The following is a 56,519-nucleotide window of genomic DNA, read 5'->3' on the forward strand; positions in this document are numbered from 1 at the left end:
GGAGGATACGGCCGATCTTCATCATTGCTGCGCGGTCTCGACCCGCGTCTGCTCACATACGATCAGGTCGGCGACCTGATCGCGTATTGTTGGCCCGGTTGCCGTCATCGCCGCGAATGCCGTCGATGTCTGTGCCGGGCAACCATCACCCCCATTGATCAGGTGTCCGATGCCGCGCTTCGCTGCCAACCTCTCCTTCATGTTCGCCGATCGCCCACTCATCGCGCGGTTCGGTGCCGCCGCCGCCGCCGGCTTTCGTGCCGTGGAGCTGCAAGCCCCGTACGAGGCGACAGCCAAGGCCGTGCGGGCCGAGATCGACCGTTATGGGCTGACCATGCTCGGCATCAATACGGGTCCGCTCCCCGACACCAATTGGGGGGCGGCCGGCGTGCCGGGTCGCGAGGCGGATTTTGCCGCGCTGTTCGCTCAGGCGCTCGACTATGTCGTGACGATCGGCGGCCGTGCGATCCACTGTCTCGCCGGCATCGTGCCGCCCGAGCAGCGTGCCGTGGCGGAGCAGGTCTTCGTCCACAATCTGCAGCAGGCGGCGGACCGGGCGGCGCCGGACGGCATCGTCATCCTGATCGAGCCGATCAATACTCGCGACTGCCCGGGCTATCTGCTGTCGAGCGCGGAGCAGGCCGCGGAGATTCTGGCGCGCGTGCAGCGACCCAATGTCCGCATGCAGTTCGATTTCTATCACAACCAGATCATGGGCGGCGATCTGATCCGCCGGTTCGAGCGTTATCGGGCCATCATCGGCCATGTCCAGATCGCCGCGGTGCCGAGCCGGGCCGAGCCGGACGAAGGCGAAATCCGCTACGCCGGCATCTTCGAGGCGCTCGACCGGCTCCATTACGAGGGCTGGGTCGGCTGCGAGTACAAGCCGCGCGGGCTGACCGAGGACGGACTGTCCTGGGGCGCCGCCTATGGTCTGGGAGCAGCCCCGCGTCAGGCGGGCTGAGGCCCGCGTTCCGCTCCGGCACGTCTGCACGGCACGGCCGCCGCGCGCCTGCCGCAACCTCGTTTTGCAATTTCGACATCCTGAAGGAGAGATCCACATGAGCAAGATCGGCTTCGTCGGCCTCGGCATCATGGGCACGCCGATGGCGGCCCACCTGATCGCGGCCGGCCATCAGTTGTTCCTCTACGACCTGCGGCCGCCGAAGGCGGAGCTGACCGACAAGGGCGCCGTCGCCTGCGCGTCGGCCAAGGAGGTCGCCCAGAAGTCCGACATCGTCATCATCATGGTGCCGGACACGCCGGACGTCGGCGCCGCGCTGTTTTCCGAGAACGGCATCGCGGCCGGGCTGTCCAAGGGCAAGATCGTGGTCGACATGAGCTCGATCTCGCCGATCGAGACCAAGGAATACGCCGCCAAGGTCGAGGCGCTGGGCTGCGACTATCTCGACGCGCCGGTGTCGGGCGGCGAGGTCGGCGCCAAGCAGGCGTCGCTGACCATCATGGTGGGCGGCAAGCAGGCGGTGTTCGACACGGTGAAGCCGCTGTTCGAGCTGATGGGCAAGAACATCACGCTGGTCGGCGGCGTCAGCGACGGACAGACCTGCAAGGTGGCGAACCAGATCATCGTCGCGCTGACCATCGAGGCGGTGGGCGAGGCGCTGCTGTTCGCCGCCAAGGCCGGGGCCGATCCGGCCAAGGTGCGGCAGGCGCTGATGGGCGGCTTCGCCAACTCGCGCATCCTCGAGGTGCATGGCGACCGGATGGTGAAGCGCACCTTCGATCCGGGCTTCCGCATCGAGCTTCACCAGAAGGATCTGAACCTGGCGCTGTCGGCGGCGCGCAAGATGGGCGTGAGCCTGCCCAACACGGCGACGGCGCAGGAGCTGTTCAATTCCTGCGCGGCGCATGGCGGCTCGAAGTGGGACCACTCCGGCATGGTGAAGGCGCTGGAGAGCATGGCCAATTTCGAGATCGGCCAGGCGCCGAAGAAGGCGTAACGCGTCCGGCTCGCGGATCGCCGCCCGGCCGGCGGACCGCCGCAGCACGCTGCGGCGGCCGGGCGGCGGCCCGCGCCGAAGCAAGACGAACAGACTGCGTGATGGCCGGGCTCGTCCCGGCCATTTTCGTTCGGTCATTCCGGGGCGCCACGCAGTGGCAAACCCGGAATCCATACGGCCGGTGCGGATTGTCTTTCGAAAGACAGGGGCTATGGGTCCCGGGCTCGGCCCTGCGGGCCGCCCCGGGACGACTGGAGAAAGAGCGAACGAGCTTCGCCGCTCACCATGCCAGCGGCTTGCCGTCGTAATTGAAGAAGCTGCCGGTCTTCTCGATCGTGAGATTGTCGATCACGGCAATCAGGCCGCGGGTCGACTGCTCGACCGTCAGGGCCGCGCCGCGGCCGCCCATGTCGGTCTTCACCCAGCCGGGATGCACGACGACGACGGTGATGCCCAGCGGCCGCAGCTCGGCCGCCAGACCCTGCATCACCTTGTTCACGGCCGCCTTGGAGGTGCGGTAGGCGACGTCGCCGGCGCCGCCCTGGGAGAGCTGGCCCATGATGCTCGACACCGTGACGAGGCGCGGCCGCTCGCCGCCGCGAAGATTCGGCAGCAGCGCCTGCGCGACCCGCAGCGGTGCCAGCGTGTTGATGGCGAGCGTCTGCGCGAAGCCGTCGAAATCCATGTCGAGCGCGCCCTGGCGGTCGGGCCCATGGATGCCGGCATTGTTGACGACGACGTCGAGCGGCTGGCCCTCGAGGCTCGCCGCCAATTGCGCCACCGAGTCAGGGTTGCCGACATCGAGCCGGTGCAAGGTGAGATTGCCGGCGTGCCGGGCGGCCAGCGCCGCGAGGTCGGGCGAGGCGGGGTCGCGGGCACAGGCGAGCACGCGGTCGCCCCGCTCGACGAGTCGCTCGACCAGCCCGAAGCCGATACCGCGGCTCGCGCCGGTGACGAGACAAATGGTCATGGAACATGCTCCGGACGAAAAGAGGACGATCTGCCGTCGCAGATCGCCCGTCCCGTGTCCAGCGCGTCGCCTTGTCCGGGTCTCCGGCGTGCGCCGCGAGCGGCGTGCGACGGTGGCCGCCTCAGCCGGCGCCGAGCAGCGCCAGCATGATGCCGCCCGAGATGGCGGTGCCGAACACGCCGGCGAGATTCGGGCCCATCGCCTGGTAGATCAGGTAGTTGTTGCGGTCCTCCTGATTGGCGACGACGTGCGAGACGCGCGCCGCGATCGGCACCGAGGCGATGCCGGCGGAGCCGATCAGCGGATTGATCTTCTTCTCCATGAACAGGTTCATGATCTTCGCCGTGATCACGCCGGAGGCGGTGCCGAACACGAAGGCGACGAGCCCCAGGAACACGATCTGCAGCGTCTTCACGGTGAGGAAGGCGTCGGCCGACATGGTCGAGCCGATCGCCACCGTGAGGATGATCGTCACCACGTTCATGATGCCGTTCGCCGCCGTGCGCGACAGGCGATCGACCACGCCGACCTCCTTGAGCAGGTTGCCCAGCATCAGCATGGTGATCAGCGGCGCGACCGGCGGGAAGAACAGGTTGACGATCACGGCCATGACGATCGGGAAGGCGATCTTCTCGAGCTTGGTGACCTGTCGCGGCGCCTGCATGCGGATCAGCCGCTCCTCCTTGGTGGTGAGGAGGCGCATCACGGGTGGCTGGATCAGCGGCATCAGCGCCATGTAGGAGTAGGCCGCGACCGAGATCTGCGGCAGCAGATGCGGGGCCAGCGTCACCGTGACGAAGATCGCCATCGGCCCGTCGGCGCCGCCGATGATGCCGATCGCGCCGGCCTCCTGGATCGAGAAGCCCCACAGCTTGGCGCCGATCAGGGCGACGAAGATGCCGAGATGCGCGCCGGCACCGAGGATCACCAGCCGCGGATTGGCGATCATCGGGCCGAAATCCGTCATGGCGCCGACGCCGAGGAAGATCAGCGGCGGCACGATCAACAGGTTGACGCCCTGATAGGCGTAGTTGAACAGGCCGCCCGGCTTGATCAGGTCGGAGCCCGGCACGTTGGCGACGATGCAGGCGAAGCCGATGCCGACCAGCAGGAAGGGTTCGTATTTCTTGACGATGGCGAGGTAGATCATCGCGCAGCCGACCGCGATCATCACGAAATTGCCCCACCAGATCTCCTGGAGCCCGGTCCCCTTGAGCAGGGCGTCCATGAAAAGAATGATCTGATCGAGCATGTGGCTGGCCCCTGTCCCCAATGGTCCGTCAGTACAAAATCAATGGCGTCGACTGATTCGCGTGACGATGCGCCGGTCGTTCCGCCGGCTCGCTCCGATCCGACGAGTCGGCACGGCGCCCCGGTCAATCCTCGATCAGATCCTTGTCCTCGACCTTCACGAGACGGCCGAGATAGGGAAAGGCGGCGAGCACCAGGCCGATCCCGGCGATCACGATGAAGCTCAGGAAGAAATCGATGACGCTGAGCATCACGGCGCCCTGCAGCGTGTCCGGAACGAGCATGTGACATCCTCCCTGGTCGGTGCGGCCTCGGCCGCGACGACCACCCCGTTTCGCAAAAACGCGACTGTCACGCACCGAGCGTCTCACCAGAGACGAGCACGAAGCATGCCAGCATCGCATGCCGCCCGCTTTTTGCTCGTCGCCGCCGCGCCGCGCTCAGCCCAGCAGGCGGTCGTTCGGCGTCGCCACCAATTCGAAGATCGAGATCAGGCTGTTGATCGCCAGCTCGTCGTTGGGGTGAATGGTGAGCGCATAGGTCGCGAGCGGCTGCGGCGCGCCGCGCTCGAGGTCGGCGATGAACGGATCGAGCGTCTCGGCGCGGGCCGCCGCCATCACGTCGAGCACACGGAGCCAGAAATCGATCCGGTCGGGGCCGCTCAGGCGAAGCGACCTCTGCAGGAAGCCGAGCCCGCAGACGAGCGCGAAAATCTCGTTGCAGCGCGCCTCGGCCAGATCCTTCGCGGCCGTCGGCGCCAGCGGCATGAACGGCTGGAAGCGGACGATGGCAATCGCCTGCAGGGCGGCGATGCGCACCGTCTCGTTCGACTGGCCGGCCGGGATGCGCCAGTCCTTGTAGGCCTTGTTGAGCAGGAAATAGCCCTGGATCAGCAGCGGGATGCGGCCTTCGCGCAGCACCAGGCGGTCGGCTGGCAGCGCGCCGCTGCTCATCAGCCCGCGGGCGATGTCGCGCAGGATGCCGACACGCTCCTGGATGGCCTTGTCGGAGATGTAGAAGACGCTCACGCCTAACCCCGCCCGCTTCGCTCGCGCCCGACGCCGCCCGGCGCCACCCGCACCAGCGCGGCGATCTCGGCGAACAGCGCCTCGCGCACGTGATTGAAGTTGTGGCGCAAGTCGGTCGCCGCGATCTTCGGGTTGGTCGTTGTCTCCTTGCGCCGATGCAGCGCATCGACCCCGGGCCCTTTGATCGCCACGAAACCCAGCGGCCCGTCGACCTCGGTCGTCACCGGCATGGCATGCTCCGTCGCCGATTCGTCGTCGGAACGTCGGCGCTTTCGTCCGGAGGGTCAAGCGCGAACAAGGCGCACAGGGCAGGGGCCGACGTGCGCCGTTGACCTGCGTTCAGACAGTCGACAGCGGCCGCGTCGCCGTCACGAGCCAGTCGCGTGTCGCACCATCGACGAGCGGGCCTATCACGTCGCGCACGCGGGCGTGATAGGCGTCGAGCCAGACGATCTCGTCGGCCGTCATCAGGGCGGGCGCGACGAGGCGCAGGTCGATCGGCGCCAGCGTCAGCGTCTCGAAGCTGTTCAGCGGCTTCTCGGCGCCGTCGACGGGCGCCGCCTCGATCACCAGGAGCAGATTCTCGATGCGGATGCCGTAGGCGCCGGTCTTGTAGTAGCCGGGCTCGTCGGACAGGATCATGCCGCGCGCCAGCGCCGTGCCGCCGAGCTTGGAGATGCGCGCCGGCCCCTCGTGCACCGACAGATAGCTGCCGATGCCGTGGCCGGTGCCGTGGTCGAAGTCGAGCCCGGCCGCCCACAGGAAGCTGCGCGCGAACGAGTCGAGCTGTGCCCCCGTGGTGCCGTCCGGGAAGACGGCGCGGGCGATGGCGACGTGTCCCTTCAGCACGCGGGTGAAGCGGTCGCGCATCTCGTCGCTCGTCGCGCCGAGCGCGACCGTGCGGGTGACGTCGGTGGTGCCGTCGACATATTGGGCGCCGGAGTCGATCAGAAACAGCTCGCCCGGGCCGAGCCGCCGGTTGGTCCGCCGCGTCACCCGGTAGTGCACGATGGCGCCGTTCGGTCCGGCGCCCGCGATGGTCGGGAACGACACGTCCTCGAGCTGGCCCGAGTCGGCGCGGTACTGCTCCAGCGCCTCGACGGCGTCGATCTCGGTGAGGTTGCCGCCGCCGGCGGCGGCGTCCAGCCAGGCCAGGAAGCGCACCAGGGCGACGCCGTCGCGGCGGTGTGCGGCGCGAGACCCGTCGATCTCGGTCGCGTTCTTGACCGCCTTCATCAGGGCGATCGGGTCGGCGCCGCGCACCGGCTTGCCGCCGGCGTCGCGCACGATGCGGGCGACGGCGTCGGGGCCGGTCGCCTCGTCGAGCCGGATGGAGGCGCCGCCGGCGGCACGGCGGGCCAGATCGGCATCGAAGGTCGACGGCTCGGCGATCTCGGTGAGCCCGGCCAGGGCCTCGCGCACCGCCGGCTCGAGCTTGCGCCCGTCGACGAAGAGGGCGGCCGGGCCCTCGACCGGCACGATCGCCACCGCGAGCGGCAGCGGCGTGTGGGCGATGTCGCGGCCGCGGATGTTGAACAGCCAGGCGACGGCATGCGGATCGGAGATCACCAGGGCGTCGGCCTTGTGGTTGCGCAGCTCGGTGCGCAGACGGGCCAGCTTGTCGGCGGCCGGCTCGCCGGCATACTTGGTGTCGTGCACCACGACGGGGCCGAGCGGCGGCGCCGGCCGGTCGGTCCACACGGCGTCGAGCGGGTTGGCCGCGACCGCGACCAGCGCGCCGCCGGCGGTCTCGCAGGCCTGCGCGAGCTTCTCGGCGCTTCTCGCGGTGTGCAGCCAGGGATCGTAGCCGAGACGGCTGCCGGCCGGCAGGTTGGCCTCGATCCACGCGCTCGGCGGCGTGTCGGCGAGATGGGCGATCTCGAACAGCGCCGGGTCGACCTGCTCGGCCGCCTGCAGGGTGTAGCGGCCGTCGACGAACAGCACGGCGCGCTCCGCCACCACGATGGCGGCGCCGGCCGAGCCGGTGAAGCCGGTCAGCCAGGCGAGCCGCTCGTCGCAGGGGGCGACATATTCGTTCTGGTAGCGGTCGGCGCGCGGAATGACGAAGCCGTCGAGGCCGGCGCGGGCGAGCGCGTCCCGCAGCGCGGCGAGGCGTGGCGCGCTCGCCGCCGGGGCCGGCGGATCGTCGAAGCTCTGGAATCGGGAGGGCATTGCGGCACGCTATCGGGGCGTTGCGGGCGCGGCAATGGCGCTCTCCGCAGATTGCGGATCGGCGGTGCGGAGCCACCGAGCTGCGGTATCATCGCATGGCAGGCATGCGGCGGCAGCGCGGGCCGGTCATGAAACTCCGGATCGTGGCGCGGCCGCGAAACAACTCTCTAATGCAACGCCGGCTTGCGAGCGATCGTGTCGTGCCCGTCGGGCCACCGGCAGAGGTGGCGCGGCCGGCCGCTTCACGGCTCCTCGGCACGGGACTAAGCTGAAAAGAAAAGGGAAGTGCTGCTGGGAGAAATGCTGCGGGGAGGCGTGTCGTTCGAAAAGGAACGATCGCCATGTCGATTCTCAGCCTGAACCACTTCGGTCACCTCGCCGACGCCAAGGCGCCCGTTGGACCCAGCCTGATCGACCGGATCTTCACGGCTCTCTACCGGGCCCGCATGGCGCAGGCCGAGCGCGTGATCGATCAGTACTGTCCGATCGGCCGCGAGCGCTTCATGCATCCCGATCCGACCGACTACCGCTCCTTCACGTGCCGCGACTGACCTCTGTCGCGTCGCTGGCGCGCCGCTTGCGCTCGTCGCACGTTGCGGCGCCGCTTTAGTCGGGTCCGCCCGCGGTCCGGAGGCCGAGCCTCGGTCCGCAGGAGCGTGGGCTGTGTCTGCCGGCCCGACGTCCCCGCGTCAAAAACAACCAGGCCTGTCGACCATCAACCCGGTCCGACACCGGATCCGGGTGATCACCTCTCGGTCATCCCGAGGCGTCGCCACCGGGGCCGGCCTTCGGTCGGCGTCTGGATGACGGCGGCGAGGCGTTTACCTGGCATTCATGGGAAGCGTCGACGATCCGCTCCGGTGACCCGGCGAGGGGACGCGAATCGCCGCGGCGCGCCTGCCCCTGGCGACGGCCGGGGCTGCGGGGGGCCGAGCTCGTACTGCACTGCAGCATTGCTGCCATGCGAGAGCGTCGGCCAGCCGCAAGAACCAAGCCGTGCAGACGGCTCCGGGCGCACTAGGATTGCAATTTTTATCACTCTGCGAAAGAAAATTCACCTAGATACACGCTATGCGGTATCAGAGGAGGCGGGTCCGGGTTTTCCCGCTAGCGCAATCCGGGCATCGCGCTTATTCTTCGCACTGCAGCAAAAAACACTGCATCGCAGAAATGCTGCACCGTCGATGCCGTCATGGAGGAACGTGAGGAGGGCGCAACAACAAGGATTTTGCGCCATGTCTACCCTCACCTACGAAGACATCCCCGAAAAGGCCGAAACCACCGGTTCCGCGTTCGGCCCGCTCGCCCGCTTCTATGCCACCTTCTACGAAACACAGATCGGCCAGGCGAAGCGGGTCCTCGACTACTATCGCAGCCTGCTGAACGGCCTCGGCCGTGAGCACGAGGACTTTCACTCGTTCGTGGTCGGCAGTGCCATCGAGGCGCCCGATGCACAGGCACGGGCCTGGGCGGTGCGTTATACGGCCGGTGGCCTAGCGCCCACGGAATAAGGTCAGGCTGACCCAGCCCTCGAGGGTGATTCGGCCGACCAGCCGCAGGCCCTGGGCCCGATAGGGTGCCAGTGCGGCATTGGCTTGGCCGGCGAGCAAGCCCGAGAGCACGACATGCCCGCCTGGTCCGGTCGCCCGCGCGACCGGGCCGGCGAGCCGCTTCAGCGGCCCGAGCAGAATATTGGCGAAGACCAGCCGGGCCCGGCCGTGTTGCCGGAACGCCGGCGCCGTCAGGCCTGCCGCCGTCACCACGCTCACGAATCCCGCGGCCCGGTTGAGCCGCACGTTCTCCCGCGCCACCGCGACGGCCGCCGGGTCGATGTCGCTCGCCAGCACGCGCCGGCGCAGCGCCCGCGCCGCTGCGATGGCCAGCACGCCCGTGCCGGTGCCGACGTCGAGGATGGCGGCGCCGCGCTTCTTGCCGCGTGGCCGGACCGGCCGCGGATGCGTCGCCTTGAGAATCCGGTCGAGGGCCAGCAGGCAGCCGCGCGTCGTGCCGTGATGGCCGGTGCCGAAGGCGAGCGCCGCGTCGATCTCGATGGCGATGCGGCTCGGCCCGATTTTGTCCCGATCGTGCGCTCCGTGCACGACGAAGCGGCCGGCCGGCACCGGGGCGAGGCCCTCGAGCGACGCCTTCACCCAGTCCTTCTGGCTCAACGCCTCGAAGACGAGGGTTGTGGCCGTCGCCGCGTCGGCGGCGAGCCGCACCAGCTCCCGCACCGCCTCGTGGTCGGGCTCGTGCTCGAAATAGACATCGACGCCCCAGCTCCGCTCGTCCGGCATCTCGAACGCCGCGACGGCGGTCTCCTCCGGATCGAAGCTTTCGCCCAGAAGGTCGGCGATGCGGCGCGCCAAAGGCTCGGTGGTGACGAGCCGGGCGACCGTGGAGGGGCGGGCGGGTTGCAGGCCTTCGCGCATGGCCGCGTTAGACCCCGGTCGCGGTTTCGGCGCAAGGGTGGCGGTGTCGGTCGGGCCACAGCGAGGGGGTGCCGGGACAGGCACACGCCAGGGGCGCGCCAGCGGCGGCTCGGCGCTTCGGCGAGACCGGCGAGGCTTTGCCCGACCATGCCGGGTCGGGGCGGAGCACCCGAGGCCCTGTCGCCGGATATCCTCATAATCCACATTAACGAAGTCGGCGCTCACCGCGAGATTCAACCGGAATATCAAAAGCGATTCGTTAACGGATATGGTTAATGAATTGTAAAAGAAGGATTTTTCGAGGGCCAGAGGCGTCTGCAACCTGTCGTCGCACAACCGGGAAAAGCGTCATCTCATTGTCATGAATGCCCGCCGGCGACTGTCACACGGTCGCCGACCGGGTTTGTTTTCAACAGCTTGCCGGCCGTTCATCCACAAGCCTGTGCACAGGCTTGTCCACAGGCCGGGCCGGCCGGCAGGGGCCTCACCAACGGTCCTGATAGAAGCCTTGCCCGCCCGGATAGGTGCGTGGTGCGAACGGCTGGAACGGCCGGTAGTACGGCGTCTGGTACGGGTCGGAGGGATAGACGGCGCGCGGCTGGTAGGAGACCTCCGGGGCCGCTTCCGGCGCCACGCGGGGCGCCCGCGCCACGCCGGCCGGAGAACCGCCCGCCACCACGATGCGGGTGTTGCCGGCGCCGTGCTGCTTCACCAGCGAGAACAGGGTCGCGGCATTGGAGGGGTGCAGCCGCACGCAGCCATGCGAGGCCGGCCCGCCCAGCCGCGCGATCTCGTAGGAGCCGTGGATGGCGTAGCCGCCATGGAAGAAGATCGAGTAGGGCATCGGCGAGTTGTAGTATTTTCGCGAGAAATGGCTCCGCTCCAGCCGCTGCGGCGAATAGGTGCCGCTCGGCGTGCCGAAGCCGGCCCGGCCGGTCGACACCGGCCAGGAGTAGCGGGTCGCGCCGTCGACCACGACGGACATCTGCTGGCTGGACTTGTCGATCCGCACCAGGACGGCGGCGTCGGCGGAGCAGAGGGGAACGACGAGCGTTGCGGCGAGGATCGCCGGACGGACCAGCACGCGAAACAGGGCCATGGGGTTCACTCGATACAGGAGCCGAAGGGGACGATGCGCTATCCAACGTCGAGGCGCCGGTTCTGTTCCGAACGGTTCGCGGGATGGTTACCGGCCGGCGCCGTCGGCCTGGGGTCTGCCTGCCGCGTCCCGGGTCATTTCAGCTCGGCCGCGATCTTGTCGAGCCCGGCCCTGGCGCAGACCTCGTCGCGCTCGCCGCCCGGCGCGCCCGACACGCCGATGGCGCCGATGACCTCCTCGCCGACCTTGACCGGCAGGGCGCCGGCGAGCGCGATGAACCCCGGCAGGGTCGCCTGGGCCGTGGCGGTCGGTGCGGTCGCCGGGTCGGCCAGCCGCTTGGCGAAGTCGGCCGACGACATCCGCACGGTGCGGGCCGTGTAGGCCTTGCGGCGGCTGTTCTCGACCGTGTGGGGCGAGGCGCCGTCGCCGCGCAGCACGACGCGGGTCTCGCCCTCGCGGCCCAGCACCGTGACGGTGACGCGGTAGCCCTGCTGCTTGCAGGTCTCGGCGGCCGTCTGCGCCATGGTGAGGGCCTGGGCGAGCGACAGGCTCTTCTCGGTCAAGAGCTGGGCAGAGGCTTGGCCGGCGATGGCGGCCACCATCAGAGACGCGAGCGCGACCGGCGCGCCGCGGCGAACGAACGACTGCATGTGATCCTCCCGTGCCGCGCTCTTTTCGGCGTGGCTCGCGCAGCCTAGGCGAGCCGGCGCGCCGGGAGCGAGCCCCGTCTGGTCACATCTGCGTCAGTGGGACGGGGGAGGAAGCGGGCGCGTGCCTACGCCGCGTCGGCGGTCGCGATCGCGGGGCCGCCCGGCGGAGATCAAGGGCTCGGTTTCGCTGCGATCTCGAAGGGGCGCGTCGCGATCTCGTCAGGGCCGTAAGGGCAAAGGCTCGGAAAGCGATCCGGCGCCATGTCGGTCTCCCGGGCCGCCTCGAGCCGGGCCTTGCGATAGGCCCGGGCGATGGCCTCCGGAACGCGGGGTTTCAGGCCCGGATTGTCACCCAGGATGTCCTCGATCTCGATCCGCTGGGTCTCGATCGAGAGCGCCCAGCTCCGCGAGCGGCGCTCCGGCTGGAAATCCCATTTCAGCATGTGGAGGAGAAGCACGCGAAAAGCGCTCTCCAGCTTGTTGAACTGCTCGCGCCCCAAGGATTCGATCTCCTCGGCCACGTTCTCGCGATCGATGGCGTCGAGGCGCCCGTCGCGGACCAGGCGGGCCTGCTCCAGCGCCCACGAGTAGAAATCGCGGTCGTAGGACGCGCGCCCGCCGGCCGGCGCGTCCGGCTCCTTCGGAACGGTCGTGACCTCGTCGCGACGCGGCGCCATGGCGGTCCTCGGTGAGCTCGCAGCCCCTCGGTCCTGTAGCCCGGATGAGCGAAGCGAAATCCGGGACCCTTGTCTAGGATTTATGAGCGCTGCGACGACGGCGGCTCCCGAAGGGGTCAGACGGCGTCGGCTGTCGCGGGCGCGGGAACGAGCGCCACCATGAACGCGTCGATGTCGCGGGCGATCTCGGGATCGCGCTTCAGATCGATCAGGGTGCGGGCCGGCGGAAGGGCGCAGCCGTCCTCGCCCAGGACATCCGCGTAGAGCACGATCGCCTCCGGCGCATTGCGCAGCGCCTCGTCCAGATCGTCGCCGCCGGAAAAGCACCCGGGCAGATCGGCAAACCAGATCCCGACCGCGGTGTCCGGCCCAGCGTCCTCGACGACGGCGACGTAGTGGGGCATGGGCGAGGTCACAGTTCGAGATCGTCCAAGGTGATGTTGGTTAACTTAGACCGGTTTCGTCGTATGATTTTGGTCTCGTCTCGGAGACTGGAAATCGGGGCGCGATGGGCATTCGCATCGATATAGAACCAATTGGCCCAGGCATTTTCTGTTTTTGTCCCGATCGCTCGGCTAAGTTCGTTCAGGCTCGGATATTTCTCACCGGTTTTGAGTAGCTGCCAATAGCCTCCCGTCGCCTTGGCTCTATGCTCTCGTCCCAGGTAAGTCCTAAATATTTCGAAACCCTCAGAAAATTCGATGCCATATCTCGCGTCGCGGAAACCTGCCGCTCCACTAGAGCCAGGTGCAGCGACAGGGGCGACTTTTAGTAGACGCGCGAGAATTGCGTTCTCGGACTGTTCGCCTTCCTGCTGAGCCTTCCAAATGGCCGCGAACACCTCAGTCGATACCTGAATAGCGCGCATGACCGCCCTCCACTGAACGGCCCTCAATCTATCTAGCTAACGTTAGATAGTCAAGATCATGCTCACGCCTTGTTCAAAAAGCTGTCCACGACGCGTTTCTCGCCGGCCTTGTCGAACTGGATGGTCAGCTTGTTGCCGTCGACCAGCGTCACCCGGCCGTAGCCGAACTTTTGGTGGAAGACGCGGTCGCCGCGCGAAAAGGCCGAGGCGGCGCCGGTCGAGCGGGCGACCAGCTCGCCTTCGATGGTGAGCGGGGCGCGGCCCGCGCCGTTGCCGGTCGCGGACAAGCCGCTACGCCCTCCACCGGGGCTACCCCCCTCCCGTCGCGCGTCGCGCGTTTCCCTCCCCCGCGAGGGGGGAGGGAACGACGAGGAGACGCCCGTCGTGCCCTTCTTGGCCGAGTCGCCGGACATGTCGTTCGGCCGGGTGGCGGACCTCCCGCTCGCACCGACATCCCGCATCCGGCCGGCGGGCTCGTCCGGAGCGACCTGCGAGTACTCGTGCGGGTCTTCCTCGAAGCCGCCGCGGTTTTTCTGGGCGCGCCGCCAGCCCGGCGTCGTGTAGCTCGAGCCGAACGCCGCCGTGGTGTCGAAGCGCGAGCCGTAGGCGCCGCCGTGGCCGCCATAGCCGGAAAAGCCGCCCTTGGCCTCCTCGACATGGACGTGCTGCTCAGGCAGCTCGTCCAGAAACCGCGACGGCAGGCTCGACGACCACGAGCCGTGGATGCGCCGGTTCGACACGAACGAGATCCTGGCGTTTTTTCGCGCCCGCGTGATGCCGACGTGAGCGAGGCGCCGCTCCTCCTCCAGGCCGGCGCGGCCGTTCTCGTCGAGCGAGCGCTGGTGCGGCAGCAGGCCTTCCTCCCAGCCGGGCAAAAACACCGTGTCGAACTCCAGCCCTTTTGCCGCGTGCAGCGTCATGATGGACACGGCGTCGTGATCCTCGCCACGATCTGTGTCCATCACCAAGGCGACGTGCTCGAGGAAACCTTGCAGATTTTCAAAATCCTCCATGGAGCGGACCAGCTCCTTGAGGTTTTCCAGGCGTCCGGCGGCGTCGGCGGAGCGGTCCTTCTGCCACATCTCGGTGTAGCCGGACTCGTCCAGGATGATCTCGGCGAGCTCGGTGTGCGGAAGCGTGTCGCGCTGTTGGCGCCAGCGATCGAACGCCGCGACGAGGTCGCGCAGCGCCGCCCGCGGCTTCGGCTTGACGGCGTCGCTCGTGCTCATGACGCGCGCCGCCTCCAGCAGCGGCACGCGCCGGGCGCGGGCGAGGTCGTGCAGGCACTGCACGGCCGCATCGCCCAGCCCGCGCTTGGGTACGTTGACGATGCGCTCGAAGGCGAGGTCGTCGGCCGCTTGGTTGACCAGGCGCAGATACGCCATGGCGTCGCGGATCTCGGCGCGCTCGTAGAAGCGCGGGCCGCCGATCACCCGGTAAGGCAGGCCGAGCGTGACGAAGCGGTCCTCGAGCTCGCGCATCTGGAACGAGGCACGCACCAGGATGGCGATCTCGTCGAGCCGGTGGCCCTTGCGCTGGAGCTGCTCGATCTCCTCGCCGATGGCGCGCGCCTCTTCCTCCGAATCCCAGGACGAGGAGACGACGACCTTCTCGCCCGCCTCGCCCTCCGAGCGCAGCGTTTTTCCCAGCCGTCCCTCGTTGTGGGCGATCAGATGCGAGGCGGCGCCGAGGATGTGGCCAGTGGAGCGGTAGTTGCGCTCCAGCCGGATCACCTTGGCGCCCGGAAAATCGTGGTCGAAGCGCAGGATGTTGTCGACCTCGGCGCCCCGCCAGCCATAGATCGACTGGTCGTCGTCGCCGACGCAGCAGATGTTTTTCGGGGGGCCGAGAGGCGATGCAGTAGCCACGGACACGGCTTCACCTCTCCCCGGTGAAGGACTTTGCATAATTGCTCCGTCGTTCCGGGGCGGCGCGCCAGCGCCGAGCCCGGAACCCATAACCCCTGTCTCTCGTGAGGCATCGGCACCGGGGGTATGGATTCCGGGCTCGCAGACCTGTGGTCCGCGCCCCGGAATGACGGGCCGGTCAACGGCCCCCGCGGCCCCCGCCGGCACCGCGGCTGAACTCGCCCGCTGCGCCAGCAATCTGAGCCACAGATACTGCGCCACGTTGGTGTCCTGGTATTCGTCGACCAGGATGTATTTGAACCGCGTCTGATACTGCCGCAGCACCTCGGGGTTCTGGCGGAACAGCCTGATGGTCTCCAGCAGCAGGTCGCCGAAGTCGGCGGCGTTCAGCGTCTTCAGCCGCGCCTGATAGGCGGCGTAGAGATCGCGGCCGCGGCCGTTGGCGAAGGCGGCGCCTTCGCCGGCCGAGACCTGGTCGGGCGACAGGCCACGGTTCTTCCAGTGGTCGATCTGGGTGGCGAGCAGGCGCGCCGGCCAGCGCTTCTCGTCGATGTTCTCGGCGGCGATGAGCTGCTTGAGCAGGCGGATTTGGTCGTCGACGTCGAGAATCGTGAAGTCCGGCTTGAGCCCGACCGCCTCGGCGTGCCGGCGCAGAATCTTGGCACCGATCGAATGGAAGGTGCCGAGCCACGGCATCCCTTCCACCACCTCGCCCACCATGGCGCCGATGCGGGTCTTCATCTCGCGCGCCGCCTTGTTGGTGAAGGTGACGGCGAGGATCTCGCTCGCCCGCGCGCGGCCGAGGCTGAGGATGTGGGCGATGCGGGTGGTCAGCACGCGGGTCTTGCCCGTGCCGGCACCGGCCAGCACCAGCACGGGCCCGTCGAGCGTCTCGACCGCCTCGCGCTGCTCGGGGTTGAGGCCTTCGAGATAGGGCGCGCGAAGCGCGCCGCGGGCGCGCGCGGCGATGCCGCCCGGCGCCGGGGCAGGGGGCGCGGGCTCGAAGGATCGCTTGAAGGGTTCGGTCATTCCGGTTCCAGATCGCCGGGTCGACGGCCCGGCTCGGTTGCCGGCCGTTGCGGCCGGACACGGCCGGCGCGCACGCGGCGCGCGCCCACCGACGCGAATCGTTCGTCCTAAAGATGGCACCCGCACGGGCGCAAGGGGAGGGGCATGGGCATGCGCCGGCGCTTACCCTCCCCTGGAGGGGGAGGGTCGGGGCGCGCCAAAGGCGCGCACCGGGGTGGGGTGAAGTCCCAAACGTCGGCTTCGCCGATCTCCCCCTCCCGGCGGACTTTGTCCGCCGACCTCCCCCATCCAGGGGGAGGTGAAGAGAAACTAAGCCCGTTCGGGCATGGCGATGCGGCGGCCGGAGGCTTCGGGGCGGGGCAGCATGGTGTGCGAGGCCTTCATCTCGGCGAGCCGCGCCGTGATCACGGGCGGGGTCGGGGCGGCCCGGCCGGCGTCCATGTCGACATGGAGCGCCATCACCTCCATGGTCGCCGCCATCCAGCCCTCGGTCGCATGGAAGAGCTGCTCGAAATAGTGCATCCGCTTGGCGTCGTGGCCGAGGAGCTGGAAGGTTGCGCGCACCGCGTCCCCGGCCTTCAGCTCCCGCAGGTAGCGCACATGGGTCTCGGCCGTGTAATACGAATGGCGCTTGAGCGTGACGTAGTCGAGCCCGGCGCCGATCAGCGCCAACACCTCGTCGGCGGCGCGGTCGAACAGCACGTTGTAGTAGGCCATGTTGAGATGGCCGTTGTAGTCGATCCAGTCCGGCTCGATCCGCATGGCGGACGAGACGAACGGCGCGAAAAACACCGGCTTCAGGTCGGCATGGTCCAGCATGATGTTCATGATGTCAGTATGTCAGCGATTCACGACGAAGTCGTGCCGATCTCCCCGGATTCCGACGCTGCGCCGCACACCGGCCCGCACGGTCGAATCGGCATGAGCGCGTCCGCGACCCTGGCCGCCGCGCCGCCGGCTCCGCGACCCTCCCGTTCCACGATGGAGTCCACCGTCGCTGCACTCACGGCAGAATTCGGCAATCTGGTCGTCACCGCCGCGGCGACGCGCGAGCAGCACGGCAACACGGCGAGCTGGGTCGAGAACCAGCCGCCCGACGCCGTCGTCTTCCCGCAGTGCACGGCCGACGTTCAACAAATCGTGCGCATCTGCGCCGCCAACGGGGTGCCGATCATCCCGTTCGGCACCGGCACGTCGCTGGAGGGCCAGGTCAACGCGCCGTTCGGCGGCATCTCGGTCGACACGCGAGACATGAACAAGGTGCTCGCCGTGCATTCCGAGGATCTCGACGTGGTGGTCGAGCCCGGCGTCACGCGAAAGCAGCTCAACGAGCATCTTCGCGACCAGGGGTTGTTCTTTCCGCTCGATCCCGGCGCCGACGCGGCGCTCGGCGGCATGGCGGCGACCCGCTGCTCGGGCACCAATGCGGTGCGCTACGGCACCATGAAGGACGTCACGCTGGCCATGAAGGTGGTGCTGGCGAACGGCGAGGAGATGATCACGGGGCGGCGCGCCAAGAAGTCGTCGGCCGGCTACGACCTCACCCGGCTGTTCGTCGGCTCGGAGGGCACGCTCGGCATCATCACCGAGCTGACGCTGAAGCTGCACGGCATTCCGGAGGCGATCTCGGGCGGCGTCTGCCCGTTCCCGACCGTCGAGGCGGCCTGCAACGCCGTCATCACGACGATCCAGACCGGCATCCCGGTCGCCCGTATCGAGCTGATGGACGCCCTGCAGGTGAAGGCCGTCAACGCCTATTCGCGCCTGACCCTGCCGGAGACGCCGGTGCTGTTCGTCGAATTCCACGGCAGCGAGGCGAGCGTCGCCGAGCAGTCGGCGCATTTCGGCGAGATCGCCCAAGAGTTCGGCGGCGGCCCGTTCGACTGGGCGACCCGGGCCGAGGACCGCACCAAGCTGTGGCAGGCCCGGCACGACGCCTACTGGGCCGCCGGGGCGCTGCGGCGCGGCTCGAAGTCGATCGCCAGCGACGTCTGCGTGCCGATCTCGCGGCTCGCCGAATGCGTGGCCGCGACCCAGGTCGACATCGCCGCGAGCGGTCTCGTCGCCCCGATCGTCGGCCATGTCGGCGACGGCAATTTTCACCTCGCGCTGCTGGTCGACACCGACGACCACGCCGAGGTATCGCGCGCAAAAGCGCTGCTGGAGCGGCTGGTCGAGCGGGCACTCGCCATGGACGGCACCTGCTCGGGCGAGCACGGCATCGGCCAGGGCAAGATGAAGTATCTGGATGCCGAGCTGGGCAAGCCGGCGCTCGCCGTGATGGCGGCCATCAAGGCGGCGCTCGATCCGGCCGGCATCCTCAACCCCGGCAAGATCGTCGCTTGCGGCTGATGGGCCCGACCGACATATAATCGCCGCCGATTCTCGCGAGAGTTCGAGTTCACGGGGGGCCTCGACTCGGCGGCGCGCGAAGATCTCGCTGGCGCCTGCATCCACGCAACATCGAGGCGTCTGACGAAGTCCGTCCGGAGCGCGCACGTGCAGACGACGCTTCTCGGCTTGGCTGTGGCGATGATCCTGGCGCTGCTCGCGGCGCTGGTCGGGCCGTATTTCGTCGACTGGGACGGCTGGCGCGAGACCTTCGAGGCGGAGGCGAGCCGCGCCGTCGGAACGCCCGTCCGGATCGACGGGCCGATCGCCGTGCGGGTCCTGCCGACACCCTCGCTCGATCTCGCCGGCGTCGCGCTGGCGGCCGGCGGCACCCGGCTGTCCGCCCGCTCCCTGCGAGTCGAGCTGGCGCTCGGGCCGCTGCTGCGCGGCGAATGGCGGGTCGCCGAGCTCACCGTCGATGCGCCCCAGCTCGATCTCTCGCTCGACGGCTCCGGCCGCATCGGCGCGCCGGCGCTGCCGGCCGGCTTCGACACCGAGCGCCTGTCGATCGACCGGCTGGTGATCGAGAACGGCCGCGCCGTGCTGTCCGACGCGGTCAGCGGCGGCAGCGTCTCGCTCGACTCCATCGTCTTCAAGGGGGATCTGCGCTCGCTCGCCGGCCCGCTACGCGGCGAGGGCGCCTTCGTCAGTGGAGGCACGCTCTACGGCGTCCGCCTCGGCACCGGCCGGCAGGGCGCCGACGGCGGCATCCGGGTCCGGCTGAACATCGATCCGCTCGACCGGCCCCTGCTGGTCGAGGCCGACGGCACGCTCTGGCTCGGCGGCGCCGCGCCGCGCTTCGAGGGCGCTCTGACGCTGGCCCGCCCGGCCGGCACGGCCGGAGCAGCCGGCACGGCGCGCGGGGCCGGCCGTGCCGCCGCCCACGAGCCCTGGCGGCTCACCGGGCGCGTCGACGCGACCGCGTCGCGGGCCAAGCTCGCCCAGGCGGAGTTCCAGTACGGCCCGGAGGAGCGGGCGTTGCGCCTCGCCGGCGCGGCCGATCTCATGCTCGGCCGCTTCCCGCGGCTCGATCTTTCGGTGTCGGGCCGGCAGCTCGATCTCGACCGCATCGCCGGGCCGGCGACGCCCGACCGGCGGCCGCCGGAGGTCCTGCAGGAGGGGCTGCGCGGCCTGGTCGCGTCGCTGCGTCCGCCGCTGCCCGTCAAGGCGACGCTCGACATCGATTCGCTCAATGTCGGCGGCGGCGTCCTGCAGACGCTCCGCGGCACGCTCGCCACCGGGACCACGACCAGCCCGGACGGCGTCACGCTGGACGGCATCGAGCTGCGGGCGCCGGGCCTCACCCAGGTGCGGCTGAGCGGCACGCTCGCCGCATCCGGTCCCGATCTCGCCTTCGCCGGCCCGGTCAGCATCGACTCGGCCGATCCGCGTGCCCTGTCGGCCTTCCTCGAGGGGCGCGGCGACGCGCCCCCGAAGGACGCGTCAGCCAAGGACGCGCCCCAGAAGTCCATCGGGACCCTGCGGGCCAAGGGCGACGTCACGCTCGACCGCGACCATCTCGCCGTCGAGGCGCTGTCGGTCGAGATCGACCGCAAGGCCGTGGAGGGGCGCTTCGCCTACACCCGGCCGGCGGCCGGCCGCCCGGCTCGCCTCGACGCGACGCTCGAGGCGGCCGAGATCGATCTCGAAGGCGCCGCCGCCCTGGTGACGGGCGCGCTCGGCGGGACGCGGGCCGAATGGCCGCGTGAAGCGACCCTCGCGGTTTCGGCCGGCAAGGCGTTCTGGGGCCGGGTCACGGCCGACCGGGTCGACGCCAGGCTCGGCTTCGACGGCAGCGGCCTGACCATCGACCGCCTCTCCGTCGGCGACCTGCGCGGCGCCAGCCTCGACGCTTCGGGTCGGATCGATACCTCGATCACGGCACCGCAGGGGGCCGTGACGCTGCTGCTCAAGGCGCCGCGCGCCGATGCCCTCGTCGCGCTCGCCGGCGAGTTCGCTCCGGAGTCGGCGGCGACGCTGCGCCGCTACGCGTCGTCGCTCGGCGCTGCCGAGCTGCGGGCGAAGCTCGAGGTCGCGCCGGCCTCGGCCGAGCCGACGGCGGCCGGCGGCCCGGCCCGCTCGGCCGCCAAGCTCACGGTCGATGGCCGGCTCGGGGCGATGCGGCTCGCCGTGTCGGCCAGCGGCACCGGTGATCCGGCCGCGCCGCAGGCCGCCCAGATCAGGTTCGACGGCACCGTGGAGGCGAAAGAAAGTGCCGCGCTCGCCGCACTGATCGGTCTCGATCGGCTGGTCACCGCGGATGGGCGGCCCGCCACCGTCAGCCTGTCGGGCAGCGGCCGGCTCGATGGCGAGGTCGAGGCCAAGGTCGACGTCGCCTCCGGCGGCCTGTGGGTGGCCGCCTCCGGCAAGGGCCGCCGTGACGCGGCAGGGTTTTCGGGACGCGCCGACGTCTCGGTGACGGCCTCGGACGCCAAGGCGCTGGCGGCCGCCGCGGGCGGCGCGTCGCCGCTGCCGGTGTCGCTGCGCGCCCGGGTCGGGCTGTCGCCGACCGAGCTGCGGCTCGACGAGCTCGCCGGCCGCATCGCCGGCGCCACCGTGACGGGCCATCTCGGCATGACGCTGTCCGAGCCCCGCACCGTGGCGGGCCGGATCGAGACGACCGACCTCGATGTGGCGCCGGTGCTTGCGGCGCTCATTGGCGCGACCCGCCGCCCGGCGCCGCGCGATGGGGCTGCTCCGGCGGCCGACGCGTGGTCGGCCGAGCCGTTCGGGCGGCCGGCTTTCGCCGATCTGCACGGGCGCGTCGAGATCGAGGCGGGCCGCGCGGTCCTGCTGCCGAGCCTCGTCGCCCGCGACCTGAAGGCCGTGGCGCGGCTCGACGGCGGCGCGGTGGCTCTCGAAGGCCTGAAGGCTCAGCTCGCCGATGGCGCCCTTTCGGCCGACGCCGAGCTGCGGCTGGTTCCGGCCGGCCTGGCGCTGCGCTCCCGCCTGGCGCTCGCCGGCGCCGATCTGGCGAAGCTTCTGCCCGGGGCCGGCAAGACGCCGCCGGCCGAAGGGCGCATCTCGTTGTCGGCCGATCTCGATGGGGTAGGGCTCAGCCCGGCCGCGTTGATCGGCGCGCTGTCCGGCAGCGGCGCCGTCACGGTGGACGGCGCGCAGCTTTCCGGGCTCGACCCGATGGCGGTCGACGCCGGCGTCCGGGCGGCCGAGCGCGGCCTGCCGCTCGAACGGCTCGGCGGCTATCTCGGCACCGCGCTCGACGCCGGTCGGCTCACGGTGGCGAAGGCGGGCGGGGCGCTGTCGATCACGGATGGGCGGGTGAGGCTCGGTCCCATGGAGGCGACCGTCGAGGGGACGACCGTGGCGCTGACGGCCGGCCTCGATCTCGGCACCGAGGTGCTCGATGCCCGGTTCACGCTGGCCGCGCCGGCTCGCGACGATGGTCCCGGCGGCCGCCGTCCCGAGCTGGCGGTGACGTTGCGCGGCCCACTGGCGGCGCCCAAGCGCGCGGTCGACACCACGGCGCTGGTGACCTGGGTGACGCTGCGCAGCGTCGAGCAGGAGGCCAAGCGGGTCGAGGCGGCCGAGCGCGAGGCCAAGCGCCGCGACGCCGTCGCGGCCGCCGAGCGCGTCCGACTGGACAAGGAGCGGGTCGAGAAGGAGCGGCTTGCCAGGGAGGCCGCCGCCCGCGAGGCGGCCGGCCGGGAGGCCACGGCCCGCGCCGCTGCCGAGCAGGACCGGCTCGCCCGCGACCGTGCGGCGGCTGCCGCGCTCCGGCCCGAGCCCGATCCGACGCCGACCGCGACCACCCGTCCCGTCGAGGCGGCGCCGGCGCTGCCGCCGCCGATCGAGATTCGTCCTCAGCCGGTGCGTCCGACGACGGGCGCCCCGCCGCCGCCCGGCGCACCGGGCCAGCCGACCGCCGCCGCCGCCCGGCCGCCGGCGCCGAAGCCGCCAGCGAGCGCACAGGCCCAGCCTCAGCCGGAGGCGCCGTCGCCGGTGCGGTCGCTGATGCAGCAGCTCTTCAATTTTCAGTGAACACGTAGAAATCCGGTGGACTGACGCCCGGATCCGGGGGCGGCGGCCATCGGACCGAAGGGACCGTCAGTGCGCGACGGTATCATTCGACCGCTCGATCGTGACCGCGACGGCGTTTCGAGTCGGGCCGGTTCGGCCGTTCGGGAGACCCGGACCCGCCCCGGCAATCCTCCGGAGGGCACCCGGAACGGCGATGCCCGGCGCGAGGCCGGGCATCCAGGTCGGCGTGGCGGCGGGGCTGCGTCAGCTTGCCCGCATCGCCGATTGCGGCGTGCGCTCGGAGGTCTCGTGGCCGGACGAGGAGCCCGTCCCGCCGGTTCCGCCGGAACGGTAATGATCGAGCACGAACAGGCGGATCGCCGAGGACAGGTTGCCGTGCCGGCGGTCGGAATCGATCGTCGACACCAGGTCCGACAGGGTGATGTGGCGTGCCCCGGCGATTTCCTTCAGCGCCTTCCAGAAGGCATCTTCGAGGCTCACGCTCGTCTTGTGTCCAGCAATCACGATCGAGCGTTTCACGACTGGCGATTTCATTCACCCTCTCCCGTCTCGAGCCGATGCTGGTCGAGCCCGCGGTCCGACTTCTTGTTCTGAGCCGCGAGCAACGTCCGTTCCACCTTCGGCATCCCATGAAGAACACGGTTCTGGCCGGCGCGTTCCGCAGCTTTTTCGCGGTCGACGCGTTTTCGGACTCTCCTCAGGTTGACGATCTCGGCCATGGCGGTCTCCTTCGGGGGCAAGGATGTTTTCGATCGGCGGGTTAGGTCCCGATACTGGCGAAACCACGGCCGGCCGACAGGAGAGGCGACGCGTCGCACGGATTCGCGACGGTCGCGACTTGCTATACTGGGGACGGAAACAAGCGTTTCGTCAATCCGGGCGGGTCATGGCCTTGGGTTGCATCAGCCGGTCGAACTCCTCGGCCGTGACATGGCCGAGCCGGATCGCCTCGTCGCGCAGCGTCGTGCCGTTGGCGTGGGCAGCTTTGGCGATGGCCGCGGCCTTTTCGTAGCCGATCGACGGGGCGAGCGCCGTCACCAGCATCAGCGAGCGGCTCGTCAGGTCGGCGATCCGACTCTCGTTTGCCCGGATGCCGGCGACGCAATGGTCGGCGAAGGAGCGCGCCGCGTCGGTGACGAGCCGCACCGACTGCAGCAGTGCCAGTGCGATCACCGGCTTGTATACATTGAGCTCGAAATGACCCTGGCTCGCGGCGGTCGTGATGGTGGTCTGGTTGCCGAACACCTGGCAGCACACCATGGTCAGCGCCTCGCTCTGGGTCGGGTTGATCTTGCCGGGCATGATCGACGAGCCCGGCTCGTTCTCGGGCAGCAGCAATTCGCCGAGGCCGGAGCGCGGCCCGCTGGCGAGCAGGCGAATGTCGTTGGCGATCTTGAACAGGCCGGTTGCCGCCGCCGCGATGGCGCCGTGCACGAAGACGACGGCGTCGTGCGCCGCCAGCGCCTCGAACTTGTTGGCGGCGCTGGTGAACGGCAATCCGGTCAGATCGGCCATGCGGCGCGCGAAGGCGTCCGGGAACGCTGCGGGAGCGTTGAGGCCGGTGCCGACCGCCGTGCCGCCCTGGGCCAGCGGATAGAGCTCGCGCAGTGCCGTCTCGATGCGGGCTACGCCTGAGCCGACCTGCGCCGTATAGCCGGAGAATCCCTGGCCGAGCGTCAGCGGCACGGCGTCCTGCAGGTGGGTGCGGCCGATCTTGACGATGGGCTCGAAGGCCGACGCCTTCTCCTCCAGCGCCGTCTCGAGGTGGGCCAGCGCGGGCAGCATCCGCTCGGCGATCTCCTCGACGGCGGCGACATGGATCGCGGTCGGCACGCTGTCGTTGGACGACTGGCTCATGTTGACGTGATCGTTCGGGTGCACGGGCGCCTTGGCGCCGAGGCGGCCCCCCAAAAGCTCGTTCGCCCGGTTGGCGATCACCTCGTTGACGTTCATGTTGGTCTGGGTGCCGGAGCCGGTCTGCCAGACCACCAGCGGGAAATGGTCGTCGAAGCGCCCGGCCACGATCTCGTCGGCCGCCGCGACGATCGCCCGCACGAGCGGTGGCGCCAGCAGGCCGAGCTCGCCATTGACCTCGGCGGCGACCCGCTTCACCCGCGCCAGCGCCCGGATCAGGGGCATCGGAATCCGCTCCTCGCCGATCCGGAAGTTGCGGCGCGAGCGCTCGGTCTGGGCCCCCCAGTAGCGGTCGGCCTGAACCTCGATCGGCCCGAACGTGTCGGTCTCGGTGCGGGTCGTCGTCATGATGGGTCTCCCTGACCGGACGGATGATCGCCTGCGCCGTCATGGTTTCCCGCGCCGCGACGGTCGCGGCTCGGCATCGCTCGGCGCCCGAGACGGCGCGGAGCCGGCCATCGGAGCGACGGTGTCGTCCGGGCTATTTTTTGCGGAAGCGGTCGAGCCGGACCACCTCGCCGCCGCCGGCCGGCTTGTCGGGAGGCGGCTCGCCGGCCTCGGGGGCCGGGTTGGCGGGGGTGGGCGGCTCGGGCGATGCCGGCGGCATGCGCTTGTGGAGCGCCGCCGGGCGGGCAGGGCCGGCCGCCTTGATGGGCGTCGATCCGGCCGGGGCAGGCTCGCTGGTGGTCGCCGCCTCGCCCTCGGGCTCCTCGCCTTCGAGGTCGGACTGCATGGCGAATTCGAGCCCGAACTGCACCGATGGGTCGAAGAAGCCCTTCAGGGCGGTCAGCGGCACGATCAGCCGCTCCGGAATGCCGTTGAACGAGAGCCCGACCTCGAAGCCGTCCTCGGTCACGGTCAGGTCCCAGAACTGGTGCTGGAGGACGATCGTCATCTCGGCCGGATATTGGGCGAGAAGGCGGGGCGACAGCTTCACGCCCGGCGCCCGTGTGTCGAAGCTGACATAGAAATGGTGCTCGCCCGGGAGCCCCTTGGTGGCGGCATCCGACAGCACCGTGCGCACGACGCCGCGCAGCGCGTTCTGGGTCAGAATGTCGTAGCGGATGTAGTCGGTCGGCATGGCGGACCTTCGGCACGGGGCATGGTGCAGCGCACGATTCGCTGCTGATCGTAGGCGCCGGGTCGGAGGAATTCCACCCCACCGCCATCACGCTGCCGCTCGGTCCCGGCGCGGAGGGCAGGGCGGGAACGATGATCGCGCCGGCACCGGGACTCCGAAAGGCGCCTTGTATCGCGGCCCGTCGTCGTGCTGCGGTCCCTGGTCGAGCCCGCGACGATGCTGTCGAGTCGAGCCGGAGGTCGAGAAAACGAGTGGAGGCTTCTGTTGCCAGGTGCCTCCGAACCCCGCCTGCCGGTGCTACCCGTCAGGACTTGAAGATCGGTATTTCAAACCGCTTACGCGGCCTGAGCAACCGGAGCATAGTTGTCGTTGGCAACTATTGCATTGGCCCGATAACGGCGGAACCATGCCGGGCAAAAACACGTCCTTTACGCCCTCGTCGATCCTATTTCGCCCCCGCCGCAACCCAGCATCGATCCTCGTCGTCGACCGCACTGGGCTCCGGTGGAGGCGCCGGGTACCGCCCCCGGGTCCGAAAGGTTTATTACGACGGCCATTTATCGCCATAGCCGGCAAGCCGGCATCTCCAATATAGGAGCAACCGGGGCGCGACGGAAGGGACCGGGACGCGAAGACGGTGCGGTTGTGCTCGAGCGCATGCGTCGCGCAGGATTCCCGGCTCGTTCAAGACGGCGCGGCCGTCGTCCAGATCGTCGCCTTGCCGCCCCGATCCGGACCGTCTGCTCGAGATGCTCCTGACGCAGCGGTTGCCCACGACGCAGTGCTGTCACGAACCGACGTCTGCCGAGCCGCCTCCCGCCGCGTCCCTCGGTGGAGCCTGTGCGAATCTTGAAAACGCGCCGACGAGTCGTCCGCGTTCTCTCTTGCGATACGAGCCGGAGCGCCGCGCATGCGGGTGCGTTTCGCGTAGCGCGCGAGTGGTCGCGTGCATGGTTTGGATGCATGGTCGTCGCCGGGACACCCCGCATACGGTCGCGGGGTGACGTGTTGCACTGCGGCATGAACGCAGGTGCAATGCGCCCGCCGCCGATCGGGCATGCAGAAGCGCACTGCCGCATCAGTGTCGGCCGCAGCGCACCCGACCGGAAGCCCACTGGAGTAATCATACCGGGGATCCTCGGTCGTGATCATCCGGATCGTCGCGTCTGCTCAGCACTCGCGCGATTCGCGTCTGCGCAATTCACAAATCGGCCATCGTGTGCTTCCTGCTGCCGGCGACCTTATGGTAGGACACATCAAAATTCGGGCTCGTGGGGTCGCTGCAGGACCAAGGAGGATTTTGATGTCCGAGGGCGTACAAGCGTCTTCTCAAGGAGCCGTCGAACAGAAACGCACGGTCACATCGGTGGTCTCGCCGGCCCTGGTCGGGGTGTTGGCTCTCGGCGGCTGGTGGAACCTGGCCTCCAGCTCGGTGACCGGAAACGCGCTGCTGGCCTGCGGCGTTCTTCTGCTCGCTTTCGCCATCGGCCTCGTCGTGCTGCGCTGGCCGGTTCGCGATCCGCGCGACTATTACGGCGGCCTCGCCCTGTTCGGACTGGCGCTGTTCATGCTGTGGGCCTCGGCCGATCTGCCGGGCCTGCGCGGCTTCGCCTTCGGGCCCGGCACCGGCCCGCGCATCTTTGCCTCCATCCTGGCCGGCCTCAGCCTGATCGTGATGATCGTCGGCATGTTCACCCAGGGGCCCGGTCTCGAGCGTTACGCTTGGCGGGGCCCGCTGTTCATCACCATCGGCACGCTCGTCTTCGCCATGACGATCCGGCAGTTCGGAATGGTGATCGCCAGCTATGTCAGCATCATCGCGGTCGCGGCCGGAAGCGACGAGGTCCGTTGGATCGAGACCGCGATCTGGGCCGCGGTGCTCACCGGCTTCTGTGTGCTCGTGTTTCCCATCGCTCTCAACCTGCCGCTCCAGCTCTGGCCTGCACAGACCCTGTCCTTCTCGACCTTCCTGAATTTCCGTTGAGCGCTCCCGCGCCTCACCGATCGAGAGTGTCCAAGTCATGACGGATCTGCTCGCCAATCTAGCCCTCGGCTTCGGCGTCGCATTCTCGCCCGCCAATCTCGGCTTCTGCATGCTGGGGGCCCTCGTCGGCACCCTGATCGGCGTGCTCCCCGGGGTCGGTCCGCTCGCGACCATCGCCATGCTGCTGCCGATCACCTTCGGGCTGCCGCCGGTCGGCGCCCTGATCATGCTGGCCGGCATCTATTACGGTGCCCAGTACGGCGGCTCCACCACGTCGATCCTGGTCAACATTCCAGGCGAGGCGGCCTCGGTGGTGACGACACTGGACGGGCACCAGATGGCCCGCCAGGGCCGCGCCGGCCCGGCGCTCGCCATCGCGGCCATCGGGTCGTTCTTCGCCGGCACGGTCGCGACCGTGCTGGTGGCGGCGCTCGGCGCGCCGCTGACCTCGATCGCGCTGCTGTTCGGCCCGGCCGAGTACTTCTCCCTGATGGTGCTCGGCCTGATCTTCGCGGTGGTGCTCGCCAAGGGCTCGGTCGTGAAGGCCCTCACCATGATCCTGCTCGGGCTGATCCTGTCGATGGTCGGATCGGACATCGAGACCGGGCAGTCCCGCATGTCCTTCGACATCCCGGAGCTGGCCGACGGTATCGGCTTCGTCACGGTGGCGATGGGCGTGTTCGGCTTTGCCGAGATCATGCGCAATCTCGAGCACACCGACTCGCGCGACGTCGTCAACGCGAAGCTCACCGGTCTGATGCCGACCTGGCCCGACCTCAAGGCCTGCGCCCCGGCGATCGGCCGCGGCACCGTGCTGGGCAGCATTCTGGGCATTCTGCCGGGCGGCGGCGCCGTCATCGCGGCGTTCGCGGCCTACACGTTCGAGAAGAAGGTGGCCCGCGACCCGTCGCGCTTCGGCCGCGGTGCCATCGAGGGCGTGGCGGCACCGGAGAGCGCCAACAACGCTGCCGCGCAAACCTCGTTCATCCCGCTGCTCACCCTCGGCATCCCGCCGAATGCCGTGATGGCCCTGATGGTCGGCGCCATGACGATCCACGGCATCGTCCCGGGTCCGCAGGTGATGACCAAGCAGCCCGAGCTGTTCTGGGGCATGATCGCCTCGATGTGGCTCGGCAACGCCATGCTGGTGATCATCAACCTGCCGCTGGTCGGCGTGTGGGTGCGGCTCCTGCGGGTGCCCTACCGCCTCCTCTATCCCGCCATCATGATCTTCTGCTGCATCGGCGTGTACTCGATCAACAACTCGCCCTCCGACGTGCTGATCACGGCGGCCTTCGGCCTGGTCGGCTATTGGCTGTCCAAGCACGACTTCGAGCCGGCCCCGATGCTGCTCGGCTTCGTGCTCGGCCCGCTGATGGAGGAGAACCTACGCCGCGCCATGCTGATCGCCCGTGGCGACCCGACCACCTTCCTGGTTCGCCCGATCTCCGCCGGCCTGCTCGCGGTCGCGACCCTGCTCCTGGTCGTCGCCCTCCTGCCGATGATCCGCAAGAAGCGCGACGAGGTCTTCGTCGAAGAGTAGCCGTCTCCGCACGGTCGATCCCGACAGCGCCGCGACTCCGTCGCGGCGCTGTTTTTTTATGGGTGATCACCTGGGCAGTGGCTCCGCGCTTGGGCCGGTGTCCGGGTGGGCGGACTGCGACAGCCTGACGCATGGGCTGCAGGCGTCACAATTCTCTACCAATCAGAGCAATGCGGCCGAATGGCCGCGCATGTCCTCGACTTCAACCGGATCAGGGTCGCCGCATGCCAAGGGCGGCTGACGCCATGTCACTGTCGGAAAAGTCGAATTGATCGGTCCAGGGGAACGCAACAAGGAGTTCGTCATGTCGGTTCGAAGGTTCACGGCCATGCTCGCGGCCGGCTGCCTGCTGGCGACCGCCGGCGCCGCGGTCGCGCAGGGCAGCAATGGCAGCACCTATCCGGTCCGTCCCGTCACCATGATCGTGCCGTTCGCGGCGGGCGGGCCGACCGACGTCGTCGCCCGCATCGTCAGCGATCACATGTCGCGGACGCTCGGCCAGCAGATCGTCATCGAGAATGTCGTCGGGGCGGGCGGCACCACCGGCTCGACCCGGGCTAAACGGGCATCCGCCGACGGCTACACGATCATCATGGGTCACATGGGAACCCACGCGGCCGCCGTGCCGCTCTATCCGAACCTCGCCTACGACCCGTCCGTCGACTTCGAGCCGGTCGGGCTCGCGGCAGGCACGCCGATCCTGATCCTGGCCAGGAAGGACTATCCGGCCAAGGATCTCGCCGAGTTCGCGGAGCATGTGAAGAAGAACGCCGCCACCCTCAACATGGCGCATGCGGGCGTCGGGTCGGTATCCTACACGACCTGCCTGCTGCTCAACTCGATCCTCGACGTGAAGCCGACGGCGGTGCCCTACAACGGCACGGGACCGGCCATGAATGCCCTGGTGGGTGGGCAGGTCGACTACATGTGCGACCAGATCGTCAATGTGGTGTCGCAGGTGCAGGGCGGCTCGATCCGCGCCTACGCCATCGCCACCGCCGAGCGCAACCCGGCGCTGCCCGACGTGCCGACCACCAAGGAGGCCGGCCTGCCGGAGTATTCCGTGTCGGCCTGGAACGCGGTGTTCGCCCCCAAGGGGACGCCGCAGCCGATCCTCGACAAGCTCAGCGAGGCGCTCGACAAGGCGCTCACCGACGAGACCACCCGCAAGCGGCTGCTCGATCTCGGCAGCGACCTGCCGGAGGGCGACCGCCGTGGCCAGAAGGCGCTCGCCTCGCTGGTGCGGAGCGAGGTCGACCGCTGGAGTCGGGTGATCAAGACCGCCGGCCCGGGGAACTGAGGTTCGTGTGTTTACCCTCCCCTCCAGGGGGAGGTGAAGATTTTCGCATCATCATCGTCCACAGCGCCCGTTCCGCTCACGCGGGGCGGGCGTTAGTGTTTGGCCGCGAGTCGCGCCGTCCGGCGCGGCCTCTAGGCGGACGGACGATCCCGACCCATGCGGCAGTATCACGAACTGATGGCGCGCATCCTTGCCGAGGGCGTGGAGAAGCGCGACCGCACCGGCACCGGCACGCGCTCGGTGTTCGGCCACCAGATGCGTTTCGATCTGGCGGATGGGTTCCCCCTGGTCACCACCAAGAAGCTGCACCTGAAGTCGATCGTGCACGAGCTTCTGTGGTTCCTGGCCGGCGACACCAATATCGGCTACCTCAAGCAGAACGGCGTCAGCATCTGGGACGAATGGGCGGACCAGAACGGCGACCTCGGCCCGGTCTATGGCCGGCAGTGGCGCTCATGGCCGGCGCCGGACGGCGGCACCATCGACCAGATTGCTCAGGCGCTCGACCTGATCCGCCGTGATCCCGATTCGCGCCGCATCATCGTCTCGGCCTGGAACCCGGCCGAGCTGCCCAAGATGGCGCTCGCCCCGTGCCACTGCCTGTTCCAGCTCTACGTCGCCGACGGAAAGCTCTCCTGCCAGCTCTACCAGCGCTCCGCCGACGTGTTCCTCGGCGTGCCGTTCAACATCGCGTCCTACGCGCTGTTGACCCATATGTTCTGCGATCAACTCGACCTGCAGCCGGGTGACTTCGTCTGGACCGGCGGGGACTGTCACCTTTACTCCGACCATCTGGCGCAGGCCAAGCTGCAGGTGACGCGGGCGCCCCTGGCGTTGCCGAGGCTTCTCATCAAGCGGCGTCCTGCCACGATTTTCGACTACGCTTACGACGACTTCGAGTTCGCCGACTATCGGACCCATCCCCATATTCCGGCCAAGGTGTCGAAATGACTTCGGCGCGGCCCGGGGCATCCGTTTTCATCGCCTCTTCGGTGGAAGGACTGGATGTCGCTTATGGGCTGCAGGAGCATCTCGACTATACGGCCGAGCCGACCGTCTGGACCCAGGACGTCTTCAGGCCGAGCAGCAGTGCGATCGTCGATCTCCTCGCCGCCACGCGCAGGTTCGAGTTCGCGATTTTTGCCTTCACGGCGTACGATGTCCTGCAATTGCGGGATTCTCGGGTTTCGGTCGTCCGCGACAATGTGATCTTCGAGTTCGGCCTGTTCGTCGGCGCGCTCGGCCTCTCGCGCTGCTTCTTCGTGGTACCGCGCTCGGCGGAGCCGCTTCACCTTCCGACCGATCTGCTTGGCCTGACGCCGCTGACCTATGCGTCCGACAGGTCGGACAAGAACCTGATCGCCGCGCTCGGGCCAGCGGCGAACCGGGTGCGACGGTCGATCCGCGAACAGCTTGCACCGCCTGCCGACGCCGTGCGCGAATCCGTCGCGGCGGAGGCGGGAGGCCGCTCACCGGAAAGGCTGGATGCGCTCGTCGCGGCATGGAACGGCCCGGAGTTGCTGAGCGCCAGGGCAGCCGTGCGCGAGATACCGTCGAGCCCGTACGGATACGACGACGACGAGAAGCCGGCTCATGACGGTCTGCGTCGTCTCTTCGTTTTCTTGGAGGCTTTGGCGGACGCAGTGATCTCGGGCGAAGTCGACGGTCCGGCCGCTCGGGCGACCTTCGGGCAGCCGGTCCGAATTCTTTGGCCGCACATGCATGTTCTCCTGGCGCCACCCAATCAGGCGGAGGAATGGTGGACCCCGACACCCAGGCTCGCCGCGCTCTACGCGCGCTGGGGCGAACCGGCGGAATCGTCCGGGTGACGTAACCCCCGAGGCCCGCATGACGCTCCATCGACCGAGCCTGATCTCGGCGCGGCTGCAGTATTTCCAGGCCGTGGTGCGGTTCGGCTCGATCCGCCGCGCCGCGCAGGCGCTCGGCGTCGCGCCGTCGGCGGTCAGCCGCACGCTGCGGCAGCTCGAGGAGGGGCTCGGCACGCCGCTGTTCGAGCGGGCGCGCCAGCGCCTGAAGCTGACCAGCGCGGGCGAGATCCTCGTCTACCACGCCGCGGCGAGCGCCGCCGAGCTGGAGCGGGCCTGCACCTTCATCGACGATCTCGAAGGGCTGCGGCGCGGCACTGTCGCGGTCGCCGCCGTGGAGAGCGTCACGCGCGGGATGCTCCCGGCGGTGCTGTCGCGCTTCTGGGAGCGCTGCCCCGAGGTCGAGGTGCGGCTCATCGTGACGGGCTCGGCCCAGGCGTTCGAGGCGGTGTCGCGCGGCGAATGCGACCTGGCGGTCGGCTTCGACGTGCGCCCGCCCAAGGCGACCCGCCGGCTCGCCGGCGCCGGCCTGCGGCTCGGTGCGCTGCTGCGGCCCGACCATCGGCTCGCCGGCCGCCGGCAGGTGCGGCTCGCCGATTTCACCGGCGAGCGGGTGATCCTGGCCGACGCCAGTCTCACGCTCGGCGCCTCGCTGGAGGCCGCGATGCCGGGCGATGCCGCCGCGCTGCGCGCCGCCGCCGTGACCAACTCGATCCATCTGATGAGCGACCTCGCGGTGCGCGGCCACGGCGTCACGTTCCAGACCCGCGTCGGCGTCGAGCACGAGCTCGACGCCGGCCGCCTCGTCTTCGTGCCGCTCGCCGATCCGCGGCTGCGGCCGCGCAAGCTGATGCTGGTGGCCCGCGCCAAGGCACACCTGCCGGCCGGCCCCGCCGTGCTGGCCGCCCTGCTGACCGAGGCCGTGCAGGCGCTCGACGGGCAGTGACGAGTGTTGCCGGCAGGGCAACACCTTGGTCACCAATGTCCCTCTATCCGGATCACCGGCCCGATGCGACAGTCGGCGCGACGGGGCCGGCCGCCGGCGCTTGCGGTGGCCCGAGGAGGGTGATGCGATGACGCCGAGATCCGTGCTCGCCGGCATTTTTGGGCTCGCCGCGCTGACGGCCGCAGGCCTCCTCGCCGCGCCCGCCGCGGCCCAGGAGCCGACCAAAATCCGGTTCACGCTGGACTGGAAGATTTCGGGCCCGCACGCCTGGTACTACTGGGCGAAGCAGAAGGGCTACTTTGCCAGCGAAGGCCTCGACGTCACCATCGACCAGGGCGAGGGCTCCGCCGCCACCGTGACGCGGGTGATGAGCGGCGCCTACGACGCCGGCTTCGGCGACATCAACGCCATCATGCAGACCGCCGCCGCCAAGCCCGGCGAGCAGCCCGTGATGGTCTATCTCGTCTACAACCGCGCGCCCTATGCCGTGATCGTCAAGGCCGATGGGCCGATCAAGACGCTGAAGGATCTCGAGGGCCGCACCGTCAGCGCGCCGGCCGGCTCGGCGACGCTGCGGCTGCTGGCACCGCTCGCCAAGGCCAACGGCTTCGACGCCGGCAAGGTGAATATCCTCAACGCCGCGCCCAATCTGATCGAGCAGATGCTGGTGCAGGGCCAGGCCGACGCCATCGCCCAGTTCTCGGTGACGAGCTGGATGAACTTCGTCGCCATGAAGCGCGATCCCGAGAAGGATTTTCGCTGGTTGATGTACAGCGATCTCGGGCTCGACCTCTATTCCAACGGCGTGATGGTCTCGCAGAAGCTCCTTAAGGAGAAGCCCGAGGCGGTACGCGGCCTCGTCAAGGCGATCAACCGTGCCGCGATGGACGTCGCCGCCGATCCGGATGCGGCGATCGCCATGCTGGTCGCCCTGGAGCCGCTGATCAATGCCGACATCGAGAAGCAGCGGCTCGTCTACACGGTGAAGTCGCTGATGATCTCTCCCGAGACCGCACGCCTCGGCCTGGGCGATCTCGACGACGCGCGGCTCGCCGCGGCGATCAAGACGGTGGCGGACGCCTACGGACTTCCCACGGTGCCGGACGTGCGCGCCGTGTTCTTGCGCGATTTCCTGCCCCCGAAAGCCGAGCGCGACATCGCCGCCGCGGCCGCGAAGGCGAGATGAGACGCCGTTTCGTCATTCCGGGGCGCGGGCCGCAGGCCCGCGAGCCCGGAATCCATACACACAGACAGGGATTATGGGTTCCGGGCCCGCACCTTCGGTGCGTCCCGGAACGACGGGCTCGGGTTGCTGGGAGATGACCATGACCGACCACGAAAAATTCATGCGCATCGCCATCGACGAGGCCCATAGGGGCGCCGCGATGGGCGAGCAGCCGTTCGGTGCCGTCGTCGTGCTCGGTGGCCAGGTGGTGGTGTCGACGCCGAGCCTGAAGGTCTCGACCTCCGACACCACGGCGCATTCCGAGACGCTCGCCATCGGGCTCGCCACCAAGAAGCTCGGCCGACGCGAGATCCCGGAGGCGGTGTTCTACTGCACCTGCGAGCCGTGCCCGATGTGCTGCGGCGCCGTGCTCAACGCCGGCATCAGGACCATGGTGATCGGGGCGCGCAACCGCCACGTCAAGCAGTACGCGAAGCTCGCCTTCAACTTCAAGGACTACACGGTCGAGCGCTTCGCCGTGATGGTCGGCTGGGACCTGACCGTGATCGAGGGCGTGCTCGAGGACGAATGCGTCGCGCTTTATGGCGGCGCCGCCGTGCCGCTCACCCGCTGACCCGCCGAGCCCGAGAGCACCCATGACCCCGCACGCCGTCGAGGCCGTGATCGCCGGGCTGAAGGCCGCCGGCGTCAGTGTCGTCTGCTATCTGCCGGACTCGCTGTTCAAGGAGCTCTATCCGGCCCTCGACGCCGATCCGGACATCCGCACGATCAGGGTCACCAACGAAGGGGAGGGGGCGGCGATCTGCGGCGGCGTGTTCCTGTCGGGCAAGCGTGCCGCGTTGGTGATGGAGAACTCCGGGCTGCGGGCCGCGATAGAACCACTCGCCCGCATGGGCATGGGGGCCGGCATCCCGGTGATCATGCTGATGAGCTACCGCGGCGATCTCGGCGAGAACAACTGGTGGGCCGTGCCGCACGGCATGACCATGGAGCCGCTGCTCGAGGCGATGCGCATCCCGTACCGCGTGATCGACGAGGCCGCCAAGGTGAAGCGAGCGATCGAGGATGCCGTGACCTGGTCCTACGCGGCCTATTATCACTCCGCCGTGGCGCTGACCGGAGAGCTGGTGCGATGAGCGCGACGGCCACACCCGAGACGACTGCGACGCCCGAGAAAATGAAGCGTTTCGATTGCATGCGCGTGCTCGCGCCCATGCTGAAAAGCGAGCTGGTGATCCTGTCGCTCGGCGCCAGCGTCGACGAATGGTACACGGCCGCGCCGCACATGCGCGAGGCGAGCCTGTTCCAGCAGCAACTCGGCTGCGTGACGCCGCAGGCGTTCGGGCTCGCGGTCGGTCTGCCGCATCGGCGCATCGTGTCGCTCGATACCGACGGCGGCATGATGTTCAACCTCGGCATTCTCGCGACGCTGGCCAACGAGCGGCCGAGGAACCTGCTGGTCGTCGTGTGGGACAACGAGTGCTACCAGTCGATCGGCGGGCCGCCGACCCACACGGCGGGCGGCCGGGTCGACATCGCCAAGATCGCCGCCGGGGCCGGAATCGAGGAGGCCCACACGGCGCGCACGCTCGACGACTTCGAGGCACTGTGCCGGCGTGGCCTCGCCGCCGACGGGCCGTTCGTGATCGTCGCCAAGGTCGACCGCGACAGCCGCCGCGACATCAGGCGCAAGCACTCGGACGGCCGCGAGGACAAGTACATCTTCGTGCGCCACGTCGAGGCGACCGAAGGCATCGTCATCATGGGCCCGAGCGAGCACAATTGACGGGCCGCGGCCAGGTCGGAATGGACGCTGGCGTCAGTCCACGTAGGTCGGCGCCGGCGCGTCGCGGCGGCCGAAGCGATCCTTGAGCCGCAGCAGCGGCGCCTCGATGAAGCGATAGGACAGCGCCGCCGTGGCGAAGGTCGCGACGACGGCGAGCGCCACCCAGGCGGCCGGCGCGCCGGTGGTGAACACCTGGTAGGGCGCGAGGCCGAGCAGGAACAGCAGCAGAAGGTGATAGAGGTATAGGCCGTAGGAGATGCGGCCGACATAGCGCAGCGGCCGCCACGACAGCACGGTGCGGGCCATCGACGCCAGGCGGTCGCGCGAGGCGATCAGCAGCGACACGGTTCCGACGCTGACGAGCGCGTAGCCGAGCAGCGCGACGGTCCAGTACCAGCCGCCGGGCGGGATCAGACCGATGGCGCGGGCGCCCTGGTCGGCGGCGAGCAGCACCGTTCCGGCGACGAGCTCCGCATAGGGACGCCAGCGAGCGGTCGGCGCGCCGGCGAGCTCGCGGAAGGCGAGCGCGGCGCCGAGCGACAGCGACATCATCCGGGTCGCGCTCGACATGTAGATCAGGCTTGCCGCGAGCGTAGCCTCCAGCGTCGCGGCGAGCAGCAGCGCGACCAGCATGGCGAGCCCGGGAACCAGGGTGCCACAGATCCGGCGGCCGCGCGCCAGCGGGATCGCCGCGATCAGGGCCGGCCAGACGATATAGAACTGCTCCTCGACGGCGAGCGACCAGGTGTGCTCCAGCGGGTTCGGCGTCGGATTGAACGGATGGTAGTAGTTGAACGTGTAGGTCACGAGGCTCAGGAGCGCCTCGCCGTCGAATGGAAACGCCAGCACATAGACGGCGACGCACAGATAGTAGATGGCGAAGATGCGCAGCGCGCGGCGGGTGTAGAAGACGCGCAGCGAGATCGAGCCGGTGCGCACCCGCTCGTCGAGCAGAATTCGCGTGATCAGGAAGCCGCTGAGCACGAAGAACAGGTCGACCCCGATATAGCCGGCCCGGATGGCCTGCCCGACCGACCAGAAGGCTTTCGCGATCACCGAGCCCTGGACGAAGGGGAGATGCACCCACAGCACGAGCATGACGGCGACGGCACGCAGGCCGTCGAGCGCCGGCAGGTGAGCCAGCGGGGGGCGCGTCGAGAGTGTCCCGTCGCGGGACGACATCCGGGATGCGGCGTGGAGGTTCATGCGGACAGCCGTTCCAGATGTTTCATTTCGGCGAGGCGTCCCGAAATGGAACGCGATGGAGGCAGAGCACGGTGGCAAGCAAATGCCACGCCCTCGTCGGTGGAGCTGCATCACGGTTGCGCGATGACGCCGGATGTTTTCGCAGACTATGACTGCGCCTGGTGCGGATAGTCCGAAGCAACGACCGTCCGACCGCGCCGTGCGGCCGGCCAGCGGGTCTTCGGTGGGCCAGCCTTCAGCGCGTCAGCGCATTCAGCGCGGCGAGCAGGAAGATCGTCAGCACCACGCCGATCACCCGCAGCACGACGAGGAGCTTGTCCACCCGCGCCTGGGTGTCCTCGTCGACGGCGCGCACCAGGATCTTCCGTCCGCGCAGCGTCGCCTGCTGCGGCGGATCGTCCGGCGCTGCCGCAGCCGGTGCTGTCGCGGCGAGTGTAGCGGGGGCGACGGCATTCGTCGTGACGATGGACGGTGTCTCGGTGGGCTCCGCTGCCGCCAGGCGATAGTAGTGCGTGATGGCGTAATGCTCGTTGCAGATCTTGTAGAGCGGGATCAGCCGGTCGAACAGGAACAGCGGGCCGACCGGCCACAGCTTGAGGTGTGCCGATGCCTCGGATCCCGCCGGCTGGAAGGCGACGACGCGCAGGCCGAACCGGAGCACCAGCCAGAAGATCGCCAGCACGCCGGCCACCCACCACACCACCTTGCCGGGGCGCAGGCCGTGGTCGGCGAGCGCCCACAGCATCACGGCGAAGGCGGATCCGATCAGGTCCGAGACGGCGGCGACCATGGCGCCGAGGCTGCTTCGCACGGTGCGGCCCGATCCGCCCGGGTCGGGGCCGGAGGCTGCGGTCGCCTGCGTCCCGGCCGGGCAGAAGGCCGCGACGAAGGGCAGCCACCGCGCCGTGTGGGCGCACAAATCGAGATTCTTGCGCTGGATGCGAAGCTCGTTGGGGTCAGCGCCGGCCTTCTCGAACGCATCGACGAAGGTCAGGAACGGCTGTGACGAGGGCGCCTTGTTCTTGCCGAGCCAGAGCAGCACCTCGTCGACGGCCGGCAGCTCGACCTGGCTCGCCAGCTTGGTGCCGTAGTCGACGCCGCAGGCCGGCGTCGCCTTGTGGACGCGGCCGAATTTCAGCCCGTCCAGATAGGTGATGTAGGGCTTCTGGTGGTCGGCGAAATTGTAGATGGCGGCGCCGGCCGACAGGCCGATGGCTTCGAGCTTGTGCAGCTCGGAGACGCGCTGGAAATCGCGGTGGCCGGCCCGCAGATCGGCGATCGGCGAGGCGCGGTCGCCCCACAGGTCGACGATGAGATTGCCGTCCACCCGCGTGCCGTTGAGGGCCAGGATGGTGACCGGGTGGTGCGCGTCCGGGATCTCGCCGTCATACGGCCTCGCCCAGTTGAACGCGGTGAGGCAGAAGGCGGCATGAACGGTGGTGTCGAACAGGTAGAACTCGAGATAGCGGCTGCCGGTGACGCCCTCGATGCCGACCGTGCGCTCGCTTCCGTCCGGCAGCGTCTCGGTCTCCTCGCGGCAGCCGCGCAAGAGCCCGTCGGCCTCGGGCGGCAGCTCGGGCCGGGTGATCCGGCGCCGCTCGGCATCGGCGACGGCCGAGATGGCGGCGCTGCGGAACAGCGTCTGGGTGTAGGTCGCCGGCCGGCCCGCGACGGCGTGCCGCCACCACGGATAGCGGATCGCAGCGGCGCCCGCGCCGATGGTGACGACCTTGCCGAAGCCGGCCTGGTCGGCCGTCAGATAGCCGATCGTCGAGGCATTGATGTGGTAGGCGCAGCGCGCCTCGGTCTCGTCCAGCCCGAGCGTGCCGCCGATCTGGCTCGACTGCAGCCACAGGCGCGAGAACGCCGAGCGCGTCATGTCGAGGTCGCCCGACACGGTGATCCGGATCAGATGCGCGTCGAGAAAGACGACCGCCGCCTTGTGCTGCCACGAGCCGCTCACCTGGGTGTCGTAGACGCGCAGCTTGCGCATGAAGCTGCCGCCGAAATAGACCGAGCCCTCGATGCGGGCGCGGTTGAGCCGCAGCGTCTCGAACAGCACCGCGTATTCCAGGCTGAGATCGCCCTTGACGCGCAGGTTGCGGGCGTCGACCACGCCGTCGAACACCGAGCGGTCGAGCACCAGCGAGTAGGGCAGGTCGACGCCGGCGAGATCGAGCCCGTCGCAGAACAGCGCCCCGATGATGCGGATGCCGGTCGGCGCGATGTCGGCCTGGCGGGCGAGCCGCTTGACGGTGTCGCGGGGGAGCTTTCGCGGATCGGCGCCGTTGTTGCACGCCTTGCTCCAGTCGCGCTCGCCGAGCGGCATGCCGGCCCTCTCGGCGATGCCGGAGCCCGCCTGGCGCGGCACGCAGGCCGGGCTCGGCGCCATCACGACCTCGTTGCCGGCGGCGAGGCACGCGGCCACCATGCCGAGATCGGGCTTGACGGCACCCGGCGGGACGGCATCCTGCGCGCGGCCCGGGCCGGCTGCGATCGTCATGGCCGTGATCGCAGCGATCACGATCAGGGTGGCCGCGATCGGCCCGACACGAAGGCGCCCGGCCGAACCGAAACCCTGGCTGTGCACTGCGCCGCTCCTCTCGAGACCTACCGATTCGGTCTGGGAATGATGGAGAAAATACCATCGCATCGCAACCGGGGCGTGTCTGATTGTGTCTGTAGCGCGTGAAGAGGGCAAGGATCTGGGGATGGTCCGTCCAGGAATGACACGGATCGCGCTGGTGATCGTCGCCGCGGTCGCCGACAACGGCGTGATCGGACGCGCCGGCGCGCTGCCGTGGCGGCTCAAGTCCGATCTCCGCCACTTCCGCGCCCTCACGCTCGGCCATCCCGTGGTGATGGGGCGCAAGACGTTTGTCTCGATCGGCAAGCCGCTGCCCGGGCGCACCACCGTGGTGGTGACGCGGGATCCGGCGTTCGGGGCGCCCGGCGTGGCTGCGGCGCCGGATCTCGGCACGGCGCTGGCGGTCGCCCGCGCCGACGCCCTGCGGCGCGGGGCCGATGCCGTCATGCTGGCCGGGGGCGGCGAGCTCTATGCGGAGGCGATGGAGCTGGCCGACCGGCTCGAGATCACCCGGGTGCACACGCGCCCCGTGGGGGACGCGGCCTTTCCGGGCATCGACCCGACGTTGTGGCGTGAGACCGCGCGCCGCGCCGGGACGCAAGGACCGGAGGACGAGGTGCCGTTCACGGTCTGCACCTTCGAGCGGACAATCCCGCCGTCTGCGTCCGACCGTGGCGCCGCGGCAAGTCCGCGCGTTGAAACGGGGGTTGGTTTCCTATAACCCAGGCCACATCTTAGCGAAACGCTCCGGCCGGGAGCGTTGTCGAGGTGCGACCGGGTGACCGGGCGCCGGTCGTAAAGGAAAAGGGCAGCATCGATGCCGTGGAGCAATCAGGGCGGCGGCCCGTGGGGAAGTGGCCCCAAGGGACCGTGGGGATCCGGACCGCAGTCGACGGGTCCGACTCCTCCGGATCTCGAGGACTTGCTGCGCCGCAGCCAGGACAGGCTCCGTCGGGTGCTGCCGGGCGGCAGCCTGGGCGGCAAGGGCATCGCCGTGCTGCTGGCGATCGCCGTGGTGCTGTGGGGCCTCTCCGGCTTCTACCGGGTCGAGCCCGACGAGCTCGGCGTCGTGCTGCGCTTCGGCAAGTACACCCGCGACGCCACGCCGGGCCTGAACTATCACCTGCCGTATCCGGTCGAGTCCGTGCTCACCCCCAAGGTCACCCGGGTCAACCGGATCGACATCGGCATGCGGGTGGTCGAGGATCTGCGCCGCGGCACCACCATGCGGGACGTGCCGGAAGAGAGCCTGATGCTCACCGGTGACGAGAACATCGTCGACGTCGACTTCTCGGTGTTCTGGGTGATCAAGCCGACCGGCGGCGCCAGCCAGTATTTGTTCAACATCCAGAACCCCGAAGGCACCGTGAAGGCGGTCGCCGAGAGCGCCATGCGCGAGGTGGTCGGCCGCTCCGATGTCCAGCCGATCCTGACGGGCGCCCGGCAGACCATCGAGACCGCCGTGCACGATCTGATGCAGAAGACCCTCGACAGCTACGGCGCCGGCATCCAGATCACCCAGGTGCAGATGCAGAAGGTCGATCCGCCGTCGCAGGTCATCGACTCGTTCCGCGACGTGCAGGCGGCACGCGCCGACCTGGAGCGGGCCCAGAACGAGGCGCAGACCTACGCCAACCGCGTGGTGCCGGAGGCGCGCGGTCGCGCCGCCCAGGTCACCCAGTCGGCCGAGGCCTATCGCGAGCAGACGGTCGCCGAGGCGCGTGGCCAGGCCGGCCGCTTCAGCAAGATCTACGAGGAGTACAAGAAGGCTCCCGAGATCACCCGCGAGCGGCTCTATCTCGAGACCATGGAGCGGCTGTTCGGCGGCTCCGACAAGATCATCCTGGACCCGGGCGCCGGGGCGCTCGGAACGGCCGGCGGCATCGTGCCCTATCTCAATCTCGACGAGCTCGGGCGCCGCCACACGCAGCCGCAATCCCAGGCCCCGCGTCCCCAGACGGGAGCCGCCCGATGAAGACCGGCATCGCGGGCGGCATCGCCGCCGTCGTCATCCTTCTGATCCTGGTGCTCGGCTACGCGTCGCTGTTCACCGTCTACCAGACCCAGCAGGCCCTGGTGGTCCGCCTCGGCGACCCCAGGCGGATCGTCACCGAGCCCGGGCTGCACTTCAAGGTGCCGCTGATCGACAACGTGATCTATGTCGACAAGCGCATCCTCGATCTCGAGAACCCGGCCCAGGAGGTGATCGCCTCCGACTCGAAGCGGCTCGTGGTCGACGCCTTCGCCCGCTACAAGGTGGTCGACCCGCTGCGCTTCTATCAGACGGTCGGCTCGGTCGAGGGAGCCAATTCGCGGCTCGCCACCCTGCTCAACTCGGCACTCCGCCGCGTGCTCGGCGAATCCAGCCTCACCGCGGTGGTGCGCGACGAGCGTGCCCAGATGATGGCGCGGGTGCGCGAGCAGCTCGACCGCGAGGCGCACGCCTTCGGCATCAACGTGATCGACGTCCGCATCCGGCGCGCCGACCTGCCGGAGCAGAACAGCCAGGCCGTCTATCAGCGCATGCAGACGGAGCGCCAACGCGAGGCGGCCGAGTTCCGCGCCCAGGGCAGCCAGCGCGGCCAGGAGATCCGGGCCCGCGCCGACCGCGACGTCACGGTGCTGGTGGCCGATGCGACCTCCAAGGCCGAGCAGACCCGCGGCGAGGGCGACGCGACGCGAAACCGCATCTTCGCCGACGCGTTCGGCCAGGATCCGGACTTCTTCACCTTCTACCGCTCGATGCAGGCCTACGAGGCCGCCCTCAAGCCCGGCGAAACCCGCTTCCTTCTGCGGCCGGATTCGGAGTTCTTCCGCTATTTCGCCAATGCGAGCGGTCGCCCCCCCGCTCAGGCGACCGCGCCCGCCTCGCCCGCCTCGCCACCCGCGGCGGCCGCACGTTGAATCCGGCGGAGCCCGCTCCCGAAACGGGGGGCGGGCTCCGGCGCGGGTTACCGCCCGCGCCAGTCCTCGGGGCCCCAAATGTCCGCGTTCCTGGTCGCGCTCGGTCTTGTCTTCGTGCTCGAAGGCCTTCTGTTCGCGGCGTTTCCGGGTCCGGCCCGGCGGGCCGCCCAGGCCCTCACCGAGACCCCCGAGCACACCCTGCGGATCGTCGGGGTGGTCAGTGCGGCGCTCGGCGTCGGCTTGATCTGGCTGATCCGGGCACTATCCTGAGACGGAGGGCCGATGTGGCGGAGCCGCCATTCCGCCCCAATCCGTCCGTAATGGCGCGTTCCGTCCGCGTCGTGCGCCCCGCCGAGCGCGGGTGCGCCGCGTCCCTTAGTTTTTAGGTTCGTCCTCCGAGGAGATCGCCAGGTCATGGCCGGCCTTTCGTTCGAACGCATCCGCCAGCTTCGTCGCCCGCTTGCCGCGGCGGCCCTCGCTGCGGCCCTCGTGGCGGGCGACGCCCGCGCCGCCTCGCGCGGCCCCGACGGTATCGCCGACATCACCGAGAAGGTGATGGACGCGGTCGTCAACATCTCCACCTCGCAGAACGTCGAGGCGCACGGCAACGCCGTGCCGAATCTGCCGCCGGGCGCGCCGTTCGAGGAGTTCTTCGAGGAATTCTTCAAGAACCGCCGCGGCGGCCAGCAGGGCGAGACCACGCCGCGCGAGCGGGCGCCGCGCCGCGTCAACTCGCTCGGCTCCGGATTTGTGATCGACCCGTCCGGCATCGTGGTCACCAACAACCACGTCATCGCCGACGCCGACGAGGTCACGGTGATCTTCAACGACGGCACCCGCCTCAAGGCCGAGGTTCTCGGCCGCGACCAGAAGATCGACCTCGCCGTCCTCAAGGTGAAGCCGGACAAGCCGCTCAAGGCGGTGTCGTTCGGCGACTCCGACAAGCTGCGGATCGGCGAGTGGGTGGTGGCGATCGGCAATCCGTTCAGCCTGGGCGGCACCGTCACGGCCGGCATCGTCTCGGCCCGCAACCGCGACATCAACTCCGGACCCTACGACAACTACATCCAGACCGACGCCGCCATCAATCGCGGCAATTCGGGCGGCCCGCTGTTCAATCTCGACGGCGAGGTGGTCGGCATCAACACGGCCATCATCTCGCCGTCCGGCGGCTCGATCGGCATCGGCTTCTCGGTACCGTCGAAGACCGCCGTCGCGGTGATCGACCAGCTCCGTCAGTTCGGCGAGACCCGCCGCGGCTGGATCGGCGTGCGCATCCAGCAGGTCACCGACGACATCGCCGAGAACCTGAACATCAAGCCGGCGCGCGGTGCGCTGGTCGCCGGCGTCGACGACAAGGGCCCGGCCAAGCCCGCCGGCATCGAGCCGGGCGACGTGATCGTCCGCTTCGACGGCAAGGACATCAAGGAGATGCGCGACCTGCCGCGCGTCGTCGCCGACACGCCGGTCGGCAAGGATGTCGACGTGGTGGTGCTGCGCAAGGGCAAGGAGGAGAAGAAGACCGTCAAGCTCGGCCGGCTCGAGGACGGCGAGAAGCAGGCGGCGCTGAGCACCAAGAAGGGCAGCGGCGCGCCGGAAGAGAAGTCGGTCGTCCAGTCGACGCTCGGCCTCGCCCTCGCCAATCTCAACGACGACCTGCGCAAGCGCTACAAGATCAAGGACACGGTCAAGGCCGGCGTGGTGATCACCGGCATCGACTCGAAGTCGGCCGCCGCCGAGAAGCGCCTCGCCGCCGGCGACGTGATCGTCGAAATCTCGCAGGAGGCGGTGGAGACCGCGCCCGACGTGCAGAAGCGCATCGACCAGCTCAAGAAGGACGGCCGCAAGTCCGCCCTGCTGCTGGTCGCCGGCGCCGACGGCGACCTCCGCTTCGTCGCCCTCTCGCTGCAGTAGGCGCGCGCGGCCTCTCCCCCCGCGGGGAGAGGCCGGAGTCCGCGCGACAGCGAGGGCTTCGCCTCGATGGAAAGACTGCTCATGCCCGGCCTCGTGCCGGGCATTTTCATGAGATGGCGCAAGCAACGACCGTCATTCCGGAAGCCGACCGAAGGTCGGCTGTCCGGAATCCATAACACCGGTCTGTGTGTATGGATTCCGGGTTCGCCGCTGCGCGGCGCCCCGGAATGACGGGTTGCGGTGCGCCCCTCACACCGCCTTGATCAGCACGTGCTTCTTCTTGCCGAGCGACAGCTTGATCACGCCGTCGCCGCCGAGGTCTTTCAGGCCGAGCACCCGCTTCTCGTCCGTCACGGTGGCGTCGTTGACCTTGAGGCCGCCGGCCTTGACCTGGCGGCGGGCTTCGCCGTTGGAGGCGACCAGCCCGGTCTTCTCGGCGAAGGCGGTGAGCACGCCGAGGCCAGCCTCGAGTTCGGCGCGGGCGACCTCCACGGTCGGCAGGTTTGCCGCGACCGAGCCTTCCTCGAACGTTTTCCGCGCCGTCTCGGCGGCCTGCTCGGCGGCGGGCCGGCCGTGCACCAGGGCGGTCGCCTCGGTCGCCAGGACCTTCTTGGCCTCGTTGATCTCGGCCCCGCCGAGCGCCGCGAGGCGCTCGATCTCGGCGAGCGGCAGCAGCGTGAACAGTTTCAGGAACGACACCACGTCGCCGTCCTCGGTGTTGCGCCAGAACTGCCAGTAGTCGTACGGGCTCAGCATGCCGGCATCGAGCCACACGGCCCCGGCCGCGGTCTTGCCCATCTTGGCGCCCGAGGCGGTGGTGAGCAGCGGGCAGGTCAGCGCGTGCAGCGGATGCGTGCCCATCCGGCGGCCGAGATCGATGCCGTTGACGATGTTGCCCCACTGGTCGGAGCCGCCCATCTGCAGGTTGCAGCCGTAGCGCCGCGCCAGCTCGACGAAGTCGTAGGATTGCAGGATCATGTAGTTGAACTCGATGAAGGAGAGCTCCTGCTCGCGCTCGAGCCGGAGCTTCACCGAGTCCATGGTCAGCATGCGGTTGATCGAGAAGTGGCGGCCGACCTCGCGCAGCATCTCGATGTAGTTGAGCGTCGTCAGCCACTCGGCATTGTCGGCCATGACGGCGTCGCCGCGCCCCTCGCCGAAGGACAGGAAGTTCGAGAACACCCGCTTGATGCTGTTCTTGTTGGCGTCGATCTGCTCGTAGGTGAGCAGTTTTCGCGTTTCGTCGCGGCCGGAGGGATCGCCCACCCGCGTGGTGCCGCCGCCCATGAGAGCGATCGGCTTGTTGCCGGTCTGCTGCAGCCAGTGCAACATCATGATCGAGATCAGGTGGCCGACATGCAGCGAGGCCGCCGTGCAGTCGTAACCGACATAGGCGACGAGCTCGTTCTTCTTCGCCAGGGCGTCGAGCCCGGCCGCATCCGACACCTGGTGGATGAAGCCGCGGCTCTCCAGGACGCGGAGGAAATCGGACTCGTAGCTGCTCATGACCTCGTCCTCGCTGCGGGGAGGCCGGCGTCGCGACACAATGGCGTCGCCTGCGAAAACGCCGGCTGCACCAGCCGATGCCCGGCACCAGTGCCCTCGCGCCGTTCGGGCCGGGGTGTATCAGGTCCGGCGTCGATTTCAAATCGGAGTGGGGTTTGCTGCGGACGAGCCGGTCCGGGCTGGGCGTCCGGTGGGACGCCCAGCCGTCGCGTCGGCTCGGGGACGGCGGGGAAAGCCGGCCGGCACGACTTCGCAGCGCTCGGCGACGCCTGCCGGGCCCCCCTAGGGGCCGGGCCGGTTCGACAGCCATCGTCTGCGTCGGCTCTTTATCGTATTTATACGGATCGGAATGCGTCTAGATCAGATTCGGAGCGGTTCACGATCCGCTCCGAATAGTTCATCCCCGCAAAAAAACCGGGTCGCGACCACCCCGACTGTTCGAATATGCATGGCGGGGCCGGACCACCTAACCGGCTGTTAAGTCTGGACTTGCACTGTGAGGCGACAATCACAGCGCCTAACCCGCCATTTTCGAACGATCTCCGAAACCTTCCAGCGGCGACGCAAACCGAGTCGAAACAATGAGCGCCACGTTGTTGCATCGCGTGCGAAGCATCAAAATATGCACGTCGCTCTACATCCTGTTCGGGCTTTGCGCGGTCGTGATGAGTGTGCAATCCGGGCGGGAGATCGTCGATGCGTGGACGAACGTCCAGGCCACCGCCCGGATCGAGGCGGTCGCGAGTGCCAACCGCGCCTTGTTCAACGTCATCCAGTTCTCCCTGACGGAGCGCGGCATGATGTTCATCGCGCTCGAGGCGGCGGATCCTGCCGATCCCAAGCTGGCCGACCAGTTCGCCGCCGCGCGGGCCAAGGCAGGTCCCGCGATCGAGGCGCTACTGACCGCCTGCGGAGAGACCAGGTGCGCCGACGGCGACGTGGTCGGAAAACTCCGGCAGCTCGTCGCCGCGGTGGTCACGATGCGTGAAAAGGCCGACCGCGCGATCGAGCTGCCGCTCGCGCAGCGCCCCGCCGGGCTCGGGAAGGAATGGTTCGCGACCGCGTTGGCGCTCGGCAACGAGCTCGAGCGGGTGTCGGCGGCGTTGAGCGACCAGATCCGCATGGCCGATCCGGAAATCGCCGAGCTGGTCGGGATCAAGGAGGCCGCCTGGATCGCGCGGGCCCTGAGCGGCAACGAGCGGACGCTCATCCAGCAGATGATGGCGGCGCGGGCGCTTCCTCCGGACATTCGCGAGAGGCGGGGCGGGCTCAACGGGCAGGCCGAGGCCGCGTGGCGCATCGTCCGGGCTCTGTCGGCGCGTCCCGGCGTGCCGGCGTCGGTGGTCGCTGCCGTGCAGGCGGCGCACACGAGCCGGTTCGACGTCTATCCGAAGAAACGGGCCGAGGTCGAGAAGGCCGCTGCGGCAGGACAGGCCCCGCCGTTCCCCGAACTGGAATACGTGAACGTCGCGAACGGCGCTCTCGCTGCCCTGGTCGACGTCTGCACGGCCGCCCTCGACGAGATCATCGCCCACGCCCATCAGCGTGCGGACGCCGCTCGCACGGCGCTGGTCGTCAATGCGGCCGGCCTTGCCCTGGCGCTGATCGTCGGCATCACCGGCTTCCTGGTCGCGTGGCGGCGGATCGGCCGGCCGCTGTCGCAGCTCACCTATGGCATGCGCGAGCTGGCGAACGGCAATCTCGACGTGGTGCTGGCCGGCGTCGGTCGTCTCGACGAGATCGGCGAGATCGCCGGCGCGGTCGAGACCTTCAAGGTCAAGGCGGCCGAGAAGGCGCGCCGCGAGGCCGCGGCGCAGGGCGAGGTCGAGAAGTCCGCGGCGGAGACGCGCCGGCGCGAAATGAGCAGGATCGCCGATTCCTTCGAGGCCGCGGTGGGCGAGATCGTCGAGACGGTGTCGTCGGCCGCGACCGAGCTCGAGGCGTCGGCCGGCACGCTGACCCAGACGGCCGAGACGACGCAGCGGCTGTCGGCCACGGCGGCGTCCACCTCCGACCAGGCCTCCGACAACGTCCAGAGCGTCGCCTCGGCGGCCGGCCAGATGTCCGCCTCGGTCGGCGAGATCAGCCGGCAGGTGCAGGATTCGACCCGCATCGCCGCCGAGGCGGTGCGCCAGGCCGAGCAGACCGACCGCCGCATCGGCGAGCTGTCGCAGGCGGCGGCCCGGATCGGCGACGTCGTCAAGCTGATCACCGCCATCGCCGAGCAGACCAACCTCTTGGCGCTCAACGCGACCATCGAGGCCGCCCGGGCCGGCGACGCCGGCCGGGGCTTCGCCATCGTGGCCCAGGAGGTGAAGGCGCTGGCCGGGCAGACCGCCAAGGCGACGGGCGACATCGCCACCCAGATCGGCGCCATGCAGGCGGCGACCAGCGACTCGGTCACGGCGATCAAGGAGATCGGCGGCACCATTGCGCACATCGCCGAGATCGCGGCGGCCGTGGAGGAGCAGGGGGCGGCGACCGCCGAGATCGCCCGCAACGCCCAGCAGGCCTCGCACGGCACCACCGAGGTGGCCGGCACCATCACGCAGGTGAACCGCGGCGCCGGCGAGACCGGGGCGGCTTCGGCCCAGGTCCTGTCGGCGGCCCGGGCGCTCGCCGGCGAGAGCAGCCGGCTGGAGGTCGAGGTCGAGCGGTTCTTGTCGACGGTGCGGGCAGCCTGAGCGGTTGCCTCACCCGGTGCGACGGCCGCGGGGCTCCGGCTTGACCGTGACGGTGGCGAGGCGCTTGTCGAGATAGGACGTGATCGCCTGCATCAGCGGCTCGATCTTGGCGTCGAAGAAGTGGTTGGCGCCCGGCACCACCTTCTGCTCGATGATGATGCCCTTCTGGGTCTTCAGCTTCTCGACCAGGGTCTGGACGTCCTTGTAGGGCACCACGGCGTCGCGCTCGCCGTGCACGATCAGGCCGGAGGACGGGCAGGGGGCCAGGAACGAGAAGTCGTAGAGATTGGCCGGCGGGGCGATCGAGATGAAGCCCTCGATCTCGGGACGCCGCATCAAAAGCTGCATGCCGATCCAGGCGCCGAACGAGAAGCCGGCGATCCAGCAGCTCCGCGCCTCCGGGTTGATGGCCTGGGCCCAGTCGAGCGCCGAGGCGGCATCGGACAATTCGCCCTGGCCGTGGTCGAACGAGCCCTGGCTGCGGCCGACTCCGCGGAAGTTGAAGCGTAGCACGGAGAAGCCGCGATGCGCGAAGGCGTAATAGAGCTGGTAGACGATCTGGTGGTTCATCGTGCCGCCGAACTGCGGGTGCGGATGCAGCACGATGGCGATCGGCGCGTTCTTGACCCGCGACGGGTGGTACCGCCCCTCGATCCGGCCGGCGGACCCGTTGAAGATGATCTCAGGCATGCTCGTGAACCTCGTCGTCCGGGCGGTGCAGTGGCACCGCCGCCCCCGGCTCTCGCCGCGGCGGCCTTGACGCCGCCGGCGCGACCCGCCTATCTGTCTACAACGCCTCGAATTTCCGGAATGATCCTGGCCCTGGGACGGCTGCGCGAAGCCGGTCGGTGGCGCGGCGCCCTGGTCTAGCATGATCACCGGGGCGAAAAGCAAGGCTTTCGTTGCGCCTGGCCCGCGTGCGGGTGGCGCTTGGAGGGGCCATTGCGGCTGATCCGGGCCGGCACGGCCGGGCGTCGGCGCGGCGAGGACGGCAGACCCCCGGCAGGACCCAGCGGCACCTCATGAGCGAGCGCGTCTATCTCGATTGGAACGCCACGGCGCCGCTGCGGCCGGAGGCCCGCGCCGCCGTCGTGGCGGCGCTCGACCGTGCCGGCAACCCGTCCTCGGTCCATGCCGAGGGGCGGGCGGCCCGCGGCCTGGTCGAGACCGCCCGCGAGGCGGTGGCGGCCCTGGTCGGGGCGGAGCCGCGCAATGTTGTTTTCACCTCGGGCGGCACCGAGGCCAATGCGCTGGCCCTGACGCCGGCCCTGACGCCGGCCCTGACCCTCGGTGCCGCCGAGGGTCGATTTGATCGGCTGCTGGTGTCGGCGATCGAACATGCCTCGGTGCGCTGCGGTGGCCGGTTTCCGACCAACGCTGTCGACATTGTGCCGGTGACCCCCGCCGGACTCGTCGACCTGGAGGCGCTGGCGGCCCGTCTGGCGGCCCTGCGCACTGAAAATGCTGGGTTTCGGCTGTTGGTATCGCTCATGCATGCCAACAACGAGACCGGGGTGGTGCAGCCGATCGCCGCCGCGGCGGATCTGGTTCATGCGGCCGGAGGGATCCTGCATGTCGACGCGGTCCAGAGCGCCGGGAAGATCCCGTGCGACATCAATGCTCTCGGGGCCGACTTGATGAGCCTGTCGGGGCACAAGCTCGGCGGCCCGCAGGGGACCGGGGCGCTGGTGGCGCGTGCGGCCCTGCACGTCGCCGATCCGCTTCTGAAGGGCGGCGGCCAGGAGCGGGGTTTTCGGGCCGGCACCGAGAATGTCGCCGCTATCGCGGGCTTCGGGGCGGCGGCCGCGGCGGCGGCCCGCGACCTCGCGGCGGACGCGCCGGCCATGGTGGCGTTGCGCGACGGCCTGGAGGCGCAGGTGACGGCGGCCTCGCCGAAAACCGCGGTGATTGGCGCGGGGGCGCCCCGCCTGCCCAATACCAGCCTGCTGGCGCATCCCGGCTTCAAGGCCGAGACGGCGCTGATCGCCCTCGACCTCGCCGGCGTCGCAGTATCGTCGGGCGCCGCCTGCTCGTCCGGCAAGGTCGGCGCCTCGCAGGTGCTGGCCGCCATGGGCGTGCCGCCGGCCATTGCGGCCGGCGCCGTGCGGGTCAGCCTCGGCCCGACCACCACGGAGCGCGACGTCACGGCCTTCGTGGGCGCTTGGAACGGGCTCGTGCTTAGACTATCTAGGGGAGGATGCGGTATTGCCGCGTGACGCGATCTTTTCCGAAGGTGATCTTCCGCAGGCAGAACACCATAGGCCAACATCCAACCCGCGGTCCTTGAAACCGCAGTGGAGGGAATGACATGCCGGCCGTGCAAGAGACCGTCGAGCAGGTCCGGAGCATCGACGTCGACCAGTACAAGTACGGTTTCGAGACCGACATCGAGACCGAGAAGGCACCCAAGGGGCTCTCCGAGGACACGGTCCGGTTCATCTCGGCCAAGAAAGAAGAGCCGGCCTGGATGCTGGAGTGGCGGCTGGAGGCGTTCCGCCGCTGGCTCACCATGGACGAGCCGACCTGGGCCCGCGTCGACTATCCGAAGATCGACTACCAGAACGCCTACTATTACGCGGCCCCAAAAGCCTTCGTCGCGCCAAAATCGCTCGACGAGGTCGATCCGGAGATTCTCAAGACCTACGAGAAGCTCGGCATCCCGCTGCGCGAGCGCGAGATCCTGGCCGGCGTGGTGCGCCCGGAAGGGTCGTCGCGCGTCGCCGTCGACGCCGTGTTCGATTCGGTCTCGGTCGCCACCACGTTCAAGGAGGAGCTGAAGAAGGCCGGCGTGATCTTCATGCCGATCTCGGAGGCGATCCGCGAGCATCCCGAGCTGGTGCAGAAGTACCTGGGCTCGGTCGTGCCGGTCTCCGACAACTTCTTCGCCACCCTGAACTCGGCCGTGTTCTCCGACGGCTCGTTCGTCTACATCCCGCCGGGCGTGCGATGCCCGATGGAGCTGTCCACCTATTTCCGCATCAACGAGCGCAACACCGGCCAGTTCGAGCGCACCCTGATCATCGCCGACAAGGGGTCGTATGTCAGCTATCTGGAAGGCTGCACGGCGCCGCGGCGCGACGAGAACCAGCTCCATGCCGCCGTGGTCGAGCTGATCGCGCACGACGACGCCGAGATCAAGTACTCGACCGTGCAGAACTGGTACCCCGGCGACGCCGAGGGCAAGGGCGGCATCTTCAACTTCGTCACCAAGCGGGGCGACTGCCGCGGCGCGCGCTCGAAGATCTCCTGGACCCAGGTGGAGACCGGCTCGGCCATCACCTGGAAGTATCCGAGTTGCATCCTGCGGGGCGACGGATCGCGCGGAGAGTTCTACTCGATCGCCATCTCGAACGGCCGCCAGCAGGTCGATTCGGGAACCAAGATGATCCATCTCGGCAAGAACACGACGAGCCGGATCATCTCCAAGGGCATCGCGGCGGGGCGCTCCGACAACACCTATCGGGGGCTGGTCTCGGCCCATCGGAAAGCCACGGGCGCGCGCAACTTCACCAACTGCGACTCGCTCTTGATCGGCCCGCACTGCGGCGCCCACACGGTCCCGTACATCGAGGCGAAGAATTCCTCCGCCTTGTTCGAGCACGAGGCCACCACCTCCAAGATCTCCGAGGACATGCTGTTCTACTGCAGGCAGCGCGGCCTCTCGCAGGAGGAGGCGGTGGCGCTGGTGGTCAACGGCTTCGTCAAGGACGTGCTCCAGCATCTGCCGATGGAGTTCGCCGTCGAGGCCCAGAAGCTCATCTCCATCAGCCTGGAAGGCTCGGTCGGCTGATCGGAAATCAGCGTCCGCGGCTCCGCTTCCGGCGGGTTTCGCGGGCGCTCGAAAGCCATGTCTTCGACGCGTGACGCCCGGCCGCTGCGATGCAGGGCGGGACAACACGAGGTGAAAACGAAATGTCGCTTCTGGAAATCAAGAACCTGCAGGCTTCCGTCGCGGACCGCCAGATCCTGCGCGGGGTCGATCTGGTGGTGAACCCGGGCGAGGTGCACGCCATCATGGGTCCGAACGGCTCCGGCAAGTCGACGCTGGCGCATGTCTTGTCCGGCAAGTCGGGCTACGAGGTGACGGGCGGCACGGTGACGCTCGACGGCATCGACCTCTTGGCGCTCGAACCCGACGAGCGCGCCGCCCGCGGCCTGTTCCTGGCGTTCCAGTACCCGATGGAGATCCCGGGCGTCGCCACCATGACATTCCTGCGCACCGCGATGAACGCCCAGCGCAAGAAGCGCGGCGAGCCGGAGCTGTCGACGCCGGAGTTCATGAAGCGGGTGCGCGAGGAGGCCAAGAAGCTCTCGATCGATCCGGAGATGCTCAAACGGCCCGTCAATGTCGGCTTCTCGGGCGGCGAGAAGAAGCGCAACGAGGTGCTGCAGATGGCGCTGCTGGCGCCCAAGCTCGCGGTGCTCGACGAGACCGACTCGGGCCTCGACATCGACGCGTTGAAGATCGCCGCCGAAGGCGTCAACCGGCTGCGCTCGCCGGAGCGCGGCATGATCGTCATCACCCACTACCAGCGCCTGCTCGACCACATCATCCCCGACATCGTCCACGTTTTTTCCCGTGGCCGCATCGTTCGCACCGGCGGCAAGGAGCTGGCGCTCGAGCTCGAGGAGCGCGGCTATGCCGACTACGAGCAGGAGGCGGCGGCCTGACGCCGGGACGCGATGACCGAGGAGGTCGACAATCCCGTGCTGCAGCACCTGCGGGCGATTCGCACCCAGCTCGACACGCTGTCGGACCGGGTGCTGGAGCTGACCCAGCGGGTCGGCAACCTGGGGATCCAGGTCACTCAGCTCTCGGTTCGGATCGATCACCTCGATTTGCGGCTCGACCGTGTGGAGCGTCGCCTCGATCGGATCGAAGCTTGGGCGGCAAGTCCCGTTTGATTGGATGACACCATGACGCAAGCGACCGTGACGAAGTCGGAGGCCGAACGGCAGATCGCCGACGCCTGGACCGGCGTGAAGGACCGGCTGCCCGGCGCCGCGCCGCTGACCGCGCGCCGCGAGGCCGCGTTCAAGAAGTTCGAGGCCGCCGGCCTGCCGAACCGCCGTGTCGAGGAGTGGAAATACACGGATCTGCGCGCGCTGATGCGCGACGCCAAGCCGCTGGCGCAGCCGCCCGGCGAGATCGGCCGGGTGCGGGCCCGCGCCGCCGGCGCGATCCTGTCCGGCGTCGACCTGCGCCGCGTCGTCGTCGCCGACGGCGTGCTGCTGAAGGACGTCTCCGACCTCGGCGGTCTCGAACCGGGCCTGACCATCGGCTCGCTCGCCGATGCGCTGACGCAGGGCGACGCCGAGGTGATGGGGCGGCTCGGGGCGCAGAGCCCGGCCGAGAAGGACGTGGCTTTCGCGCTCAACACGGCCTTCATGGGCGACGGCGCCGTCATCCGGGTCGCGCCGGGTGTGAAGATCGCGCGGCCGATCCATCTGGTGTTCTGCTTCACCGGCCCGGTTCCCGCGGCCGTGTTCACCCGCTCGCTGGTGAGCGTCGGGGCCGGCGCGGCCGTGACCGTGGTGGAGAGCCACGAGGGGCCGGACGGTCTCGACTATCAGGTCAATACCGCGCTCGAGATCGTCGCCGGCGACGGCGCCGAGATCGACCATGTGAAGATCGGCACCGAGGGCGCCGCGGCGCTGCACGTCTCCACCCTGACGGCGGCGCTCGGCCGGAATGTGCAGTTCCGCGACCTCAACTTCACGATCGGCGGCGCCGCGGTGCGCAACCAGATCTTCGCGCGCTGCGACGGTGCGGGCTCGACCCTGTCGCTCGACGGCGCGACCCTGCTCAAGGGCCGCCAGCACGCCGATGCGACGCTGGTGGTCGACCACGCGATCGGCGGCTGCAAGAGCCGCGAGATCTACAAGGGCGTGCTCGAAGGCGAGAGCCGCAGCGTCTTCCAGGGCAAGACCATCGTGCGGCCGGACGCGCAGAAGACCGACGGCAAGATGGCGTCGCACGCGCTGCTGCTGTCGGAGACGGCCGAGGCCGACCACAAGCCCGAGCTGGAAATCTTCGCCGACGACGTGGTGTGCGGCCATGGCGCCACGGCCGGGGCGCTCGACGAGGATCTGCGTTTCTATCTGATGGCGCGCGGCATCCCGAAGAAGCAGGCCGAGACGCTGCTGATCCAGTCCTTTGTCGGCGAGGCGATCGACGTGGTCGCGAACGAGGGAGTCCGCGACGCCCTCACGGCCGCAGTGATGCGTTGGCTCGAGGCGCGGGAATGACCGGTCTCGACAGCGCGATGATTGTTCCGCCTCTCCTGCAGGCGGGGAGAAGGGCGTCGCGTCGCCCAGAGTGCATGACATGACCCATCCGGCGGTTCGGAACGGCAGCTACGACGTCGCGCGCATCCGGGAGGATTTTCCGGCGCTGTCCCTGAAGGTCTACGGCAAGCCGCTCGTCTATCTCGACAACGCCGCCTCGGCCCAGAAGCCGACCGCGGTGCTCGACCGGCTCACTTATGCCTACACGCACGAATACGCCAACGTGCATCGCGGTCTGCACTACCTCGCCAACGCGGCGACCGAGGCCTACGAAGGGGCGCGCGAAAAGGTGCGGGCCTTCATCAATGCCGCGCGCGCCGAGGAGATCATCTTCACCCGCAACGCCACCGAGGCGATCAACCTGGTCGCCCAGACGTTCGGGCGCGAGCGCATCGGGCCCGGCGACGAGATCGTGCTCTCGATCATGGAGCACCACTCCAACATCGTGCCGTGGCATTTTCTCCGCGAGCGCCACGGTGCCGTGATCAAGTGGGCGCCGGTCGACGACGAGGGCAACTTCCTGCTCGACGAGTTCGAGAAACTGCTGACCGACCGCACCAAGATGGTCGCCATCACGCAGATGTCGAACGGGCTCGGCACCGAGGTGCCGGTCAAGGAGGTGGTGCGTCTGGCGCACGCCCGCGGCATCCCGGTGCTGGTCGACGGGGCGCAGGGCTCGGTGCATCTCGATGTCGACGTCCAGGACATCGGCTGCGACTTCTATGTGGTGACGGGCCACAAGCTCTACGGCCCGACCGGCATCGGGGCGCTCTACGGCAAGTACGATCTGCTCGCCGCCATGCCGCCGTTCCTGGGCGGCGGCGAGATGATCCGCGAGGTCTCCGAGGACCGCGTCACCTACGGGGATCCGCCGCACCGCTTCGAGGCGGGCACGCCGGCGATCGTCCAAGCGATCGGCTTCGGCGCCGCGATCGACTATGTCGAGTCGATCGGCCGCGGGCGCATCCGCGCCCACGAGCAGGCGCTCCTCGCCTATGCCCAGGACCGGCTGCGCGAGATCAACTCGCTGCGCATCATCGGCACGGCGCGCGACAAGGGGGCGATCGTCTCGTTCGAGATGAAGGGCGCGCACCCGCACGACATCGCCACCATCATCGACCGCTCCGGTATCGCCGTGCGGGCCGGCACCCATTGCGTGATGCCGCTGCTCGCCCGCTTCGGCGTCACCGCCACCTGTCGGGCCTCGTTCGGTCTTTACAACACGACCGAAGAGGTCGACCGTCTGGCCGAGGCCCTGATCAAGGCGCAGGACATGTTCGCATGAACGACCAGAGCAAGCCGATGGATGCAGCCTCCTCAGCCCCGGTCGCCAACGCGACCGTCGCGGTGCGGCCCGGCGGCGGAGCGCTGCCGCCCGAGGAGGTCGCCCGCCTCACCGACGACATCGTCGCGGCGCTGAAGACCGTCTACGACCCCGAGATCCCGGCCGACATCTACGAGCTCGGTCTGAT

General features: G+C 69.1%; 51 protein-coding genes and 1 other RNA gene (1 of these 52 cut by a window edge). 29 read left to right on the forward strand and 23 right to left on the reverse strand.

What is annotated here, in order from left to right; all coding sequences use genetic code 11:
- The first annotated feature begins 169 nt into the window (after window positions 1-169).
- Window positions 170-964, forward strand: a complete 795-nt coding sequence (locus HXX10_RS01205; protein WP_296519509.1) for a TIM barrel protein — start codon at window positions 170-172, stop codon at window positions 962-964.
- Window positions 930-1,961, forward strand: coding sequence for a 2-hydroxy-3-oxopropionate reductase (glxR, locus tag HXX10_RS01210; RefSeq protein ID WP_296519510.1), 1,032 nt, complete (start codon window positions 930-932; stop codon window positions 1,959-1,961). Before HXX10_RS01205 ends, glxR begins: the two co-directional genes overlap by 35 nt.
- Window positions 1,962-2,241: 280 nt before the next feature.
- On the opposite strand, the gene HXX10_RS01215 is transcribed toward glxR, so the two are convergent.
- The 6 genes from HXX10_RS01215 to HXX10_RS01240 all read right to left on the reverse strand — a co-directional run bounded on the left by HXX10_RS01215 (window position 2,242) and on the right by HXX10_RS01240 (window position 7,382).
- Complete coding sequence (locus HXX10_RS01215; RefSeq protein ID WP_296519511.1) at window positions 2,242-2,931, reverse strand: SDR family oxidoreductase; 690 nt, start codon at window positions 2,929-2,931, stop codon at window positions 2,242-2,244.
- A 121-nt stretch (window positions 2,932-3,052) separates the two neighbouring features.
- A complete protein-coding gene (locus HXX10_RS01220) occupies window positions 3,053-4,183 on the reverse strand; it encodes a sodium ion-translocating decarboxylase subunit beta (RefSeq protein ID WP_296519512.1) in 1,131 nt (376 codons plus the stop codon).
- 124 nt (window positions 4,184-4,307) lie between these two features.
- Entirely contained in the window at window positions 4,308-4,466 is a 159-nt protein-coding gene (locus HXX10_RS01225; RefSeq protein WP_296519513.1) for a hypothetical protein, read from the reverse strand.
- Between the two features lie 156 nt (window positions 4,467-4,622).
- Window positions 4,623-5,210 (reverse strand): hypothetical protein, encoded by a 588-nt coding sequence (locus HXX10_RS01230; RefSeq protein WP_296519514.1) that lies wholly within the window; start codon window positions 5,208-5,210, stop codon window positions 4,623-4,625.
- A 2-nt stretch (window positions 5,211-5,212) separates the two neighbouring features.
- Window positions 5,213-5,440, reverse strand: coding sequence for a hypothetical protein (locus HXX10_RS01235; protein WP_296519515.1), 228 nt, complete (start codon window positions 5,438-5,440; stop codon window positions 5,213-5,215).
- Between the two features lie 109 nt (window positions 5,441-5,549).
- Window positions 5,550-7,382 (reverse strand): aminopeptidase P family protein, encoded by a 1,833-nt coding sequence (locus tag HXX10_RS01240; protein ID WP_296519516.1) that lies wholly within the window; start codon window positions 7,380-7,382, stop codon window positions 5,550-5,552.
- A 341-nt stretch (window positions 7,383-7,723) separates the two neighbouring features.
- Between HXX10_RS01240 and HXX10_RS01245 the strand changes: the two genes are divergently transcribed.
- Both HXX10_RS01245 and HXX10_RS01250 read left to right on the forward strand, forming a co-directional pair.
- On the forward strand, window positions 7,724-7,933 hold the full coding sequence (locus HXX10_RS01245) for a hypothetical protein (protein ID WP_296519517.1): 210 nt from the start codon (window positions 7,724-7,726) through the stop codon (window positions 7,931-7,933).
- A gap of 684 nt (window positions 7,934-8,617) precedes the next feature.
- A complete protein-coding gene (locus tag HXX10_RS01250; RefSeq protein ID WP_296519518.1) occupies window positions 8,618-8,893 on the forward strand; it encodes a hypothetical protein in 276 nt (91 codons plus the stop codon).
- Here HXX10_RS01250 and HXX10_RS01255 read toward each other — a convergent pair.
- From HXX10_RS01255 to HXX10_RS01290, 8 genes are all read right to left on the reverse strand, one after another.
- Window positions 8,876-9,811, reverse strand: a complete 936-nt coding sequence (locus tag HXX10_RS01255; RefSeq protein ID WP_296519519.1) for a 50S ribosomal protein L11 methyltransferase — start codon at window positions 9,809-9,811, stop codon at window positions 8,876-8,878. The two genes, HXX10_RS01250 and HXX10_RS01255, sit on opposite strands and share 18 nt — an antisense overlap.
- Before the next feature lie 484 nt (window positions 9,812-10,295).
- On the reverse strand, window positions 10,296-10,910 hold the full coding sequence (locus HXX10_RS01260) for a L,D-transpeptidase (protein ID WP_296519520.1): 615 nt from the start codon (window positions 10,908-10,910) through the stop codon (window positions 10,296-10,298).
- A 134-nt stretch (window positions 10,911-11,044) separates the two neighbouring features.
- Window positions 11,045-11,560, reverse strand: a complete 516-nt coding sequence (locus HXX10_RS01265; RefSeq protein ID WP_296519521.1) for a heme-binding protein — start codon at window positions 11,558-11,560, stop codon at window positions 11,045-11,047.
- A 170-nt stretch (window positions 11,561-11,730) separates the two neighbouring features.
- On the reverse strand, window positions 11,731-12,237 hold the full coding sequence (locus tag HXX10_RS01270) for a DUF29 domain-containing protein (protein ID WP_296519522.1): 507 nt from the start codon (window positions 12,235-12,237) through the stop codon (window positions 11,731-11,733).
- 116 nt (window positions 12,238-12,353) lie between these two features.
- Window positions 12,354-12,641 (reverse strand): type II toxin-antitoxin system HicB family antitoxin, encoded by a 288-nt coding sequence (locus HXX10_RS01275; RefSeq protein WP_296519523.1) that lies wholly within the window; start codon window positions 12,639-12,641, stop codon window positions 12,354-12,356.
- 8 nt (window positions 12,642-12,649) lie between these two features.
- Entirely contained in the window at window positions 12,650-13,105 is a 456-nt protein-coding gene (locus HXX10_RS01280) for a hypothetical protein (protein ID WP_296519524.1), read from the reverse strand.
- A 62-nt stretch (window positions 13,106-13,167) separates the two neighbouring features.
- A complete protein-coding gene (locus tag HXX10_RS01285) occupies window positions 13,168-16,002 on the reverse strand; it encodes an ATP-dependent helicase (protein WP_296519525.1) in 2,835 nt (944 codons plus the stop codon).
- A gap of 309 nt (window positions 16,003-16,311) precedes the next feature.
- On the reverse strand, window positions 16,312-16,830 hold the full coding sequence (locus HXX10_RS01290) for a thioesterase family protein (protein WP_367141917.1): 519 nt from the start codon (window positions 16,828-16,830) through the stop codon (window positions 16,312-16,314).
- A 93-nt stretch (window positions 16,831-16,923) separates the two neighbouring features.
- On the opposite strand from HXX10_RS01290, the gene HXX10_RS01295 reads away from it, so the two are divergent.
- Together HXX10_RS01295 and HXX10_RS01300 are read left to right on the forward strand one after the other, a co-directional pair.
- Window positions 16,924-18,354, forward strand: a complete 1,431-nt coding sequence (locus tag HXX10_RS01295) for an FAD-linked oxidase C-terminal domain-containing protein (RefSeq protein ID WP_296519526.1) — start codon at window positions 16,924-16,926, stop codon at window positions 18,352-18,354.
- Between the two features lie 147 nt (window positions 18,355-18,501).
- Window positions 18,502-22,392 (forward strand): AsmA family protein, encoded by a 3,891-nt coding sequence (locus HXX10_RS01300; RefSeq protein ID WP_296519527.1) that lies wholly within the window; start codon window positions 18,502-18,504, stop codon window positions 22,390-22,392.
- 243 nt (window positions 22,393-22,635) lie between these two features.
- On the opposite strand, the gene HXX10_RS01305 is transcribed toward HXX10_RS01300, so the two are convergent.
- From HXX10_RS01305 to ssrA, 5 genes are all read right to left on the reverse strand, one after another.
- Window positions 22,636-22,926 carry a ribbon-helix-helix domain-containing protein gene (locus tag HXX10_RS01305; RefSeq protein WP_296519528.1) on the reverse strand — a complete coding sequence of 97 codons (291 nt, stop codon included), beginning with the start codon at window positions 22,924-22,926 and terminating at the stop codon, window positions 22,636-22,638.
- Window positions 22,923-23,111, reverse strand: coding sequence for a DUF4169 family protein (locus tag HXX10_RS01310; protein ID WP_296519529.1), 189 nt, complete (start codon window positions 23,109-23,111; stop codon window positions 22,923-22,925). Before HXX10_RS01310 ends, HXX10_RS01305 begins: the two co-directional genes overlap by 4 nt.
- A gap of 151 nt (window positions 23,112-23,262) precedes the next feature.
- Entirely contained in the window at window positions 23,263-24,654 is a 1,392-nt protein-coding gene (gene fumC / locus HXX10_RS01315) for a class II fumarate hydratase (protein ID WP_296519530.1), read from the reverse strand.
- A 133-nt stretch (window positions 24,655-24,787) separates the two neighbouring features.
- A complete protein-coding gene (locus HXX10_RS01320; protein WP_296519531.1) occupies window positions 24,788-25,387 on the reverse strand; it encodes an SspB family protein in 600 nt (199 codons plus the stop codon).
- Window positions 25,388-25,637: 250 nt separating this feature from the next.
- Window positions 25,638-26,008: a transfer-messenger RNA gene (ssrA, locus tag HXX10_RS01325) on the reverse strand.
- A gap of 523 nt (window positions 26,009-26,531) precedes the next feature.
- Between ssrA and HXX10_RS01330 the strand changes: the two genes are divergently transcribed.
- From HXX10_RS01330 to HXX10_RS01375, 10 genes are all read left to right on the forward strand, one after another.
- Entirely contained in the window at window positions 26,532-27,371 is an 840-nt protein-coding gene (locus tag HXX10_RS01330; protein WP_296519532.1) for a tripartite tricarboxylate transporter TctB family protein, read from the forward strand.
- Window positions 27,372-27,408: 37 nt separating this feature from the next.
- The gene (locus tag HXX10_RS01335) at window positions 27,409-28,914 is read left to right on the forward strand and encodes a tripartite tricarboxylate transporter permease (RefSeq protein ID WP_296519533.1); all 1,506 of its coding nucleotides are present in this window, start codon (window positions 27,409-27,411) and stop codon (window positions 28,912-28,914) included.
- A gap of 304 nt (window positions 28,915-29,218) precedes the next feature.
- Window positions 29,219-30,214 carry a tripartite tricarboxylate transporter substrate binding protein BugD gene (locus tag HXX10_RS01340; protein WP_296519534.1) on the forward strand — a complete coding sequence of 332 codons (996 nt, stop codon included), beginning with the start codon at window positions 29,219-29,221 and terminating at the stop codon, window positions 30,212-30,214.
- 156 nt (window positions 30,215-30,370) lie between these two features.
- Entirely contained in the window at window positions 30,371-31,165 is a 795-nt protein-coding gene (gene thyA, locus HXX10_RS01345) for a thymidylate synthase (protein WP_296519535.1), read from the forward strand.
- Complete coding sequence (locus HXX10_RS01350; RefSeq protein ID WP_296519536.1) at window positions 31,162-32,043, forward strand: nucleotide-binding protein; 882 nt, start codon at window positions 31,162-31,164, stop codon at window positions 32,041-32,043. The genes thyA and HXX10_RS01350 overlap by 4 nt, the downstream gene beginning before the upstream one ends.
- Before the next feature lie 19 nt (window positions 32,044-32,062).
- A complete protein-coding gene (locus HXX10_RS01355; protein WP_296519537.1) occupies window positions 32,063-32,986 on the forward strand; it encodes a LysR substrate-binding domain-containing protein in 924 nt (307 codons plus the stop codon).
- A 127-nt stretch (window positions 32,987-33,113) separates the two neighbouring features.
- Entirely contained in the window at window positions 33,114-34,172 is a 1,059-nt protein-coding gene (locus HXX10_RS01360) for an ABC transporter substrate-binding protein (RefSeq protein ID WP_296519538.1), read from the forward strand.
- 139 nt (window positions 34,173-34,311) lie between these two features.
- Window positions 34,312-34,785 (forward strand): deaminase, encoded by a 474-nt coding sequence (locus tag HXX10_RS01365; RefSeq protein WP_296519539.1) that lies wholly within the window; start codon window positions 34,312-34,314, stop codon window positions 34,783-34,785.
- 22 nt (window positions 34,786-34,807) lie between these two features.
- Window positions 34,808-35,308 (forward strand): thiamine pyrophosphate-binding protein, encoded by a 501-nt coding sequence (locus HXX10_RS01370; protein ID WP_296519540.1) that lies wholly within the window; start codon window positions 34,808-34,810, stop codon window positions 35,306-35,308.
- Window positions 35,309-35,349: 41 nt separating this feature from the next.
- Complete coding sequence (locus tag HXX10_RS01375) at window positions 35,350-35,958, forward strand: thiamine pyrophosphate-dependent enzyme (protein WP_296519541.1); 609 nt, start codon at window positions 35,350-35,352, stop codon at window positions 35,956-35,958.
- A gap of 33 nt (window positions 35,959-35,991) precedes the next feature.
- Here HXX10_RS01375 and HXX10_RS01380 read toward each other — a convergent pair whose 3' ends face one another.
- Window positions 35,992-37,164, reverse strand: a complete 1,173-nt coding sequence (locus tag HXX10_RS01380; protein ID WP_296519542.1) for an acyltransferase — start codon at window positions 37,162-37,164, stop codon at window positions 35,992-35,994.
- Window positions 37,165-37,399: 235 nt separating this feature from the next.
- A complete protein-coding gene (locus HXX10_RS01385; protein ID WP_296519543.1) occupies window positions 37,400-39,754 on the reverse strand; it encodes a hypothetical protein in 2,355 nt (784 codons plus the stop codon).
- Between the two features lie 121 nt (window positions 39,755-39,875).
- On the opposite strand from HXX10_RS01385, the gene HXX10_RS01390 reads away from it, so the two are divergent.
- The 5 genes from HXX10_RS01390 to HXX10_RS01410 all read left to right on the forward strand — a co-directional run bounded on the left by HXX10_RS01390 (window position 39,876) and on the right by HXX10_RS01410 (window position 44,569).
- Window positions 39,876-40,472, forward strand: a complete 597-nt coding sequence (locus tag HXX10_RS01390; protein ID WP_296519544.1) for a dihydrofolate reductase — start codon at window positions 39,876-39,878, stop codon at window positions 40,470-40,472.
- Window positions 40,473-40,568: 96 nt separating this feature from the next.
- Window positions 40,569-41,726, forward strand: a complete 1,158-nt coding sequence (gene hflK, locus HXX10_RS01395) for an FtsH protease activity modulator HflK (RefSeq protein ID WP_296519545.1) — start codon at window positions 40,569-40,571, stop codon at window positions 41,724-41,726.
- Complete coding sequence (gene hflC / locus HXX10_RS01400; RefSeq protein WP_296519546.1) at window positions 41,723-42,655, forward strand: protease modulator HflC; 933 nt, start codon at window positions 41,723-41,725, stop codon at window positions 42,653-42,655. The genes hflK and hflC overlap by 4 nt, the downstream gene beginning before the upstream one ends.
- A 78-nt stretch (window positions 42,656-42,733) precedes the next feature.
- Window positions 42,734-42,925 (forward strand): DUF2065 domain-containing protein, encoded by a 192-nt coding sequence (locus HXX10_RS01405; protein ID WP_296519547.1) that lies wholly within the window; start codon window positions 42,734-42,736, stop codon window positions 42,923-42,925.
- Window positions 42,926-43,069: 144 nt separating this feature from the next.
- Complete coding sequence (locus HXX10_RS01410; RefSeq protein ID WP_296519548.1) at window positions 43,070-44,569, forward strand: Do family serine endopeptidase; 1,500 nt, start codon at window positions 43,070-43,072, stop codon at window positions 44,567-44,569.
- 249 nt (window positions 44,570-44,818) lie between these two features.
- Here the strand turns inward: HXX10_RS01410 and tyrS are convergent, their stop codons facing one another.
- Window positions 44,819-46,075 carry a tyrosine--tRNA ligase gene (gene tyrS / locus HXX10_RS01415; protein WP_296519549.1) on the reverse strand — a complete coding sequence of 419 codons (1,257 nt, stop codon included), beginning with the start codon at window positions 46,073-46,075 and terminating at the stop codon, window positions 44,819-44,821.
- Between the two features lie 581 nt (window positions 46,076-46,656).
- Between tyrS and HXX10_RS01420 the strand changes: the two genes are divergently transcribed.
- On the forward strand, window positions 46,657-48,759 hold the full coding sequence (locus tag HXX10_RS01420; protein ID WP_296519550.1) for a methyl-accepting chemotaxis protein: 2,103 nt from the start codon (window positions 46,657-46,659) through the stop codon (window positions 48,757-48,759).
- A 9-nt stretch (window positions 48,760-48,768) separates the two neighbouring features.
- Here HXX10_RS01420 and HXX10_RS01425 read toward each other — a convergent pair whose 3' ends face one another.
- A complete protein-coding gene (locus HXX10_RS01425; RefSeq protein WP_296519551.1) occupies window positions 48,769-49,449 on the reverse strand; it encodes an alpha/beta hydrolase in 681 nt (226 codons plus the stop codon).
- A 332-nt stretch (window positions 49,450-49,781) separates the two neighbouring features.
- Here HXX10_RS01425 and HXX10_RS01430 point away from each other — a divergent pair, with 332 nt between their 5' ends.
- From HXX10_RS01430 to HXX10_RS01460, 7 genes are all read left to right on the forward strand, one after another.
- Window positions 49,782-50,975 (forward strand): cysteine desulfurase family protein, encoded by a 1,194-nt coding sequence (locus tag HXX10_RS01430; RefSeq protein ID WP_296519552.1) that lies wholly within the window; start codon window positions 49,782-49,784, stop codon window positions 50,973-50,975.
- Between the two features lie 92 nt (window positions 50,976-51,067).
- Entirely contained in the window at window positions 51,068-52,549 is a 1,482-nt protein-coding gene (gene sufB / locus HXX10_RS01435; RefSeq protein WP_296519553.1) for a Fe-S cluster assembly protein SufB, read from the forward strand.
- Window positions 52,550-52,671: 122 nt separating this feature from the next.
- Window positions 52,672-53,430: a Fe-S cluster assembly ATPase SufC gene (gene sufC, locus HXX10_RS01440; protein WP_296519554.1), complete on the forward strand. Its 759-nt coding sequence runs from the start codon at window positions 52,672-52,674 to the stop codon at window positions 53,428-53,430.
- Window positions 53,431-53,442: 12 nt separating this feature from the next.
- Window positions 53,443-53,664, forward strand: a complete 222-nt coding sequence (locus tag HXX10_RS01445; RefSeq protein ID WP_296519555.1) for a hypothetical protein — start codon at window positions 53,443-53,445, stop codon at window positions 53,662-53,664.
- A 12-nt stretch (window positions 53,665-53,676) separates the two neighbouring features.
- Window positions 53,677-55,008 carry a Fe-S cluster assembly protein SufD gene (gene sufD / locus HXX10_RS01450; RefSeq protein WP_296519556.1) on the forward strand — a complete coding sequence of 444 codons (1,332 nt, stop codon included), beginning with the start codon at window positions 53,677-53,679 and terminating at the stop codon, window positions 55,006-55,008.
- A gap of 79 nt (window positions 55,009-55,087) precedes the next feature.
- The gene (locus HXX10_RS01455; protein ID WP_296519557.1) at window positions 55,088-56,332 is read left to right on the forward strand and encodes a cysteine desulfurase; all 1,245 of its coding nucleotides are present in this window, start codon (window positions 55,088-55,090) and stop codon (window positions 56,330-56,332) included.
- A protein-coding gene (locus HXX10_RS01460) for an SUF system Fe-S cluster assembly protein (RefSeq protein WP_296519558.1) crosses the window boundary here: on the forward strand, window positions 56,329-56,519 show its 5' portion. 217 nt of this gene lie beyond the right edge of the window; the window shows 191 of its 408 coding nt (coding positions 1-191); it begins with the start codon at window positions 56,329-56,331; the stop codon falls past the right edge of the window. Before HXX10_RS01455 ends, HXX10_RS01460 begins: the two co-directional genes overlap by 4 nt.

Source organism: Rhodoplanes sp. (assembly GCF_013377085.1).
Classification (GTDB): domain Bacteria; phylum Pseudomonadota; class Alphaproteobacteria; order Rhizobiales; family Xanthobacteraceae; genus Rhodoplanes.

Bases quoted from the DNA above. Each gene is read 5' to 3' on its own strand.
- HXX10_RS01275 (WP_296519523.1), bottom strand. From the start codon at position 12,641: ATGCCCCACTACGTCGCCGTCGTCGAGGACGCTGGGCCGGACACCGCG.
- HXX10_RS01290 (WP_367141917.1), bottom strand. From the start codon at position 16,830: ATGAACATCATGCTGGACCATGCCGACCTGAAGCCGGTGTTTTTCGCG.
- sufB (WP_296519553.1), top strand. From the start codon at position 51,068: ATGCCGGCCGTGCAAGAGACCGTCGAGCAGGTCCGGAGCATCGACGTC.
- HXX10_RS01310 (WP_296519529.1), bottom strand. From the start codon at position 23,111: ATGGCCGAGATCGTCAACCTGAGGAGAGTCCGAAAACGCGTCGACCGC.
- HXX10_RS01270 (WP_296519522.1), bottom strand. From the start codon at position 12,237: ATGGCGCCGCGTCGCGACGAGGTCACGACCGTTCCGAAGGAGCCGGAC.
- HXX10_RS01360 (WP_296519538.1), top strand. From the start codon at position 33,114: ATGACGCCGAGATCCGTGCTCGCCGGCATTTTTGGGCTCGCCGCGCTG.
- HXX10_RS01355 (WP_296519537.1), top strand. From the start codon at position 32,063: ATGACGCTCCATCGACCGAGCCTGATCTCGGCGCGGCTGCAGTATTTC.
- HXX10_RS01260 (WP_296519520.1), bottom strand. From the start codon at position 10,910: ATGGCCCTGTTTCGCGTGCTGGTCCGTCCGGCGATCCTCGCCGCAACG.
- HXX10_RS01240 (WP_296519516.1), bottom strand. From the start codon at position 7,382: ATGCCCTCCCGATTCCAGAGCTTCGACGATCCGCCGGCCCCGGCGGCG.
- HXX10_RS01235 (WP_296519515.1), bottom strand. From the start codon at position 5,440: ATGCCGGTGACGACCGAGGTCGACGGGCCGCTGGGTTTCGTGGCGATC.
- tyrS (WP_296519549.1), bottom strand. From the start codon at position 46,075: ATGAGCAGCTACGAGTCCGATTTCCTCCGCGTCCTGGAGAGCCGCGGC.
- HXX10_RS01250 (WP_296519518.1), top strand. From the start codon at position 8,618: ATGTCTACCCTCACCTACGAAGACATCCCCGAAAAGGCCGAAACCACC.
- sufD (WP_296519556.1), top strand. From the start codon at position 53,677: ATGACGCAAGCGACCGTGACGAAGTCGGAGGCCGAACGGCAGATCGCC.
- HXX10_RS01335 (WP_296519533.1), top strand. From the start codon at position 27,409: ATGACGGATCTGCTCGCCAATCTAGCCCTCGGCTTCGGCGTCGCATTC.
- HXX10_RS01390 (WP_296519544.1), top strand. From the start codon at position 39,876: ATGGTCCGTCCAGGAATGACACGGATCGCGCTGGTGATCGTCGCCGCG.
- HXX10_RS01205 (WP_296519509.1), top strand. From the start codon at position 170: ATGCCGCGCTTCGCTGCCAACCTCTCCTTCATGTTCGCCGATCGCCCA.
- hflC (WP_296519546.1), top strand. From the start codon at position 41,723: ATGAAGACCGGCATCGCGGGCGGCATCGCCGCCGTCGTCATCCTTCTG.
- HXX10_RS01380 (WP_296519542.1), bottom strand. From the start codon at position 37,164: ATGAACCTCCACGCCGCATCCCGGATGTCGTCCCGCGACGGGACACTC.
- HXX10_RS01340 (WP_296519534.1), top strand. From the start codon at position 29,219: ATGTCGGTTCGAAGGTTCACGGCCATGCTCGCGGCCGGCTGCCTGCTG.
- fumC (WP_296519530.1), bottom strand. From the start codon at position 24,654: ATGACGACGACCCGCACCGAGACCGACACGTTCGGGCCGATCGAGGTT.
- HXX10_RS01215 (WP_296519511.1), bottom strand. From the start codon at position 2,931: ATGACCATTTGTCTCGTCACCGGCGCGAGCCGCGGTATCGGCTTCGGG.
- HXX10_RS01255 (WP_296519519.1), bottom strand. From the start codon at position 9,811: ATGCGCGAAGGCCTGCAACCCGCCCGCCCCTCCACGGTCGCCCGGCTC.
- sufC (WP_296519554.1), top strand. From the start codon at position 52,672: ATGTCGCTTCTGGAAATCAAGAACCTGCAGGCTTCCGTCGCGGACCGC.
- HXX10_RS01245 (WP_296519517.1), top strand. From the start codon at position 7,724: ATGTCGATTCTCAGCCTGAACCACTTCGGTCACCTCGCCGACGCCAAG.
- HXX10_RS01430 (WP_296519552.1), top strand. From the start codon at position 49,782: ATGAGCGAGCGCGTCTATCTCGATTGGAACGCCACGGCGCCGCTGCGG.
- HXX10_RS01285 (WP_296519525.1), bottom strand. From the start codon at position 16,002: ATGACCGAACCCTTCAAGCGATCCTTCGAGCCCGCGCCCCCTGCCCCG.
- HXX10_RS01420 (WP_296519550.1), top strand. From the start codon at position 46,657: ATGAGCGCCACGTTGTTGCATCGCGTGCGAAGCATCAAAATATGCACG.
- hflK (WP_296519545.1), top strand. From the start codon at position 40,569: ATGCCGTGGAGCAATCAGGGCGGCGGCCCGTGGGGAAGTGGCCCCAAG.
- thyA (WP_296519535.1), top strand. From the start codon at position 30,371: ATGCGGCAGTATCACGAACTGATGGCGCGCATCCTTGCCGAGGGCGTG.
- HXX10_RS01365 (WP_296519539.1), top strand. From the start codon at position 34,312: ATGACCGACCACGAAAAATTCATGCGCATCGCCATCGACGAGGCCCAT.
- HXX10_RS01295 (WP_296519526.1), top strand. From the start codon at position 16,924: ATGAGCGCGTCCGCGACCCTGGCCGCCGCGCCGCCGGCTCCGCGACCC.
- HXX10_RS01410 (WP_296519548.1), top strand. From the start codon at position 43,070: ATGGCCGGCCTTTCGTTCGAACGCATCCGCCAGCTTCGTCGCCCGCTT.
- HXX10_RS01220 (WP_296519512.1), bottom strand. From the start codon at position 4,183: ATGCTCGATCAGATCATTCTTTTCATGGACGCCCTGCTCAAGGGGACC.
- HXX10_RS01280 (WP_296519524.1), bottom strand. From the start codon at position 13,105: ATGCGCGCTATTCAGGTATCGACTGAGGTGTTCGCGGCCATTTGGAAG.
- HXX10_RS01455 (WP_296519557.1), top strand. From the start codon at position 55,088: ATGACCCATCCGGCGGTTCGGAACGGCAGCTACGACGTCGCGCGCATC.
- HXX10_RS01265 (WP_296519521.1), bottom strand. From the start codon at position 11,560: ATGCAGTCGTTCGTTCGCCGCGGCGCGCCGGTCGCGCTCGCGTCTCTG.
- HXX10_RS01350 (WP_296519536.1), top strand. From the start codon at position 31,162: ATGACTTCGGCGCGGCCCGGGGCATCCGTTTTCATCGCCTCTTCGGTG.
- HXX10_RS01425 (WP_296519551.1), bottom strand. From the start codon at position 49,449: ATGCCTGAGATCATCTTCAACGGGTCCGCCGGCCGGATCGAGGGGCGG.
- HXX10_RS01225 (WP_296519513.1), bottom strand. From the start codon at position 4,466: ATGCTCGTTCCGGACACGCTGCAGGGCGCCGTGATGCTCAGCGTCATC.
- HXX10_RS01320 (WP_296519531.1), bottom strand. From the start codon at position 25,387: ATGCCGACCGACTACATCCGCTACGACATTCTGACCCAGAACGCGCTG.
- HXX10_RS01370 (WP_296519540.1), top strand. From the start codon at position 34,808: ATGACCCCGCACGCCGTCGAGGCCGTGATCGCCGGGCTGAAGGCCGCC.
- HXX10_RS01445 (WP_296519555.1), top strand. From the start codon at position 53,443: ATGACCGAGGAGGTCGACAATCCCGTGCTGCAGCACCTGCGGGCGATT.
- HXX10_RS01305 (WP_296519528.1), bottom strand. From the start codon at position 22,926: ATGAAATCGCCAGTCGTGAAACGCTCGATCGTGATTGCTGGACACAAG.
- HXX10_RS01405 (WP_296519547.1), top strand. From the start codon at position 42,734: ATGTCCGCGTTCCTGGTCGCGCTCGGTCTTGTCTTCGTGCTCGAAGGC.
- HXX10_RS01375 (WP_296519541.1), top strand. From the start codon at position 35,350: ATGAAGCGTTTCGATTGCATGCGCGTGCTCGCGCCCATGCTGAAAAGC.
- glxR (WP_296519510.1), top strand. From the start codon at position 930: ATGGTCTGGGAGCAGCCCCGCGTCAGGCGGGCTGAGGCCCGCGTTCCG.